Source organism: Streptomyces sp. NPDC020299 (genome assembly GCF_044387825.1).
Taxonomy (GTDB): Bacteria; Actinomycetota; Actinomycetes; order Streptomycetales; family Streptomycetaceae; genus Streptomyces.
The window spans coordinates 57672-111451 of sequence record NZ_JBIRWL010000023.1 but is presented as its reverse complement, the minus strand read 5'-3'; the positions used below and the strand labels follow the sequence as shown (position 1 = coordinate 111451).

Annotated in this window: 38 protein-coding genes and 1 tRNA gene (1 of these 39 only partly in view); 26 read left to right on the top strand and 13 right to left on the bottom strand. The window is 69.2% G+C overall.

What is annotated here, in order from left to right; genetic code table 11:
• The first annotated feature begins 86 nt into the window (after positions 1-86).
• Positions 87-1064, top strand: a complete 978-nt coding sequence (locus ACH45E_RS39670) for a YafY family protein (RefSeq protein WP_361448972.1) — start codon at positions 87-89, stop codon at positions 1062-1064.
• A gap of 37 nt (positions 1065-1101) precedes the next feature.
• The gene (locus ACH45E_RS39665) at positions 1102-2997 is read left to right on the top strand and encodes a rhamnogalacturonan lyase (protein WP_361448969.1); all 1896 of its coding nucleotides are present in this window, start codon (positions 1102-1104) and stop codon (positions 2995-2997) included.
• A gap of 288 nt (positions 2998-3285) precedes the next feature.
• Here ACH45E_RS39665 and ACH45E_RS39660 read toward each other — a convergent pair whose 3' ends face one another.
• Positions 3286-5946: a cellulose binding domain-containing protein gene (locus ACH45E_RS39660; protein WP_361448966.1), complete on the bottom strand. Its 2661-nt coding sequence runs from the start codon at positions 5944-5946 to the stop codon at positions 3286-3288.
• Positions 5947-6047: 101 nt separating this feature from the next.
• The gene (locus tag ACH45E_RS39655) at positions 6048-8963 is read right to left on the bottom strand and encodes a glycoside hydrolase family 48 protein (protein WP_361448963.1); all 2916 of its coding nucleotides are present in this window, start codon (positions 8961-8963) and stop codon (positions 6048-6050) included.
• Positions 8964-9217: 254 nt separating this feature from the next.
• Here ACH45E_RS39655 and ACH45E_RS39650 point away from each other — a divergent pair, with 254 nt between their 5' ends.
• Both ACH45E_RS39650 and ACH45E_RS39645 read left to right on the top strand, forming a co-directional pair.
• Entirely contained in the window at positions 9218-10684 is a 1467-nt protein-coding gene (locus tag ACH45E_RS39650; RefSeq protein ID WP_361448960.1) for a cellulase family glycosylhydrolase, read from the top strand.
• 68 nt (positions 10685-10752) lie between these two features.
• Positions 10753-12474 carry a glycoside hydrolase family 6 protein gene (locus ACH45E_RS39645; protein WP_361448957.1) on the top strand — a complete coding sequence of 574 codons (1722 nt, stop codon included), beginning with the start codon at positions 10753-10755 and terminating at the stop codon, positions 12472-12474.
• A 32-nt stretch (positions 12475-12506) separates the two neighbouring features.
• Here ACH45E_RS39645 and ACH45E_RS39640 read toward each other — a convergent pair whose 3' ends face one another.
• The gene (locus ACH45E_RS39640) at positions 12507-13313 is read right to left on the bottom strand and encodes a phytanoyl-CoA dioxygenase family protein (protein ID WP_361448954.1); all 807 of its coding nucleotides are present in this window, start codon (positions 13311-13313) and stop codon (positions 12507-12509) included.
• Positions 13314-13400: 87 nt separating this feature from the next.
• On the opposite strand from ACH45E_RS39640, the gene ACH45E_RS39635 reads away from it, so the two are divergent.
• Positions 13401-14300, top strand: coding sequence for a class I SAM-dependent methyltransferase (locus ACH45E_RS39635; RefSeq protein ID WP_361448951.1), 900 nt, complete (start codon positions 13401-13403; stop codon positions 14298-14300).
• A 185-nt stretch (positions 14301-14485) separates the two neighbouring features.
• The gene (locus tag ACH45E_RS39630) at positions 14486-15187 is read left to right on the top strand and encodes an SDR family NAD(P)-dependent oxidoreductase (protein ID WP_361448948.1); all 702 of its coding nucleotides are present in this window, start codon (positions 14486-14488) and stop codon (positions 15185-15187) included.
• A 64-nt stretch (positions 15188-15251) separates the two neighbouring features.
• Here ACH45E_RS39630 and ACH45E_RS39625 read toward each other — a convergent pair whose 3' ends face one another.
• The gene (locus ACH45E_RS39625; protein ID WP_361448945.1) at positions 15252-15950 is read right to left on the bottom strand and encodes a glycoside hydrolase family 75 protein; all 699 of its coding nucleotides are present in this window, start codon (positions 15948-15950) and stop codon (positions 15252-15254) included.
• 194 nt (positions 15951-16144) lie between these two features.
• Here ACH45E_RS39625 and ACH45E_RS39620 point away from each other — a divergent pair, with 194 nt between their 5' ends.
• The gene (locus tag ACH45E_RS39620) at positions 16145-16756 is read left to right on the top strand and encodes a hypothetical protein (protein WP_361448942.1); all 612 of its coding nucleotides are present in this window, start codon (positions 16145-16147) and stop codon (positions 16754-16756) included.
• Between the two features lie 69 nt (positions 16757-16825).
• Here ACH45E_RS39620 and ACH45E_RS39615 read toward each other — a convergent pair whose 3' ends face one another.
• Positions 16826-17662, bottom strand: a complete 837-nt coding sequence (locus ACH45E_RS39615) for an aldo/keto reductase (RefSeq protein ID WP_361448939.1) — start codon at positions 17660-17662, stop codon at positions 16826-16828.
• Positions 17663-17979: 317 nt separating this feature from the next.
• On the opposite strand from ACH45E_RS39615, the gene pqqA reads away from it, so the two are divergent.
• The 6 genes from pqqA (at position 17980) to ACH45E_RS39585 (ending at position 28060) form a co-directional block, all read left to right on the top strand.
• The gene (gene pqqA / locus ACH45E_RS39610; RefSeq protein ID WP_361448936.1) at positions 17980-18144 is read left to right on the top strand and encodes a pyrroloquinoline quinone precursor peptide PqqA; all 165 of its coding nucleotides are present in this window, start codon (positions 17980-17982) and stop codon (positions 18142-18144) included.
• A 378-nt stretch (positions 18145-18522) separates the two neighbouring features.
• Positions 18523-19701: a glycoside hydrolase family 88 protein gene (locus ACH45E_RS39605; RefSeq protein ID WP_361448933.1), complete on the top strand. Its 1179-nt coding sequence runs from the start codon at positions 18523-18525 to the stop codon at positions 19699-19701.
• A 4-nt stretch (positions 19702-19705) separates the two neighbouring features.
• Entirely contained in the window at positions 19706-20494 is a 789-nt protein-coding gene (locus ACH45E_RS39600) for a Tat pathway signal sequence domain protein (RefSeq protein WP_361448930.1), read from the top strand.
• A 12-nt stretch (positions 20495-20506) separates the two neighbouring features.
• The gene (locus ACH45E_RS39595) at positions 20507-23755 is read left to right on the top strand and encodes a glycosyl hydrolase family 28 protein (RefSeq protein WP_361448927.1); all 3249 of its coding nucleotides are present in this window, start codon (positions 20507-20509) and stop codon (positions 23753-23755) included.
• Complete coding sequence (locus ACH45E_RS39590) at positions 23752-26019, top strand: alpha-galactosidase (protein WP_361448924.1); 2268 nt, start codon at positions 23752-23754, stop codon at positions 26017-26019. The genes ACH45E_RS39595 and ACH45E_RS39590 overlap by 4 nt, the downstream gene beginning before the upstream one ends.
• A 10-nt stretch (positions 26020-26029) precedes the next feature.
• Positions 26030-28060, top strand: coding sequence for a PQQ-dependent sugar dehydrogenase (locus tag ACH45E_RS39585; protein WP_361448921.1), 2031 nt, complete (start codon positions 26030-26032; stop codon positions 28058-28060).
• A 7-nt stretch (positions 28061-28067) separates the two neighbouring features.
• On the opposite strand, the gene ACH45E_RS39580 is transcribed toward ACH45E_RS39585, so the two are convergent.
• Positions 28068-29894, bottom strand: a complete 1827-nt coding sequence (locus ACH45E_RS39580; RefSeq protein WP_361448918.1) for an AMP-binding protein — start codon at positions 29892-29894, stop codon at positions 28068-28070.
• A gap of 283 nt (positions 29895-30177) precedes the next feature.
• The gene (locus tag ACH45E_RS39575; RefSeq protein ID WP_361448915.1) at positions 30178-31047 is read right to left on the bottom strand and encodes a LysR substrate-binding domain-containing protein; all 870 of its coding nucleotides are present in this window, start codon (positions 31045-31047) and stop codon (positions 30178-30180) included.
• A gap of 172 nt (positions 31048-31219) precedes the next feature.
• Here ACH45E_RS39575 and ACH45E_RS39570 point away from each other — a divergent pair, with 172 nt between their 5' ends.
• Positions 31220-32233 carry a bile acid:sodium symporter family protein gene (locus ACH45E_RS39570; RefSeq protein WP_361449189.1) on the top strand — a complete coding sequence of 338 codons (1014 nt, stop codon included), beginning with the start codon at positions 31220-31222 and terminating at the stop codon, positions 32231-32233.
• Between the two features lie 33 nt (positions 32234-32266).
• Here the strand turns inward: ACH45E_RS39570 and ACH45E_RS39565 are convergent, their stop codons facing one another.
• Both ACH45E_RS39565 and ACH45E_RS39560 read right to left on the bottom strand, forming a co-directional pair.
• Complete coding sequence (locus ACH45E_RS39565; RefSeq protein ID WP_361448912.1) at positions 32267-34174, bottom strand: sialidase family protein; 1908 nt, start codon at positions 34172-34174, stop codon at positions 32267-32269.
• 153 nt (positions 34175-34327) lie between these two features.
• The gene (locus ACH45E_RS39560) at positions 34328-35245 is read right to left on the bottom strand and encodes a zinc-binding dehydrogenase (protein ID WP_361448909.1); all 918 of its coding nucleotides are present in this window, start codon (positions 35243-35245) and stop codon (positions 34328-34330) included.
• 129 nt (positions 35246-35374) lie between these two features.
• Between ACH45E_RS39560 and ACH45E_RS39555 the strand changes: the two genes are divergently transcribed.
• Together ACH45E_RS39555 and ACH45E_RS39550 are read left to right on the top strand one after the other, a co-directional pair.
• Positions 35375-35815: a MarR family winged helix-turn-helix transcriptional regulator gene (locus tag ACH45E_RS39555; RefSeq protein WP_361448906.1), complete on the top strand. Its 441-nt coding sequence runs from the start codon at positions 35375-35377 to the stop codon at positions 35813-35815.
• Positions 35816-35831: 16 nt separating this feature from the next.
• Positions 35832-36356, top strand: a complete 525-nt coding sequence (locus ACH45E_RS39550; RefSeq protein ID WP_361448903.1) for an isochorismatase family protein — start codon at positions 35832-35834, stop codon at positions 36354-36356.
• A gap of 40 nt (positions 36357-36396) precedes the next feature.
• Here ACH45E_RS39550 and fdhD read toward each other — a convergent pair whose 3' ends face one another.
• Complete coding sequence (gene fdhD / locus ACH45E_RS39545) at positions 36397-37245, bottom strand: formate dehydrogenase accessory sulfurtransferase FdhD (protein WP_361448900.1); 849 nt, start codon at positions 37243-37245, stop codon at positions 36397-36399.
• 182 nt (positions 37246-37427) lie between these two features.
• Between fdhD and ACH45E_RS39540 the strand changes: the two genes are divergently transcribed.
• The 4 genes from ACH45E_RS39540 (at position 37428) to ACH45E_RS39525 (ending at position 40794) form a co-directional block, all read left to right on the top strand.
• Entirely contained in the window at positions 37428-38756 is a 1329-nt protein-coding gene (locus tag ACH45E_RS39540; RefSeq protein ID WP_361448897.1) for an OFA family MFS transporter, read from the top strand.
• Complete coding sequence (locus ACH45E_RS39535) at positions 38731-38859, top strand: hypothetical protein (RefSeq protein WP_361448894.1); 129 nt, start codon at positions 38731-38733, stop codon at positions 38857-38859. The genes ACH45E_RS39540 and ACH45E_RS39535 overlap by 26 nt, the downstream gene beginning before the upstream one ends.
• A 149-nt stretch (positions 38860-39008) precedes the next feature.
• A complete protein-coding gene (locus tag ACH45E_RS39530) occupies positions 39009-39956 on the top strand; it encodes a beta-ketoacyl-ACP synthase III (RefSeq protein ID WP_361448891.1) in 948 nt (315 codons plus the stop codon).
• Between the two features lie 154 nt (positions 39957-40110).
• Positions 40111-40794, top strand: coding sequence for a GntR family transcriptional regulator (locus ACH45E_RS39525; RefSeq protein ID WP_361448888.1), 684 nt, complete (start codon positions 40111-40113; stop codon positions 40792-40794).
• Positions 40795-40809: 15 nt separating this feature from the next.
• Here ACH45E_RS39525 and ACH45E_RS39520 read toward each other — a convergent pair whose 3' ends face one another.
• Entirely contained in the window at positions 40810-41982 is a 1173-nt protein-coding gene (locus ACH45E_RS39520) for a low temperature requirement protein A (protein ID WP_361448885.1), read from the bottom strand.
• Positions 41983-42273: 291 nt separating this feature from the next.
• Here ACH45E_RS39520 and ACH45E_RS39515 point away from each other — a divergent pair, with 291 nt between their 5' ends.
• The gene (locus tag ACH45E_RS39515; protein ID WP_361448882.1) at positions 42274-43833 is read left to right on the top strand and encodes an aldehyde dehydrogenase family protein; all 1560 of its coding nucleotides are present in this window, start codon (positions 42274-42276) and stop codon (positions 43831-43833) included.
• 255 nt (positions 43834-44088) lie between these two features.
• Positions 44089-44173 (top strand) — tRNA-Leu (locus ACH45E_RS39510).
• A 101-nt stretch (positions 44174-44274) separates the two neighbouring features.
• Here ACH45E_RS39510 and ACH45E_RS39505 read toward each other — a convergent pair.
• Positions 44275-45531, bottom strand: a complete 1257-nt coding sequence (locus ACH45E_RS39505; protein WP_361448879.1) for an MFS transporter — start codon at positions 45529-45531, stop codon at positions 44275-44277.
• 966 nt (positions 45532-46497) lie between these two features.
• On the opposite strand from ACH45E_RS39505, the gene ACH45E_RS39500 reads away from it, so the two are divergent.
• A complete protein-coding gene (locus ACH45E_RS39500; protein ID WP_361448876.1) occupies positions 46498-48651 on the top strand; it encodes an elongation factor G in 2154 nt (717 codons plus the stop codon).
• A 112-nt stretch (positions 48652-48763) separates the two neighbouring features.
• Here ACH45E_RS39500 and ACH45E_RS39495 read toward each other — a convergent pair whose 3' ends face one another.
• Positions 48764-50569, bottom strand: a complete 1806-nt coding sequence (locus ACH45E_RS39495; protein WP_361448873.1) for a coagulation factor 5/8 type domain-containing protein — start codon at positions 50567-50569, stop codon at positions 48764-48766.
• 211 nt (positions 50570-50780) lie between these two features.
• Here ACH45E_RS39495 and ACH45E_RS39490 point away from each other — a divergent pair, with 211 nt between their 5' ends.
• The 3 genes in view from ACH45E_RS39490 to ACH45E_RS39480 are tightly spaced (at most 7 nt apart) and all read left to right on the top strand, a layout consistent with a single transcriptional unit that may run on beyond the window.
• Positions 50781-52097: a sugar ABC transporter substrate-binding protein gene (locus ACH45E_RS39490; protein WP_361448870.1), complete on the top strand. Its 1317-nt coding sequence runs from the start codon at positions 50781-50783 to the stop codon at positions 52095-52097.
• Positions 52098-52102: 5 nt separating this feature from the next.
• Positions 52103-53092 carry a sugar ABC transporter permease gene (locus tag ACH45E_RS39485; RefSeq protein WP_361448867.1) on the top strand — a complete coding sequence of 330 codons (990 nt, stop codon included), beginning with the start codon at positions 52103-52105 and terminating at the stop codon, positions 53090-53092.
• Positions 53093-53099: 7 nt separating this feature from the next.
• A protein-coding gene (locus ACH45E_RS39480; RefSeq protein WP_361449186.1) for a carbohydrate ABC transporter permease crosses the window boundary here: on the top strand, positions 53100-53780 show its 5' portion. It continues 159 nt past the right edge of the window; 681 of the gene's 840 nt are visible here — the first part of the coding sequence; it begins with the start codon at positions 53100-53102; its stop codon lies beyond the right edge, outside the window.

Sequence of the window (53780 nt, the reverse complement as noted above, 5' to 3'; positions counted from 1 at the left end):
ATCAAGGTCAACCAATCTCCGGCCGTGCACGCAGGTCACGCCACCACCAGCACAAACAGTAGAGCCACGCCTGACATCCTGTGTCAGTGAAGTCCAGCCGTCTCGTCTCGATCGTCCTGCTGCTGCAGACCCGCGGCCGGATGACCGCCGCCCAGCTCGCCGAGGAGCTGGAGGTGTCGGTGCGCACGGTCTACCGGGACGTCGAGGCGCTGAGCGCGGCGGGCGTGCCGCTGTACGGGGACGCGGGCCACGCCGGCGGGTACCGACTCCTCGACGGCTACCGCACCCGCCTCACCGGCCTGACCACCGGAGAGACCGAGGCCCTCTTCCTCGCCGGCGCCCCCGGCCCCGCCGCCGATCTCGGCCTCGGACCGGTCCTGGCCGCCGCACAGCTCAAGGTCCGCGCCGCCCTGCCGCCGGAACTACGCGTCCACGCCGACCGGATCAGCGGCCGCTTCCACCTCGACGCGCCCGGCTGGTACGCGGACGCCGACGAGGCGCCGTACCTGCCGACGGTGGCGGATGCTGTATGGAACAATCGCATACTGGATGTCGCATACCGTCGTTGGCGGCAGCCCACCGACGTGGAACGCCGCCTGGAGCCATACGGAGTCGTCCTCAAGGCGGGCCGCTGGTACGTCGTCGCCGGCCCAGGACCGCGCACCTACCGCGTCGACCAGATCCTCCGGCTGACCGTCCGGGACGAGGGGTTCACCCGCCCCGACGACTTCGACCTGGCCGCGTACTGGACGGCGTACCAGCGCGACTTCCACGACCGTCTGTACCGGGCCGAGGCCCTGATCCGGCTCGCTCCCGGCGCCCGGCTCGCCGGACCCGGCGCGGCGGCGGTCGCCGCGGGCGGCCGTACGGACGAGTCCGGGTGGACACTGGCCACCGTCCCCATCGAGTCCGTCGAGCACGCCCACGGGGAGTTCCTGCGGCTGGGCACGGACATCGAGGTGCTCGAGCCGGCCGAACTACGCGAGCGGATCGCCCGGACGGCGACCGAGCTGGCCGAGCGGTACGGCAGGTACGGCAACTCCCCTGCGCACGGCGGCGACTGAGAGGCGAACCCGTCCCTCTTGGCAGGAGGTTCGTCCCATGCAGCACCCGCACCCGCACCCCCGTACCCGGCACCGGCAGCGTGGCCGCCGTGCCGTCCTGGCCGCCGTGGTCGCCGCGGCGTCACTGATCGGCGCCGGACTGACCGCTCTCACCCCGGGCAGCGCGGAGGCCGCCACCGCCCGGCAGGTCGAGAAGCTGGACCGCGGCCTGGTCAGCGTCCACACCGACAGCGGAAATCTGATCAGCTGGCGCTGGCTCGGCACCGACCCGGACAACGTCTCCTTCAACGTCTACCGGGCCGGTATGAAGGTCAACTCCAGCCCGATCACAGGCTCCACCAATTATTTCCACTCCGGCGCCCCCGCCTCCGCCGACTACACGGTCCGCGCCATCGTCAACGGCGCCGAGCAGGCCGACTCCGAACACGCCCTCCAACTCCGCACCGGCTACAAGGACGTACCCATCACCCCGCCCGCCGGCGGAACCACACCGGACGGCGTCGCCTACACCTACGAGGCCAACGACGCCTCCGTCGGCGACCTCGACGGCGACGGGCAACTGGACCTGGTCCTGAAGTGGCAGCCGACCAACGCCAAGGACAACTCGCAGTCCGGATACACCGGCGACACGGTCCTCGACGGCATCAAGCTCGACGGCACCCGCCTGTGGCGCATCGACCTGGGCCGCAACATCCGCTCCGGCGCCCACTACACGCAGTTCCAGGTGTACGACTACGACGGCGACGGCAAGGCAGAGGTCGCCATGAAGACCGCCGACGGCACGGTCGACGGAACCGGCACGGTCATCGGCAGCGCGTCCGCCGACTACCGCAACTCCAGCGGATACGTCCTGTCCGGCCCGGAGTACCTCACCATGTTCAACGGGCAGACCGGCAAGGCGATGCAGACCGTCGACTACGCCCCCGCACGCGGCACGGTCTCCTCCTGGGGCGACTCCTACGGCAACCGCGTCGACCGATTCCTGGCGGGCACCGCCTACCTGGACGGCTCCCGCCCCTCACTGATCATGGCCCGCGGCTACTACACCCGGACCGTGATCGCGGCCTGGGACTGGCGGGGCGGTACCTTCACCCGTCGCTGGACCTTCGACACCAACTCCTCCACCAACAGCGGCAAGGGCTACGACGGACAGGGCGACCACCAGCTGTCGGTCGCGGACGTCGACGGCGACGGCAAGGACGAGATCGTGTACGGGTCGATGGCCGTCGACGACAACGGCAACGGTCTGTGGACGACGAAGAACGGCCACGGCGACGCCATGCACGTCGGTGACCTCGATCCGTCCCGGCCCGGCCTGGAGGAGTTCAAGGTCGACGAGGACTCCTCGAAGCCGGCGTCCTGGATGGCGGACGCGAAGACCGGGCAGATCCTGTGGTCGACGGCGGCCAACGGCGACAACGGCAGGGGCGTCTCGGGAGACGTCTGGGCGGGCAGCCCCGGCGCCGAGTCCTGGTCGTCCCACGCCGACGGGGTGCGCAACCCGCAGGGCACCGTGGTGGTGAGCCGGAAGCCCGGCAGTATCAACTTCCTGAGCTGGTGGGACGGCGACACCGTCCGCGAACTCCTCGACGACACCCACATCGACAAATACGGCACGTCGTCCGACACCCGGCTGCTGACCGGATCCGGCGTCCACTCCAACAACAGCACCAAGGCGACCCCGTCTCTGTCCGGGGACATCCTCGGCGACTGGCGCGAGGAGGTCGTCTGGCCCACCACCGATAACAAGGCGCTGCGCATCTACTCCACGCCGTACGAGACCGGCACGCGCATCACGACGCTGCTGCACGACACCCAGTACCGCACGGCACTCGCATGGCAGAACACCGCATACAATCAACCGCCCCATCCGAGCTTCTTCATCGGCGACGGAATGGCGACAGCACCGAGGCCTGCGGTGTACACCCCTTGAGCCGGTGAACGACAGCTACACCGATCTTGGGCACGGTCGTCGTCGCGACCGCGGCAGCCGCCATCCGCGCCGTGGTCGCGGCCGCGATGACCGCTGGTGTCACGGGAGGCGACAAGGCGGCCGAGCCGAGACCCAACAGCGAAGAAGTAAACGATTTCGACGCGGGCCTGAACGGCGGACCGGACAGATCGAAGTCACCCCCGGCTTCGACTCCGAGGCCGCGATCTTCACCGGCTCCGTCGAGTAGCGGGCAGGGCGCGTGCCCGCCGAGGCACGCGCCCCCGGCCGTCAGGTGACCGTGCAGCTCTGATCGCCCAGCTTGAACGACGTCGGTTTTGAATTGGCGCCCGACCAGCTGCCGGTGAAGCCGAAGCCCACCGAGGAACCGGCCGCCACCGTGCCGTTCCAGCTCACGTTCTTCGCGGTCACCGCCGCGCCCGACTGCGTGTAGTCGGCGTTCCACAGCTGCGTGACCTTCTGCCCGTCGGCGAAGGACCAGCCGAGCGACCAGCCGCTCCAAGCGGTCGAACCGGTGTTGGTCAGCTGTACATCGGCCTGGAAGCCGCCCGACCACTGATTCGTGATCTTGTACGTCACCGCACAGGCACCGGTCGGCGTCGGATCCGTGCCGCCGCCTCCGCCGCCGCCTCCGCTCGTGTCGGAGGTGTCCCCGTAGACGACCCCACGCCCGTTCGTCGACACGTACACCCGCCCGTACACCCGCGGATCGCCGGTGATCGCCGCACCCGTCCAACCCCACTGATGGGCATCGTCGTTGAGCCGGGTCCAGCTCGCCCCCTTGTCGGTCGACCGGAAGATGCCCCGCACCCCGCCGATCTTCGCGCTGGTGTACAGCGTCTGGTACGAGGCCCCCGTCGCCGCCTTGCCGAAGCCGATCGTGTCGGCCTGCTCGACGTTCGACAGCTTGGTGAAGCTCGCACCGCCGTCCGTGGAATGCCACAGCCCGTACGCACCGTCGCTCGCGCCGCCCGCCAGCCACACATCGCCCTTGATACCGGGCAACGCCTTGAACCGTACGCTGTCACCACTGGGCAGCCCGGCCACCGAGGAAGCGGCGAAGGTCGCACCACCGTCCGAACTCACGTAGAACTTCCCCGACTTGAAGGCGTAGAACGTCTTCGGATCCACCCGGTCGGACTCGACGACCGCCCCGGACGGAATTCCGCTCGACGCCGACCAGGAAGAACCGAAGCCCGTCGTGTACTGCACGCCCGTGCCCGCCGGGCTCCACACGAACCGGCTGCCGTCGGCGCTCGCCGCCACCGTGCCGCCGCCGCTGACACCCGAAGGATCCGTGCCCGCGAACCAGTTGGCACCATTGTCGGTCGAGAACGCAACGTGCGGACCGGAGTCCAGATTGCCGACGCGCACCACCGTGTTCGGGTTGGTCTCCGCGAAGTCCAGGCTGGTGGTCGTGGTGAAGGTGGGCGAGGTGTACATCATCGACGGCACCTTCGTCAGATCCGAGTGCCGGAAGCCGCCGATGTCGCCCAGGGCACTGAAGAGCTGGGCGCCACCGGACGGGGGAGAGGCGAGGTCGTTGACGGCCGTCTCCTCCAGGCCCTGCACCATAGGCTTGACGGTGAACTGCCCGCCGCTGTCCCAGTTCGTCAGGTTCTCGGTCCCGTACAGCGTTGCACCCGTTCCGTACATCATCCGTGCGGAGTTGAAGGGATCGATCTCCAGCGACTCCGTCATCCAGCCCAGCTTGGGGGTCTGTTCGGGTGGCGACGGGTTCGCGCCGAAGGTCAGCCACGGGGACGACGACACGTCGCTGGTGTAGCGGTTCGAGCGGTTGGGGTACGACGTGTAGTCCCAGGCCTTCGTCCAGGTGCCGCCGCTGTCCGTGGAGCGGAAGATCTGGGTGTCCGGCCACCAGGAACTGTATGCGGTCGCCATCACCGTGCCCGGATGCTGCCGGTCGACCGTCAGCCCGCTGAAGCCGTAGTAGGTGTCGGCCTCGGCGACCGGGCTGATGTCGGTCCAGGTGCCGGTCGCCGTCGCATACCGCCACAGCCGGCCCTTGCCGCCGTCGTATGGACCGCCCTTGTCGCTGTATGCGATATACAGGTAGCCGTTCTTTGTATCCAGTACACCCTTGTGCGCCAGATATCCGGTCGGCTGCCCCGCCAGCCGCGACCACGTCGCCCCGGCGTCCGTCGACCGGTACACCGCGTTGTCCTTGTCCGCCACGCCGACGTAGATCGTCTTCGTCGCACTCCCCGACGTACCCGTGGACTCGTCGAAGGTGACCCAGACGATCCCCTGGTTGTCACTGGCGTAGCCGGTCGTGTCGTTCGGATCCTGCTGGTAGTTGCCGGGGTTGGGGAAAGCCGTCACCTGCGACCAGGTCACCCCGGAGTCCGTCGACCGCCACAGCCCCTTGCCGCTGGGCGCGCCCAGGTACAGGACACTGTCCTTGTTGGGGTCGATCGCCAGCCGCTCGCCCATGCCCCGGCCGGGCATGTTGCCGCCCAGCTTGAACGGCAGGTCGGTCTTCTGCCAGCTTGCGCCACGGTCGGTGGAGCGCAGCACCGCGCCGTTGCCGGGATCCCAGCTGTTGGTGTACGTACCCACGGCCGCGTACACCTTGTTCGGGTCCACCGTGTCCGAGGCGAGGCTGACGACGCCCGTGTGGCCCCAGTCGTTCCAGCCGACCGAGTCCAGCAGCGGGGTCCACGTCTTCGTCGACTCCTGCCAGCGGTAGGCGCCGCCGATGTCGGTGCGGGCGTAGACAAGGTTCTTCTCGGAGCGGTTGAACACGATGCCCGGGACGAAGCCGCCGCCGTCGATCCGGGCGTTCTTCCAGGTGTAGGTGTCCGCCGCGAGCGTCACCTTCGGTGTGCCCGCGGCCAGGGCCGGCGGACTGCCCGCCAGCAGGCCGGCGGCCAGTGCCAGAACGGCCGTGAGGATACGGGTTCTTCGCACGGTGGGGGTCCTTCCTTCGGGGAGGAGGGCATGACGACCGGGCGGCCCCCCGTGCGGGTGGGGACCGCCCGGTCCGGCGTACACGGAGCGGTAGCGGGGACTTATTCGAGGAGCTCCGCGTACGAACCCATGGCCATGGCGATGTCCGCCTGGGCCCAGAAACGGTGGTACGTGAAGACGGGCGCGGCACCGCCCGCCAGGTAGCTCGAGATCTTCGACCAGGCCGGGTCGTTCTTGTAGAAGGACCTCAGCGAGATGAAGGTCGAGGACGAGCTGATCGCGTCACCGTTCGGCATCTTGCCGCTGAAGCCGCTCGGCACGTACACGCTGTCGTCGAAGCGGTTGTAGTCGGTGCGGGTCTCCGGCACGGCGATGCCCAGGCTGTCCTGGTAGTTGCTCCACATGCCGTCCAGCAGCGCCTTGGCCGTCGACTTCGCCGTCGTGTCACCGGACTTGGCGGCGTAGTACGTCAGTGTCTTGGCGTAGGCGGCCGCCACGCCGACGTCGTTGGTGTAGTCGGCGACGGTGACGTGCAGCCCGCTGTTGGAGCCGGGGGAGGAGGCGTTCCAGGTGTCGGGCTGGCCCGACCACTGGAGCGTCGACGGGATCAGATAGGTGCCGTCCGGGTTGACCGTGGTCTTGGACAGCGCCCACTTGACCCACTTGTCGAGGATCGCCTTGGCGGTGGTGTTCCCCGTCTGCTGGTAGTACTCGGCGACCCGCTCCATCGACCACGCCTGGAAGCCGAACCACTGGTTGGACGGTGGGTCGTGGTAGACGGGCTCCCAGTCGTAGTACATGCCGTAGAAGGTCGACGTTCCCGAGGGCGGGGTCGCGTACCGCCCCTGCCAGCTGTTGGTCGCGCCGCCCGCGATGGCGCCCTCGGAGGACTGCAGCCACTGGTAGAACTCCAGTTGCCGCTGCAGCGACTTGTTCCAGTCCGTCGCACCCGTCGCCGACTTCGGCTTCAGGTCGGCGTAGGAGCTGAGTGCGTACGCCGCAAGGGGGTTCTGGTAGCCGCCGTGGACATGGCTGGAGCCGATGCGCCAGGCCCAGCCCGCGCTGGTGTCCGTCGCGCCGCCCCACGCGTAGTACCAGGACAGCAGGTAGTCCGAGGCGTCCTTGCCGGTGCCTGCCGGGCAGGAGGAGGCTCCTACACAGTTGCCGATTTTCTTGAAGTACTTGTCGTACATCGCATACCGCAGGTAGTCGCCCATCTTCGCCGCCTTGGCGACGGTGGCCGACACATCGCTGCCCTTGCCCTGCGCCTTCGCCCAGACGTCCGCCCAGTACGCGGCCTGCACCGCGCGAGCGTCGGCGTCCGGGGCATCCGTGTACTTCCACTGCTTGGCGTAGGAGGAGTCGCCCGTGAACAGGTCCAGATACCCGTTGGTGCCGCCGTACTTGAAGGCGTCACAGGTCGGCTGCGGCACCGTCTCCCAGACCGACTCCTGCGGGCCGCGCTGGAAGGTGTTGATGTACGACGGTCCGGTGGCCGTCGGGCCGGCCTCGCACTTTCCGGGCTCGTTGCCGTAGCCGTAGACGTTGTCGACGTCCTGCAGCCAGTGCATACCGTAGACGTCGTCCGTACCGTATGCGGTCTTCAGTTCACCGGCGATCGGATCCGATCCGACAGACACCGACGTGTCCAGCTTCGCCGGATACTCGTTCGGCGTGTCCAGTTCGGGCGCGTACGTCGCCGGCTTCGACGCGTTGTAGAAGGAGTTGGTCGGCTGGTCGGCGTGGGTCGGGATCATGTACTTGTCCATCAGGTCCCAGGCGCCGTTGAACTTCGACCAGTCACCGGTGACCTTGCCGTACATCGCCTGCAGCCAGAGAAGGTAGCTGTAGGCCTCCGACGTGGTCTCGTGCCCCTGGTCCGGGGCCTCGACGATCAGCGTTTCGACCGAGTGGTAGGGAATGCCCTCGGGGGAGAAGTAGCCGTTCGCCGGGTTGGTGATCTTCCCGTACAGATCCAGGAAGCGGGCGTCGTACGCCTTCGACGCCGCCAGCTCCGTCACCGTCACCGTCGCCTTGGTGTGGCCGGTCGCCGAGGCGGTGAAGGTGGCCGCGCCCGTCCCTGAGGAGTCGGCGGTGACGGTCACCGTCTGCGCGGTGTTCCAGTTGGACGGAGTGAAGGTCAGGGACGATCCGCCCGTCACGCTGAGACCCGTGTTGCCGTCCGTACGGGCCACGCTCACCGTGACGTTGGCGCTCGGCTGCGTCGACAGCTTCACCGCGAACGTCCCCGACTTGCCCTGCTGGACGCCCAGTTGCGTGGGCGAGGCCACCACGGCGGGCCCGGAGGCGACGGTGATGCCGACCGGCGTGGACTCGGCGGAGGCACCCAGACTGTCGTATGCCTTCGCCACCAGAGAATGACTGCCCACGGTCAAACTCGAGGCCGAGAGCGAGTACGGCGCGCTGGTGTCCGTGCCCAGCAGCGTGGTGTCGTCGTAGAACTCCACCTTGCTGATCGTCGCGTTGTCCGCGGCCGCCGCGGTCGCCGCAAGCGGCACCGCGTCACCCTGTGTGTAGACCGCGCCCGCGGCGGGGCTGGTCAGCACGGTGATGGGCGGCTGGTGCGCGCCGGCGCAGGTGGTGCCGTTGACCGCGAAAGCGGTCGGAGCGGTGTTGGTGCCGCTGTAGGTGAACTGCGCGCCGGTGCTGACGGCGGTGCCTGCCGCGATCGTCGCGTTGTACGTCGCGTTCTTCACGGTGACCGACTGGCCGGACTGGGACCAAGTGCCGTTCCAGCCGTTGACGAGCTTCTGATTGCCCGCGTAACCGTACGTCAGCGTCCAGCCGTTGATGGCGTCCGTGCCGCGGTTGGTGAGGGTGAGGTCGGCGGTGAAGCCGGAGCCCCAGTCATTGGTCTTGTAGTCGACGCTGCACTGAAGTGCCGCCGCGTGCGCGGGTGCCGTTCCCGCGGCGAGCATCGACAGGGGAAGGGCGAGCGCCGCGACGACGGCCGTCCACAACCGTCGCGCGACTCTGCGCCTCCGTCCGGGATGCATGTGCTGGTTCCTCCTTGCGGCTCGGGAGAAGTCAAGGCTTGAACCAGTGGGAGCGCTCCCATAGTGATGACGGGGGTGTGAACGGTCAAGGTGCTTGAAGAGTCGAAAAGATTCGACGGATCCGGTTGAGGAAAAGTCAAGCGGCTCCTCTGTCCTTCGCCGGTACTTGGCGCTACCTTCCTTCGCACCAGTGGGAGCGATTCCGTTCAGTCGACGCGTCTGTCACGACGCGCCCGAGCTGCAAGGACTCGCTCATGCGACACCCCCCGCGTTCAGTACTTTTAGCCGTCGCCGGTGCGGTCACGCTCCTCGCGAGCGTGACCGTCCCGGTGGTCACGGCACAGGGAGCCACACCCGCGTGCTCGGTGGAGTACTCCGTCACCAGCCAGTGGGACACCGGCTTCCAGGGCACCGTTAAGATCACCAACAACAAGGCCACGCTGAGCAGTTGGAGCCTCACCTTCGACTTCGCGAACGGCCAGAAGGTCACGCAGGGCTGGAACGCCACATGGTCCCAGTCCGGCACCACCGTGACCGCGGCCAACGAGAGCTGGAACGGCTCACTCGGCACCGGCGCCAGCGTCAGCGCCGGGTTCCTCGGCTCCCGGTCGGGCGGCAACGCAGTACCGACGACGTTCAAACTCAACGGGACGACCTGCAACGTCGACACGGACCCGCCCCCCACCGACCCGCCCCCGACGACGGGCAAGGCACCCGCCCTGCACGTCTCCGGCAACAAGCTCGTCGACGCCGACGGAAAGGCACGCCGATTGCTCGGCGTGAACCGATCCGGTGGCGAGTTCATGTGCGTCCAGGGCCGCGGCATCTGGGACGGCCCCGTCGACGACGCGGCGATCAAGGCGATCGCCGACTGGAAGGCCAACGCGGTCCGCATCCCGCTCAACGAGGAGTGCTGGCTGGGCCTTTCCAACATCAAGCCGGAGTACGCGGGCGCAAACTACATCAACGCGGTCAAGGACCTGGTGGCACGCGTCGAGGCGCACGGCATGACCCCCATCGTCGAACTGCACTGGACCTACGGCCAGTACACCGGCAACTCGGCCGGCTGCTCCGACGTGCACGCCACCTGCCAGAAGCCGATGCCCGACATGCAGTACACCCCGTCGTTCTGGTCCTCCGTGGCCGGCACCTTCAAGGATGACCCGGCGGTGGCGTTCGACCTGTTCAACGAGCCGTACCCGGACCGGGCGACATCCACCACCACCCAGGCGTGGCAGTGCTGGAAGGACGGCGGCACCTGCCCCGGTATTTCGTACGAGGTCGCCGGTATGCAGGACCTCGTCGATTCCATACGATCCGCCGGTGCCAAGAACGTCATCCTGGCCGGCGGGCTCGCCTACTCCAACGACCTCAGCCAGTGGCTGACGTACAAGCCCACCGATCCCACCGGCAATCTCGCCGCCGCCTACCACGTCTACAACTTCAACACCTGTGCCAGTGAGAGCTGCTGGAACTCGACCCTGGCCCCGGTGGCATCCCAAGTGCCGCTGGTGGCGGGAGAGATCGGCGAGAACACCTGCTCGCACGGCTTCGTCGACCAGGTCATGAAGTGGTTCGACGACCGGAACCTGTCCTACCTGGGCTGGACCTGGAACGCCTGGGACTGCTCCTCCGGCCCGTCCCTGATCTCCAGCTACGACGGCACGCCCACCGCCTACGGCATCGGCCTGCGCGACCACCTGCGCGCCGTCAACCCGTAAGCCCGCACCGCAAGCCCACAGAAGGAACCACACCCGCAACTCCCGCAACGGAGAAGGAACCCGCACTCATGAGTCGTACCAGATCAGCGATGCTCGCCGCCCTGGCGCTGCTCGCCGGAGCCTCCGGGACGGCGTACGCGTCCGTCCCGTCCACGGATGCCGGCATCTCCGCCATCCCCTGCACCGTCGACTACAAAGTGCAGAACCAGTGGGACACCGGCTTCACCGCCGCCGTGACGGTATCCAACAACGGCGCAGCGAAGTCCGCTTGGTCCGTCAAGTGGTCCTACGCCGGCAACCAGAAGGTCACCAGCGGCTGGAACTCCAAGATCACCCAGAGCGGAACCGCTGTCACCGCGAACAACGAGACGTACAACGGCACCCTGGCGAGTGGCGGTTCGGTCAGCTTCGGCTTCAACGCCTCCTACAGCGGCACCAACGCGACCCCGGCCAGCTTCACCCTCGACGGCGTCACCTGCAACGTCGACGACGGCGGCAGCGGGGGAGGCGGAGGCGGGGGCGGCGGTGGCGGCACCGGCAGCCGTGTCGACAACCCTTACGCGGGCGCCAAGGTGTACGTGAACCCCGAATGGTCGGCCAAGGCCGCCGCCGAACCGGGCGGCAGCCGCGTTTCCAACCAGCCCACCGGCGTCTGGCTGGACCGTATCGCCGCGATCAACGGCACTGGCGGCAACATGGGCCTGCGCGCCCATCTCGACGCGGCCCTGGCCCAGAAGGGCAGCAACGAAGAGGTCGTCCAGCTCGTCATCTACGACCTGCCCGGCCGCGACTGCGCCGCCCTCGCCTCCAACGGAGAACTCGGCGCCACCGAGATCGACAAGTACAAGACGCAGTTCATCGACCCGATCGCCGCGATCCTCGCCGACTCCAAGTACGCCTCGCTCAGGATCGTCACCACCATCGAGATCGACTCGCTGCCCAACCTCGTCACCAACACCGGCAGCCGCGCCACCGCCACGCCCGCGTGCGACACCATGCTCGCCAACGGCAACTACGTGAAGGGCGTCGGCTACGCGCTGCACAAGCTCGGCGCCATCCCCAACGTCTACAACTACCTCGACGCCGGCCACCACGGCTGGATCGGCTGGGACGACAACTTCGGTCCTGCCGCGACCCTGTTCAAGCAGGCCGCCACCAGTGAGGGGGCGACTGTGGACGATGTACAGGGCTTCATCACCAACACGGCCAACTACAGCGCCCTGAAGGAGAACAACTTCACCATCAACGACTCGGTGAACGGCACCTCCGTACGCCAGTCCAAGTGGGTCGACTGGAACCGGTACGTCGACGAGCTGTCCTTCGCCCAGGCCTTCCGCAGCCAGCTGGTCTCCGTCGGCTTCAACTCCGGCATCGGCATGCTCATCGACACCTCCCGCAACGGCTGGGGCGGCACCGCCCGCCCGACCGGCCCCGGCCCGCAGACCAGTGTCGACACCTATGTCAACGGCGGCCGCTACGACCGCCGTATCCACGTCGGCAACTGGTGCAACCAGTCCGGCGCCGGCCTCGGCGAACGCCCCCAGGCCAACCCGGCCACCGGGATCGACGCCTATGTGTGGATGAAGCCCCCGGGCGAGTCCGACGGCTCCAGCAGCGCCATCGCCAACGACGAGGGCAAGGGATTCGACCGCATGTGCGACCCGACGTACACGGGCAACGCCCGCAACGGCAACAGCATGTCGGGCGCCCTGCCCAACGCACCGCTGTCCGGGCACTGGTTCTCCGCCCAGTTCCAGCAGCTGATGCAGAACGCCTACCCGCCGCTGTAATGACGCGGTGACCCCCGGGTGATCCGCCGGGTTCAGCCCTTCTGGGCCAGACCCCGGCGGATCGCGAACTCCACGGCCGAATAGTTCCCGTCCGCCCGCTCCAGCTCGTACGGCACCGCCGGGTCCAGCGACGGCTGGGCCAGGAAGCGGGGCTCCGTACCGTGGTTGGGCTGGGCGGCGTGGACGAGGAACGGATGGCAGAGATAGACGTCGCCGGGGCGGCCGGTGGCGTGGGCGAGGGGGCGGTGGGCGGAGGCCGCGACCAGACGCGGGGCGATCTCCAGTGTCGACACCCCCTCTTCGCCGTAGGGCTCCAGCAGCCGGGGCACATCGAGGTGCGAGCCGACCCGGATGCGGGTCGGCGCGTTGTCCTCGGTCACGTCGGAGAACAGGAACAGCATCAGCAGTGCCCGGTCCCGGGACCGCAGGTTGGCGTAGGGCCAGGTCTCGCCCTCCGGGACGTAGCCCCCGTCGATGTGCCAGCCCGCGTCGTCCGGCTCGTCGTCGTGCGGGAAGCGCAACGGGAAGGCCCCCAGATGGTAGCGGGGCTCCCAGCGGCCTTCACCGACGAGCAGGTCGAAGGCCTCATGCAGCGCCGGCGAGTTGGCCGCGGCCGCGAACGGGCCCTGCGCCATGGCGAGCACCCAGTGCACCGGGTTCTTCCAGGTGCCGGGATCCTCCGGGTCGTACCCCGTCTCCTTCCACAGCAGCCGTGCGCCGTCCTCGGCGACACGTGCCGGGAAGGCGCCCTCGATCTTCACGAATCCGTCTTCGAGGAAGCGTTTCACCAGTTCGTCGTCCACCGCTCGATGGTCGGTGATCCCCGGTTCCCGTCGCATCCCGTTTTTGCCGCCGTGGCAACACCGCTGGCCAGGCCGTGGTGCGTCGGCGCAGTCTGGCGGCATCCGGAAGAGAGGCTGACCACCATGGCACACCACCACGAGCACGGCCACCAGCATGGCCAGGGGCACGACAGCGGGCACACACACATCGACTGGGCCGAGATGGGCCCGCAGCTGGAGAACCAGGCGGAACTGTTCACCCCCGTCTACGAACGGGCCATGGCCTGGCTGGCGCGGGAAGTGACCGAACCCGGTCTGATCGTCGACGCGGGCAGCGGTCCCGGTGTTGTATCGTGCCTGTTCGCCGAGGGGTTCCCGGGCGCGAGGGTCATGGCCGTGGATGCCGCCGAGCCTCTTCTGGAACGAGCCCGCGCCCGGGCGGCCCGGCAGGGAGTCGCCGACCGCTTCGACATCCTGGTCGGGGAACTCCCCGGCGTCCTGGACGAGTTGGACTACCCAGCCGACCTGCTGTGGGCCGGCCGCAGTCTGCATCACCTGGGCGACCAGCGGGCCGCCCTCACCGCCTTCGCGGACCGGCTGGCCCCCGGCGGCACCCTGGCCCTGCTCGAGGGCGGCCTGCCCTCCCGCTTCTTGCCCCGGGACATCGGCATCGGCCGGCCGGGACTGCAGGCGCGCCTCGACGTGGTGCAGGAGGAGTGGTTCGCGCGTATGCGGGCCGACCTGCCCGGCTCCGTCGCCGAGACCGAGGACTGGCCGGCCCTGCTGACCGCGGCGGGCCTCAAGCACACCCGCACCCGCAGCTTCCTGCTCGACCTGCCCGCACCAGCGTCCGACCGGGCCCGCGCCTACGTCGCCGAGTCCCTTGCCCGACTCCGCGACGCGGTCACCGACGGCCTCGACGCCGAGGACCGCGCCACACTGGACCGCTTGCTCGACCCGGCCGACCCGGCGAGCGTGCACCGGCGGCCGGATGTGTTCCTGCTGGGGGCGTACACGGTGCACACGGCTGTACGGCCCGTCTAGTCGATTGCATACACCGATCGCATACAGCGATTGCATACGGCGTCCGGCGGACATCGCCGTGGAGGCGATCTGTGGTCACCCGCGCTTCCGCGATACCCAACCCCCGTACCAGCAACGGAAATTGACTTCGAGCGCTCTCCAAGTGATGAACTCACCCGCGTCCGTCCGAAACGCAGGGGGTAACGATGAAAGATTCTCCGGTCGCGCTCATCACCGGCGGCGGCAGCGGTATCGGCGCCGCCGTCGCCCGGCAGTTGCTGGGGGCCGGGCACCGGGTCGCCGTCACCGGGCGCGGCGAGAAGAGGTTGCGGGAGTTCACCGAGAGCCTGGGCAATCCGGACGGTCTGCTGACGTTCACCGGCAACGCGGGCGTGTACGAAGACATACGGTCGGCGGTCGACCGTACACTGAAAACGTATGGCCGACTGGATGCGGTCGTCGCCAACGCCGGTCACGCCACCCACGACTCCGTAGCCGACGGCGACCCCGCCGGCTGGACGGAGATGGTGCTCACCAACGTCCTCGGCCCCGCCCTCCTCATCCGCGCCTCCATCGACGCCCTGAAGGAGACCCGCGGCCGGATCGTCCTCGTCGGCAGCGTCGCCGGATTCGTGAACACGCCCGGCAACCTCTACGGCGCGACCAAGTGGGCGGTGACCGGTCTCGCCGAGAACACCCGCCGCCAGGTCACGGAGTTCGGCGTCGGCGTGACGCTGATCGCCCCGGGCCGGGTGGAGACACCCTTCTGGGACGGCAACGGCGGCCTTCCGCCGGGCCACCTGCTCACCGCCGACCAGATCGCCGACTCCGTGGTCTGGGCGATCCGGCAGCCCGCCGGCGTCGACGTGAACACCGTGGTCGTACGGCCGATCGGGCAGCCCAACTGACGTGCAGGCGGGCCCGGTTCCGAGCCCAGGTCGCGGCACCGGGCCCGCCTCCCCTCCCCCGGGGTCAGTTGTTGGCGAGGAACTGTTTCGCCAGCTGGTCCCCGAGAGACACCGCCGAGCTGTGGCTCTCTATGGGGGAGACCTTCGAATTCTTGAACAGGATGTACGTCACACCGGAGTCGGTGCCGCCGGTCTCCGGGTCCGGGTCGATACCGAGGGCCTTGGCGGTGGCGTACGAGGCCTCGCCGATGATCTTCGTGGGGCCGGTGTCACCGACGACCGCGTACTCGACCTTGTTGTTGTAGATGACAGCGACCACGCCGCCGCCCTTGATGCCGGCGCCGGAGTAGTTCCAGATGCTGCTGGAACTGGGGACGACGACATACGGCAACGACTCGGCCTTGAGCGGCTTGCCGTCGGACTGGTGGAAGGCGGTGTCGTTCTGGTACCAGGGGTCGCGGTCCTCGTTGCAGTTGGTGGTGCGCTGGCCGTCGCAGTCGATGTCCATGTCGGCCTTCCAGAACACCGCGCCGTTCTTGCCGCACACGGGGATCGTGGCCGACGTCTCATCGTCGGTCTTGTACTTGCCGTTGGAGATCTGCGAACAGGACCTCACCTTGGCGAGCAGGTCGGCCGCGCTGACCGAGCCCTCCTGGGCGGAGGTCGGGGCGGTGGGATTGCCGGAGGCGCTCGCGGGGAGCACTCCTGCGGCGAGCAGAGCGGCCCCGGAGGCCGCGGCGAGGGTCAGTGTTCGAAGGCGCACTGTGGGGGACCCTTCTGTTAGGAAAGTTTCCTTACTCGGGTGCCGTACAAGGTGGACCCGCCTGCATGTCCCCGTCAACCCCTGGGTGTGAAGTCGGACGCTGTGCCCTGATTGGCGGCCGTTCGGACCGGGGGGAAGACTTGGCAGTGTCCGGAACTCCCGACGCGTGTACGACATCCCGGAGGCGACGAGCCATGTTCGTACGCAGCATCTACGCGACCGGCGATCCCGCGAAGATCGACACGGCGATCAGGGCGCTGAACTCGGAGGGCCGGGACCTGCTGGAAGAGCGCCCGGGATACCGCGGGGCGGGTGTCTTCGTGGACCGGGTGCTGGGCAAACTGCTGGCTGTGAGCTGGTGGGAGTCCGAGGAGGCCCGGCGCAACAGCGACGAGGTGATGCGTGAGCGGCGCGGTGCGCTGCTGGGGCCGTTCGCCGGCACGCTCGCTGTCGACAATGCCGAGGTGGCGGTTCTGCACGAGATCAGGCAGCCGCGAGTGGGTGGCGGACTGCGCATCACCAGGCTGGAGTTCGAGCCCGTCGACGCCGACCTGCTGGCCGACACGTTCCGGGCGTCGGTCGTGCCCCGGCTGGAGGCCATGGCGGGGCTGGCCAGGGCCGCCCTGTTCATCGACCGGGACCGCGGGCGAGGCCTGGTCTGGGCCCTGTTCACCGACCGCGAGTCCCTCGCCGCCTCCCGCGCGCTCCAGGCCGCGGCCTGGCACGAAGGAGCGGCCAAGGCACACGTGACCGTGACCGGACTGGAGGAGCTCGAGGTCATCCACGCGGACGCGCAGGACTACTGAGGCTCCGCCACCGGGCTGGCACACGTCCGCCCCGCGGCATGGCGGGGCGGACGTTGTGCGGGGCGGGTGTCAGCCCATGTCGAAGGTGGCCGGGTCCGGGCCCAGGCGCCGGTCCTCGTTCAGCGCGCTGATCGCCGCGAGGTCCTCGGTGTCCAGGCTGAAGTCGAACACGTCGATGTTCTCCCTGATCCGGGACGGCGTCACGGACTTGGGGATCACGATGTTGCCGAGCTGGAGATGCCAGCGCAGCACGATCTGGGCCGGGGTGCGGTTGTGCTTCTGGGCGATGGCCACGACCGCCGGGACCTCCAGCAGGCCCTTGCCCGAGCCCAGCGGCGACCAGGCCTCGACGGCGATGCCGTGCTCGGCGTGGTACTCACGGGCCGCGTGCTGCTGCAGGTGCGGGTGGAGCTCGATCTGGTTGACGGCCGGCACGACCGAGGTCTCGGCGAGCAGGTGCTCGAGGTGCTCCGGCAGGAAGTTGGAGACGCCGATGGCGCGGACCCGCCCGTCGGACAGCAGCTTCTCGAACGCCTTGTACGTGTCCACGTACGTGCCGCGGGCCGGCAGCGGCCAGTGGATCAGGTACAGGTCGATGTACTCCAGGCCGAGCTTGGCCAGGGAGGTGTCGAACGCGCGGAGGGTGGAGTCGTACCCCTGGTCGCTGTTCCAGAGCTTGGTGGTGACGAAGACGTCCTCGCGGGGGAGGCCGGCGGCGGCGATGGCCTTGCCGGTGCCTTCTTCGTTGCCGTAGATCGCCGCTGTGTCGATGCTGCGGTACCCGGCCTCGAGCGCCGTGGCGACGGCCTGCTCGGCCTCGTCGTCGGGCACCTGCCAGACGCCGAAGCCCAGCTGAGGCATCTCGACGCCGTTGTTGAGGATGATCGGGGGGACCTTGCTGCTCACGAGCTCTTGATCCTTCGGTTGTCGGCAAGTGGTACTCCCATCGTCAACGATCACGGGCCGCGATGCATTCCTCACCGCCGAATCCGCCGGAACTGACTGACGAGTCACCGCGGCGGGCGGAGAATGGCCGGAAATGCATCCGACCTCATCGGTCCGGACCATTGACCGCGCTCTGTCATCCCGGGAATCTGGATCGCGCCACCGAACGCGTTGATGAACTTGGTGCATCCATGTGAACGCCTGCTCCGTACATGGGCTCATCTGCGCTTGAACAACCCTCACCCTGGACCCCCGCCCGGGAAAGCAGGTACGCAGCCATGAACGAAACCCTGCCGGACCTTTGCCAGGCGGAACCGCCGGTTCTGCATACATCGGATGAAAAGGTCTGGCAAAGCCCTGGTTACCACATCGTGGAGACCGCTCTCGAAGTGACCGCCTACGCGCTCGGCGACCGCCGGATCACCGCGCGACCCACACCGTGACCACGACACCCGTACGCGCCGACGGGACAGGGTTTTACTCACCGTCACCCCCGACGGCCCCGCCCTGCCCTGCCAGGCGGCCGCCGCACTGCGCGGCCTCGACCCGCCCAGTGTGAAGGACCACCGACTGGACTGGATCTGGCGGGAGTCGACGATCTTCAACGCCGTCCGGGGCGAGCCCTGGAGGCATGAGCCGCCCGCACCGACCCGGCCTGCCGGCACGCCCCCGACCACCACCTCGTACGCGACGTCGTTGCACGGGCCACGTGCTGACTCCGCTCACGCATACAGGGAGAACGCGCACCGGAAGGCCGCGTATACACAAATTGCATACAAGCAGGTCGCATACAGAAACGGCACACACCAAGAGGGAGGAACATGAGACGCCGACGCCTGCGAGCGGCGATCACCGCCGTCGCGGTCGCCACCGCCACCCTGGCCGCACTGCCCGTGACCGCCCCGACCCCGGCGGTGGCCTCAAGCCGCCCGGCCGCCGCACGCGACTGGTCCACAGCCGTTGTCGACTCCACCATGGCCCGCTACACGCCGAGCACCATCGGCGGCTGGTCGTACCCGGTCGGCCTGTACCTCTACGGCCAGTACCTCACCTACGTCAGGACTCACGAGGCCCGCTACCTCACCTACATCAAGGATTACGTCGACCGCTTCGTGAAGAGCGACGGCTCGATCAGCCAGTCGTTCAACAGCCTGGACAGCATGCAGGCCGGCCGCCTGCTGGTGATCCTGCACCACGAGACGGGCCAGGACCGCTACCGCAAGGCCGCCCGCAAGATCCGCGACCGCCTGAACACCTACCCGCGCACGAGCGACGGCGGTTTCTGGCACGCCGACAACTCCTCCCGTGCGCACCAGTTGTGGGCGGATGGCGTCTACATGGTGAACCCGTTCCTGGTCGAGTACGGCAAGGAGTTCGGGGACAGCGTGTATACGAACGACGAGGCCGCCAAGCAGCTCTACGTCTACGGCAGCCATCTGCAAGTGGGGAACGGGCTGCTCAGGCACGCCTACGACGAGTCGAAGAGCGCGAGCTGGGCGGACCCGCAGTCCGGGCTCGCTCCCGAGCACTGGTGCCGCGCGGTCGGCTGGTACTCGATGGCGATCGTCGCCGTGCTGGACGCGATCCCCGCGAAGCATCCGCGTCGCGCTCAACTCCTCGGAATCTTCCGCCGCCTGGCCGCAGGTCTGGAGAAGTACCAGGATCCGGCGACCGGACGCTGGTACCAGGTCATCGACAAGGGCGACCGCGGCGACGACTGGACCGAGACGTCGTGCTCCAGCATGTTCACCTACGCCCTCTCGCGCGGTGCCCAGCGTGGATACATCGATCCGCACTACGCGGCCGTGGCGCGCCGCGGATACGAGGGCGTGCTGGCGAAACTCGCGGCCGGAACGGACGGCCGGACCGAACTCGCCGACATCTCCGTCGGCACGAACGTGGGCGACTACGCGTACTACGTCGCCCGTACCAGGGCCGTGAACGACTTCCACGGCCTAGGGGCCTTTCTGATCATGAATGAGCAACTGCGAGGTGATTGATGTCATGAGCACATCCAGAAGGGCGCTGCTCGGCGCCGCCATCGGTGGCGTGGCCGGCGCAGCCGTCGGCCTCCCCGCCGCGGGCACCGCACACGCAGCCTCCTGGCAGCAGAAATGGGCACCGTCGGCGAGCCGCGACGGACTCGCCGCCTTCGAGACCGTCGAGGACGACCGCGCCGACTCGCACCCGGCGGGGCAGCCGCACATCTTCGCCACCGGCGACAACTGGCGCTTCAACATGCATACGGTCGACCGCGACACGTCGACCGACCGCCAGCGACAGGAAGTCACCGGCCTGCGGACCGGCAGCAGCAGCTACCTGAAGTGGACCGAGGGCCAGACCTGGCGGGTCACGTACTCGATGTACATCCCCAGTTCGCTCAAGGCCACGACGACCTTCACCCACATCATGCAGATGAAGCAGCCCGGCACCGGCACCTCGCCGATCGTCGTCCAGTCGCTGCGCCGCGTGAACGGTGTGCAGACCATCGAACTGAAACTGGCGATCGACGACATCCTCATCGGCCGCACGGACCTCGAGCCGCTGCACGACAAGTGGACGGACGTCGACTTCCAGATCAAGGTCGGCAACGGTTCGTCCGGCTCGGTCCGCTGGATCCTCAAGTCCGGTTCCTCGACGGTCATCGACAAGTCGAAGACCGGCGTCGACACCTTCCTCGCCGACCGCGTGCGCCCCAAGTGGGGCATCTACCGCTCCCTCGGCGACACCTCCGGATCCCTGCAGAACACCTATCTCCTGCTGACCGACCTCCGCGGCTACCAACTCGTCTGAGGAGCCGTCCCAATGCGATCCCCCACAGTTCACCGGAAGGGGGCGGCGGCGATCGTGTTCTTCGCGCTCGCCGTCGTCCTCGGCCTCACCCAACCGTCGGCCCTCGCGGCCCGCGGGACCGGCCCGCAGTCGGCCGCCGTGTTCAACGTGCGCGACTACGGCGCCAAGGGCGACGGATCCACCAACGACTCCCCGGCCATCGACAAGGCCATCACGGCCGCGAACTCGGCGGGCGGCGGCACCGTCCGCTTCCCCTCCGGCACCTACAAGTCCAAGAACACCATCCACATGAAGAGCAACGTGACGCTCCAGGTCGACAAGGGCGCCACGATCCAGGGTTCGAGCGCGGACACCTACGACAAGGCCGAGACCAACCCGTACGACGACTACCAGGACTACGGGCACAGCCACTTCCACGACGCGATGATCTACGGCGACAGGCTGAGCAACATCGGCTTCGTCGGCGACGGCGTCATCGACGGCCTCGGCAACCTCATCACCGGCAACCCGGGCACCGGTGAAGCAGACAAGATCATCTCACTCACCCGCTGCAACGGACTCAGGCTCGGCGACGGCCTCACCCTGCGCCGCGGCGGCCACTTCGCCGCCCTCATCAACGGCTGCGCCAACGTCACCTCCGACCGGCTGACCATCGACACCGCGAGCGACCGCGACGGCTGGAACATCATCTCCACCACCGACGTCACCGTCACCAACACGAACATCAAGGCCAACGACGACGCCCTGGTCTTCAAGAGCGACTACGCCCTCGGCGCCAAGCTCCCCAACGGCCATGTCCGGGTGAGTGATTCGTACCTGTCGGCGAAGTGCTGCAACGCCCTGATGTTCGGCTCCGAGACCTGCGGGGACTTCTCCGACTACCAGTTCGAGAAGATCCGTATCGAGGGAGCCGACAAGTCCGGGCTGGGCATGGTCTCCATGGACGGCGCGAAGATCTCCGACGTCCACTACCGCGACATCACCATGACCGACGTCCACTCGCCGATCATGGAGAAGATCGGCACCCGGAAGCGGTGCGGCAACAGTCCGGGCGTGGGATCCATCAGCGACGTCACCTACGAGAACATCACCGCGACCGGCGACAGCCCCTCCTTCAGCCCCACCCTGTGGGGGGAGAACGGCCACCGCATCAGCGGCATCACCTTCACCAACGTCAACATCACCGTGCCCGGCGGAAACGGCACCATGTCCACCGGCACACCGAGCAATGACGCGGGCGACTACAACCCGAAGAGCATCGGGACGCGGCCGGCGTACGGCTGGTATCTGCACAACGTAGACAATGTGCAATTGACCGACAGCTCCGTGCGGTTCGCGGCCGGCGACGGACGTCCGGCGGTCATCGCCAACGCGGCGAGCGGCCTGCGCCTGACCCGCTTCACCGCTCAGCACGGCGGCGACGCCCCCTATGACATGGGCTTCCAGAACGTCACCGGCTACTGCCTGACGGACAGCCACACCACGTCGGGATCCGCGCTCCGCGTCTCAGGCAGCGGATCGACGCAGGACTGCGGATCCACGGCCGCCGCACGCCCCCTCGACGTACAGAACTCCCGCCAGGACTTCCTGCGCGCCTCCGTCGGCGGACTCTTCCTGCACTGGGGCCTGCGCACCGCCCCCGCCCACACCAGTTGCACCGCCTGGGAGAACGACGTCACCAACGGAGGATGGACACCGGACTACTGGGTGAACGAAGCCCGGAAACTGCATACCCAATACCTCGTACTGGCGACATTCCACAGCCGTCTCGGCTACGCCCGCCCCTGGCCGTCGAAGATCCCCGGCTCCTGCTCCACCAAACGGGACTTCCTCGGTGAACTGATCACCGCGGCGAAGGCCAAGGGCATGAAGGTCATCCTCTACATGACCGACGACGCCCAGTGGCACGACGAGGGTGGCCACGAGTGGCTCGACTCGGCCGCCTACTCCGCCTACAAGGGCAAGGACGTCGACCTCACCACCCGCGACGGCTTCGGCCAGTTCAGCTACGACAACTTCTTCGAGGTCATGGACCGCTACCCCGACCTCGGCGGCTTCTGGATCGACAACGACAACGCCTACTGGGAGAGCCACGACCTCTACCAGCAGATCTACCAGAAGCGCCCGAACTACACGCTCAGCAACAACAACGAAGACACGCCGATCATGGATATGATCAGCAATGAGCAGAAGACGGGGATGTCGCCTGCATACGATTACCCGCAGGCTGTATACACCGCGCAACCCCGCTTGACCGAGGCCGACTTCAAACTGCCCTCGACCGGCGCCTGGTGGTACGACGGCACCAACCCCACCGTCGACCGCATGCTCACCCTCGGCCGGCTGATCACCAATGCCGGCTCCTCCGTCAAGGCGCTGATGGCGGAGACCGCCCAGGTCGACGGCACATTCCCCAGCAACCAGGCCGCCTTCAACAACTTCGCGAACACCTACCTCAACCCCATCTGGGAATCCCTGCACGGCACCGAGGGCGGCGGCTACCTGTACGGCGGCCTCAAACCCGGCTTCTGGAACGACGGCGCGCACGGCGTCACCACCATCAGCAGGACCGACCCCGACCGCCAGTACATCCACGTCCTGACTCCGCCCAGCACCAGCACCCTGCGCATCCGCGACAACGGTTACCGGATCGCCTCCGTCACCGACCTCCGCACCGGAGCCGCGGTCTCCTGGTCGCAGTCGGGCGGTGTGCTCACACTGAACGGCCTGGGCGCCTGGGACCCGTACGACACGGTCTTCAAGGTCGTGACCGCCGGACGGCAGGGCATCCTCTCCGGCGTCACGGTCAGCGCCAGTGCCTCCGCGAGCGGCCACGCGGGACCGGCCGCCGGCGACGGCGACTACCTCACGTACTGGGACAACAACAAGACACTGCCGGTCAACCTCACCTTCGACCTCGGCAGCGCGAAGAAGGTGCGGTACATCGGGCTCAACCAGCGCGAGGACTCCGTCGCCTACGCCCGCTCCGACACCGAGCAGTCCGCCCGCATCAAGGACTACAAGGTCTTCCTCAGCAACGACGGCACCACCTGGGGCAGCGCCGTGAAAACAGGACAACTCCCCAGCCGCCGCGGCATCCAGGGCATCGACCTGACCGCCGCCGACGCCCGCTACGTACGCCTCGAGGTGGACACCACCTGGGCCGCGTCGACCGACACCACCCGCTACAAGCGGCTGCGCATCGACGAGGCGTGGATCGGCACCGCATACGCCACACCCGCGAACGGGGGACGATCATGACCCGCTTCAGAGCACTGGTGGCCGCCGTCGCCGGCCTGCTGATCGCACCGGCCGTCCCGCTGCTCACCGCGGCGCACCCGGCAGTCGCGTCCGACAACGGCCAGTCGGTCCGCCCCGCCATGGGCTGGAGCAGCTGGAGCTTCGTGCGCCGCCAGCCGACCGAGGCCAAGATCAAGGCGCAGGCCGACGCGCTGGTGTCGAGCGGTCTGAGGAACCACGGCTTCGTCTCCGTCAACCTCGACGACTTCTGGCAGAAGTGCGACGACAACGGCTTCACCGTCGACTCCTACGGCCGCTGGGCCGTCGACACGGCGAAGTTCCCGGGCGGCATCAAGGCCCTCGCCGACTACATCCACTCCAAGGGCCTGAAGTTCGGCTTCTACGTCACCCCCGGCATCGCCAAGAACGCGGTCACCAAGAACACACCGATCGAGGGCACTTCGTACCACGCGAAGGACATCGCGGACACCTCGAAGACGGAGAAGAACTACAACTGCAAGAACATGTACTACATCGACTACGGAAAGCCGGGCGCCCAGGAGTTCGTGAACTCCTGGGCACGGCAGTTCGCCTCCTGGGGGGTCGACTACCTCAAGATCGACGGGGTGGGCAGCCAGGACATCCCCGACGTCCAGGCCTGGGACAAGGCGCTGCGCGCCACCGGACGCCCCATCAACTTCGCGCTCTCCAACAACCTTGCCCTCTCCGACGCCCCCACCTGGCGGAGGCTCGCCAACAGTTGGCGTACCCAGGGCGACGTCGAGTGCTACTGCGGCCCGGGCTCCAATGGCAGCGGCTATCCGCTGACCGACTGGTCGCACGTCTCCGCCCGCTTCAACACGGCCGCGTCCTGGCAGCCGTACGCCGGGCCCGGCGGCTGGAACGACCTGGACTCCCTCGAGATCGGCAACGGAGACCAGGCGGGCCTCACGGCCGACCAGCGCCGCTCCCATTTCACGCTCTGGGCCATGGCGGCGTCGCCGCTGCTGCTCGGCACCGACCTCACCCGTCTCGACGCCGTCGACAAGGCCATGCTCACCAACGACCGTCTCATCGGCGTCGACCAGGACGGCGTGGCGGCCGAGCGGATCGTGAACAGCGGGGGCCGGCAGGTCTGGAGGAAGAAGGAGAGCGACGGCCAGTACGTCGTCGCCCTGTTCAACACCGATACGTCCGGCAGCGCCACGGTGAGCGTGAAGTGGTCCCAGGTGGGATTCACCGGTTCCGGTGACGTCACCGATCTGTGGTCCGGCTCGCACAAGGGCCTGATCGCCGACTCCTACAGCGCGACCCTGCGGCCCGGCGAGACCCGTCTGATCCGGGTCGGGCCCACCGGCGCGGCGAGGCCGGCGGCCGCCTCACCGGGCATGGCCGCTTCGCCGGGCATGGCTGTCGCCCCGTACGAATACCTCGGCTGGGGAAGTCCGCCCGATCCCACCTCCGTGATGGCGGCGACCGGGGTCAAGTGGTTCACGCTCGCGTTCATCCTCTCCGACGGCACCTGCAACCCCAAGTGGGACGGCAGTCGCTCGCTGACCGGCGGCACCGACCAGTCGAAGATCAACGCGATCCGAGCCGCCGGCGGTGACGTGATGGTCTCCGTCGGCGGCTGGAGTGGGGCCAAACTCGGGGAGAAGTGCTCCAGCGCCTCGGCATTGGCCGCCGCATACCAAAAGGTGATCACTGCATACAAACTACGGGCGATCGACGTCGACATCGAGAACACCGAGTGGTCGAACGCCACCGTGCGCCAACGCGTGGTGGACGCCCTGAAGGCGGTGAAGGCCGACAACCCCGGTCTGAAGACAGTCATCACCTTCGGTACGACCACCAGCGGCCCCGACTCCACCGGCGTCGACATGATCAAGCGTGCGGCGAACTCCGGTCTGGCGAACGACGTCTGGTGCATCATGCCGTTCGACTTCGGCGGCGGTACCACCAACATGGGCACCCTCACCACACAAGCCATGGAAGGGCTCAAGGGCCGGGTCAAGTCGGCCTACGGCTACAGCGACGCCACCGCCTACGCCCACATCGGCCTGTCGTCGATGAACGGCCGCACCGACGACTCCGGTGAGCGCGTCCGCACCGCCGACTTCAAGACGATGCTCGCCTACGCGCAGCAGCACCGCATCGGGCGCCTCACCTACTGGTCCGCCAACCGCGACCGGGCATGCGGCTCCGGCACAGACGGCGACTCCTGCAGCGGCGTGACACAGCAGCCGTACGACTACCTCAAGGTCTTCACCCAGTACACGGGCTGAGAGGACAACCATGAATCTCACCAGAGCACTGCCGTGGGGCCTGTCCCTGGCCCTGGCCGTGCCGCTCGTCGCCCTGACCTCCGACCCCGCCCACGCGGCCACCGACTACCAGGCCGAGGACGCGGTCGTCTCCCAGGGCACCGTGGCCACCAACCACACCGGTTACACGGGCACCGGCTTCGTCGACTACACCAACGTCAAGGGCTCCTATGTGGAGTTCACCGTGAATGCCGCCACCGCGGGCACCGCGTCGGCGACGCTCCGGTTCGCCAACGGCACGTCCACGGACCGCCCGATGGACATCTCCGTCAACGGCACGGTCGTCGCCTCCGCCGTCTCCTTCCCGGCCACCGCCGACTGGAACACCTGGGCGACCAAGTCCGTGAACGTCCCGCTGAACGCCGGCAACAACAAGATCCGCGCCACCGCCACCACGGCCGACGGCGGCCCCAACCTCGACCGCGTCGGCATCGGCGCGGCGGCCGACATCCAGGCCCCGACCCGTCCCGGCCAACCCAGTTGTGCGGACATCGGCGAGGACGGCCTCACCCTGACCTGGGGCGCCTCGACGGACAACGTGGGAGTGACGGCATACGACCTCTACGAACACGGCAACAAGATCGGTGAGGCGCAGGGGAGTTCCACCTCCAAGGCGCTGACCGGCCTCACACCGAACACCACCTACGACCTGACCGTCATCGCCCGCGACGCCGCCGGCAACACCTCCTCGGCCAGTCCCGTCGTCGACTGCACGACGAAGCCCAGTTCCGACACCGCCCCGCCCACCGCCCCCGGCACGCTCTCCATCTCCGCCGTCACCGCGAACAGCGCCGACCTGAGCTGGGGCGCCGCCACGGACGACCGCGCGGTCGTCGCGTACGACGTGCGCAGCGGCACCACCGTCTACAAGACGGTCACGAGCGGTACGACGACCACACTCACCGGCCTGGCATGCGACAGCCCGTACGCCCTGAACGTCGTCGCCCGCGACGCGGCAGGCAACGTGTCCCCGCAGAGCAACACGGTGAACCTCACCACCAAGGCCTGCGCGACGGACGGCGGCGTCCCGTCCTCCATCAGCACCCTCTCCACCGGCTGGACGATCCCCTGGGGCACCTACTGGATGCCCGACGGAAAGACCGCGCTGGTCACCGAGCGGGACGACTTCCGGGTCTGGAAGGTGACCAAGGACGGCACGAGGACCCAGGTCGGAACCGTCCCGAACGCCGTCACCACCAACGGCGAGGGCGGCCTGCTCGGTGTCGCCGTCGACCCCGACTGGGACAGCAACCACCACGTCTACTTCATGCACACGGCCGCCGAAGGCAACCGGGTCGTCCGCATGACCTACGACGGCACGCAACTCAGCGGCTACAAGGTCCTGTTGCAGGGCATCAAGAAGAACCGCTACCACAACGGCGGCCGCCTCGCCTTCGGTCCCGACGGCTACCTGTACGTCTCCACCGGTGAGGCCCAGACACCCGACCTCGCACAGGACAAGAACTCCCTGAACGGCAAGATCCTGCGCATGACGACCGACGGCAAGCCGGCCCCCGGCAACCCGTTCGGCAACTACGTCTACTCCTACGGTCATCGCAATCCGCAGGGCCTCGCCTTCGACCGCAACGGACGGCTGTGGGAGGCGGAGTTCGGCAACAGCTCCAAGGACGAACTCAACCTGATCAAGCCCGGCGCCAACTACGGCTGGCCGACCTGCGAAGGAAGTTGCAGCGTCGCCGGAATGACCAACCCCAAGGCCACCTGGAACGTCTCGGAGGCCTCCCCGAGCGGCATCGCCATCGTCCGCAACGTCGTCTACATGGCGTCCCTGCGCGGCGAACGGCTGTGGCGCGTACCGATCAACGGAGACAACGAGAGCGTAGGCACGCCGACCGCGTACTACGTCGGCACCTACGGTCGACTGCGTACAGTCACCAAGGTGCCGGGTGCCGACCAGCTGTGGCTGTCGACGACCAACTGCGACAACAACGGAGGGGCGGCGGACGGGTCGGACAAGATATTCCGCCTGACCATAAATTGACGGTTCGTCAGGCCCGGTAGAGCGCGTCCACCTCATTGGCGTACGCGTTCTCTATCGCCTTGCGCTTGAGCTTCAGCGAAGGGGTCAGCAGCCCGTGCTCCTCGGTGAAGGGCTGGGCGAGGATACGGAATGTACGGATCGACTCGGCCTGCGAGACGAGGGTGTTGGCGGCGACCACCGCCCGTCGCACCTCCGTCTCCAGGTCGGCGTCCCGTACCAGTTCGGCGGGCGACAGCTTCGGTTTGCCCCGCATCTGCAGCCAGTGCTCGACGGCCTCCTGGTCGAGGGTGACGAGCGCCGCGACATACGGGCGGTCGTTGCCCACCACGATGCACTGGTTGACCAGCGGATGGTCGCGGACGCGCTCCTCCAGAACACCGGGCGACACACTCTTGCCGCCGGAGGTCACCAGGATCTCCTTCTTGCGGCCGGTGATGGTGAGGTAGCCGTCCTCGTCGAGGCTGCCCAGGTCGCCGGTGGCGAGCCAGCCGTCGTGCAGGGTCGCGTCGGTGGCCTTCTGGTTGTTGAGATAGCACTGGAAGACGTTGGCGCCGTGCAGCCAGACCTCGCCGTCGTCGGCGATGTGCACCGTGACACCGGGAATGGCCTGACCGACCGTGCCGTAGCGGGTGCGTTCGGGCGGGTTCGCGGTGGCGGCGGCGGTCGATTCCGTCAGGCCGTACCCCTCGTAGATCTGCACACCGGCGCCCGCGAAGAACAGCCCGAGTCTGCGGTCCATCGCCGAACCGCCGGACATCGCATTCCGTATGCGACCGCCCATCGCTGCACGCACTTTTGTATACACGAGTTTGTCGAACAGCTGGTGCTGCATACGCAGAGCCGCCGAGGGGCCGGGGCCGATGCCCCAGGCCTTCGCCTCGACCGCGTCCGCGTACTTCACGGCGATCTCGACGGCCTTCTCGAACGGGCCGGCCTTGCCTTCCTTCTCCGCCTTGCGACGGGCGGAATTGAACACCTTCTCGAAGATGTACGGCACCGCGAGGATGAAGGTCGGCTTGAACGCCTGCAGGTCGGGCAGCAGGGCGGCGGCGTTGAGCTGGGGCTGGTGGCCGAAGCGGACCTTTCCGCGGATCGCGGCCACCTCGACCATCCGCCCGAAGACGTGCGCGAGCGGCAGGAACAGCAGCGTCGCGGCCTCGTCGCCCTTCTTGGAGTGGAACACCGGCTCCCAGCGGTCGATGACGGTGTCCGCCTCGAACATGAAGTTGCCGTGCGAGATGACACAGCCCTTGGGCCGGCCGGTGGTGCCGGAGGTGTAGATGATGGTGGCGGTCGAGTCGGGGGTGACCGCCTGGCGGTGCCGGTGCACCGTCTCGTCGTCGATGTGGGCACCCGCGTCGTACAGCTCCTGCAGCGCGCCGGCGTCCAGCTGCCACAGCTGGCGCAGGTTCGGCAGCCGGTCGATGACGGTGGCGATGGTCATCGCGTGGTCCTCGTGCTCCACGATCGCCGCGGACACCTCGGCGTCGTACAGCATCCAGAAACACTGCTCGGCCGAGGAGGTGGGGTAGACCGGTACCACCTGGGCGCCGATCGTCCACAGCGCGAAGTCGAAGAGGGTCCACTCGTAGCGGGTGCGGGAGACGATCGCGACCCGGTCGCCGAAGCGGACGCCACGGGCCAGGAGTCCCTTGGCCAGGGCGAGGACCTCGTCACGGAACTCGGCGGCGGTCACATCGCGCCACCGGCCGAGCTCGTCCTTGCGGCCGAGCGCGACGTGCAGCGGGTCCGCGAGGGCAAGCTCGAAGACGACGTCGGCCAGACCCCCCACGGGTGGCGCCGACGCCGACGGAGGGTTGGTGAACTCGCGCAAACCCGCTCCCCGCTCCTCGTGACGCTCGCCCGGCGCCGTGAAAGCTACCCCACCCGCACACCCGGCGGGAGGGGGGCCGAAACCGAGCAAAGCTCACGTTTGCGCAGGCCGACGACCGGAAAATGCCCGCACAAGGGGAAGGGTCGGACAGAATCCTTACGGTTCAGTAAGTTTCGGCGCCGTAATCTCCACCGAATCTGTACGCCGCGATTACGGCACCCGCAGCATGCGAACGTCCACCGCGCACCGGGCTCCTCCCGAATAATGCGGACGATGCGTGAGGTCAGCCGCCCCGCCGGTGCAGCCGCTCCCCGCCTGCCAGGATCGCCGCCGCGAGCGCGTCCGCCGCATCCCGCGCCGAGGGGCGGACACGGCCGTGCACCAGGACGAAGTCGACCTTGCCGAGCTCCGGGAGCCCCGCCCGCTCCGGCGCCCGGAACAGGCCCGGCGGGACCAGGCCCCGGGAGTGCGCCATCACGCCGAGGCCGGCCCGCGCCGCCGCGATGAGGCCGTTGAGGCTGCCGCTGGTGCAGACGATCCGCCACGGCCGGCCCTGCCGTTCCAGGGCCTCCAGCGCCAGCGCCCGGGTGATCCCGGGCGGCGGATACACGATCAGCGGCACCGGCCGGTCGGGATCGAGGCGGAGCCGTTCGGTGCCGATCCAGACCAGGTCGTCGTGCCAGACCAGCTCGCCGTGCGGGTCCTGAGGGCGGCGCTTGGCCAGCACGAGGTCCAGCTTTCCGGCGGCCAGCTGTTCGTGCAGGGTGCCCGACAGCTCCACCGTCAGCTCGAGATCGACTTCGGGGTGGTCGTACCGGAAGCCCTCGAGGATCTCCGGCAGCCGGGTGAGGACGAAGTCCTCCGACGCGCCGAACCGCAGCCGGCCGCGCACCCGGGTGCCGGTGAAGAACGCCGCCGCCTGCTCGTGTGCCGCGAGGATCCGGCGGGCGAAGCCGAGCATGGCCTCGCCGTCCCCGGTCAGCTCCACGGAGTGCGTGTCCCGCAGGAACAGCTGGCGCCCGACGGCGTCCTCGAGCCGGCGCACGTGCTGGCTGACGGTGGACTGGCGCAGCCCGAGCCGCCGGGCGGCCCGCGTGAAGCTGAGCGTCTGGGCCACCGCGAGGAAGGTGCGCAGCTGCGCGGGGTCGTACACACGCCGAGGGTATATCGCGGAACGTGATGACAGTCAGAGTGGTGTGCGGGATTCCCGATCGGCCTGCCGAGGTGGACGATGGAAGAGGGTCCTCCGGCTCAGGGGCACCCTTCAAGCGCAGCGTACGAACGTCAGATGGAGCACTGTGAAACGCCTGCACCGGCCGAGTCGGATGCCGATCGACCCGTACGTCCTGCTGCTGCTCGGCACGGTGGGCCTCGCCGCCCTCCTGCCGGCCCGGGGCGCGGCCGCGGATGTCGCCTCCGGCGCTGCCACGGCCGCGATCGCCTTCCTCTTCTTCCTCTACGGCGCCCGGCTGTCCACCCGTGAGGCAGTGGACGGACTGAAGCACTGGCGGCTCCATGTCACCGTCCTGGCCTGCACCTTCGTTGCCTTCCCGCTGCTCGGCCTGGCCGCGCGGGGGCTGGTGCCGGTGCTGTTGACCCAGCCGCTCTACCAGGGTCTGCTGTTTCTCACGCTCGTTCCGTCGACGATCCAGTCGTCGATCGCGTTCACCTCGATCGCCCGCGGGAACGTGCCCGCGGCGATCTGCGCGGGTTCCTTCTCGTCGCTGGTCGGGATCGTACTCACCCCGCTGCTGGCGGCCGGCCTGCTCGGCAACGCGGGCGGCGGGTTCTCCGCCGACTCCCTGGTGAAGATCGTGCTGCAGTTGCTCGTGCCGTTCCTCGCCGGCCAGGTGCTGCGGCCCTGGGTGGGAGGCTTCGTCGCCCGGCACAAGAAGGTCCTCGGGCTGGTCGACCGCGGCTCCATTCTGCTGGTCGTCTACACCGCGTTCAGCGAGGGCATGGTGCGGGGGATATGGCATCAGGTGAGCGCGGTCCGGCTGGCCGGGCTGCTGGCCGTCGAGGCCGTACTGCTCGCCGTGATGCTCGCCCTGACCTGGTACGGCGCCCGCGCGCTGCGCTTCGGCCGCGAGGACCGGATCGCCATCCAGTTCGCCGGGTCGAAGAAGTCCCTTGCCTCCGGGCTGCCGATGGCAAGCGTGCTGTTCGGCGCGCACGCCTCGCTGGCGGTCCTGCCGCTGATGCTCTTCCATCAGATGCAGCTCATGGTGTGCGCGGTCATCGCCCGGCGCCGGGCACACGATCCGGAGACCCCCGCGACGCCGACGGCGTCGGCCACGGCGTCACGGACCGCCGCCGGCACCGGTCCCGGTACCCGCTGACGCCTGCCGGGACCCGGCGGCCTCTCCAGTCGTTCAGCTGGTTCCGCGGCCTGTGCCGATGTGGTCCAGGGGCAGCCACAGCACGGTGTCCTTCGCGGGCTCCGACTCCGGGGGACCGGCCAGTTCGTCGTCGCTGAGCGCCCGGTCCCAGACGTGGACGTCGTCGATGGCACCGGTCAAGAAAGCCCGGCTGTCCATGCGCTGGCCGATGTGCACGCCGAACGGGGAGTTGCGGCTGACCGAACCCGGTACATCGGCGACGGACGATTGCATACTGTCTACGAACATTGTCAACCGGCCGCCGCCGCGGCGCAGCGCCAGATGGTGCCACCGGCCGTCGTTGTAGGCGCCGGCGGTGTTCACGGTCACCGTGCGCACGGCGGTCGCGCCGTCCCGTACGGTGATCAGCCCGCGCATGCGGTCGCTGTCCGGCTCGCCGCGCAGCCAGACCTGGGGCTGGGTGGTGCCGATGCCGCCCATCCACAGCAGCGGCTGCTCGCCGGTCGTGGCGGTGTATCGGAACCACAGCGACGCCGTGAAGTCCTTGGTGCCCAGCGGCAGCCGGGACCGGTACGGCAGTCGTACGGCGTCGTCGACGCCGTCGAAGTCCAGCGCACCGCCCGACACACCGTCGGTCTCCTCAGCGCCGCCGAGCACGGCCGCGCGCGGGGCGTGCGGGGCGAGGTCGGCGGTGCCCGGGTCGGGGCCGCGGCGCGGAGTGAGCCAGTCCTCGGTGAAGCGGGCGAACCGGATCTCGTCGCGGGCGTCGACCGCACCGCCCTCGTACATCAGGCCCACCGTGTCGTGGCCGACACGCACCAGGTCGGAGTAGCCGGACCAGTCCGTGGTGACGACCGTGCCGCGGTCCACGCTGTCCCAGGTGCGTCCGCCGTCGTAGGAGGAGCGGATCATCATCGTCCGGCGGCGGTCCGGGTCGCCCGGGCAGGCCAGCAGGATGCGGTCGCCCAGGCGCAGCGTCGAGCCCTGCACCTGGGGGGCGTAGAGGTCCGGGAGGTCGTGGAAGGGGGCGGCGAAGCTGTCGCCGCCGTCGCGGCTGACCGTCTGGGTGCGGTGGCCGAGATCGGTGCCGTCCTGTTCACGGCCGCTGACGAGGACGGAGCCGTCTGCGCGCTCGGTGAGGGTCAGCTCGGACGGCTTCTGCCGGAAGGTGCCGTCGTCGGCGATCGGCCAGGTGTCGGTGGCCCCGGCCCGCCAGTGGTCGCCGTCGTCGTCGCTGACGATCAGCGCCGCGTGGTTGGCTGTGACCCTGCTGCCGTTCCAGGTCTCGGTGTTGACGCCGAACACCAGCCGCCCGGCATGCCGGCCCCGGGTGAGCTGGGTGCCGTGCACCGGTCCGGTCGCGTACCAGGAATTCCAGTCGGGAGGCAGGATCTCCGGGCTCAGGTCGCGCGGCTCGGACCAGGACAGGCCGTCGTCGTCGCTGTACTGGAGGTGCGGGGTACGGTCGCAGGGAACCGGGCAACTCCCGCTGTCCGTACGGCCGGTGTTGTAGGTCTCCGCCAGCAGGACGCGGCCCGTCGCGCGGTCCACGATCGGTGCCGGGTTGCCGTGCGTGTCACCGGCTCCCGCGGTGACGACCCGCAATGGGCTCCAGGTACGGCCGCCGTCGGCGGAGCGCTTCACCACGATGTCGATGTCGGCCGCGTCCCCGCAGTTGAGGACCCGCCCCTCGGCGAACGCCAGCAGCGTGTTCTTCGTCGTCCGCACGATGGCGGGGATGCGGAAGCAGGCGTAACCGGGGTCCCGCGAGGCTTTGAAGAGAACCTGCTGTTCAAAGTCGGCCGAGGCGGGCGCCTGGGCTGTGGAAGCGGCCGGCCCGGCCTGTGCCGGATGCGGTGACAGGAATGGAAGGAGCACCGCGGCCACCGTGAGAACAGCGGCCAGGATATGTCTTTGGCGTGCGCGAAAACTTGACGGCATGGTGCGACCTGCCCTTCATCCACTTGGATCCGTACATCCGGATCTCTGGACAACGGGACATCCCACGTCCAACGTGCGCTTCCATGACGGTAGTTGGCGGCTCGGTCGCCTCACAAGAAGCGTGCATCCACTTCCCGGGAGCGGCGGGACGGTTCAGGGGCGCAGCACCACCTTGCCGAGGTTGCTCCGCGACTCGATGACCTCATGGGCGCGGGCCGCGTCCTTGAGCGCGAATTCCCCGTGCACGGCGGGCCGCAGCGCGCCCTCCGTGAACAGCCGCCACAGCTCGCCCCGCCAGTGCTCGTACAGCTCCGGTCGGTTTCGGGCGATCCGGGCCATCTGGAACCCGATCACCGACTTGGCGCCCACCAGCAGGTCGTACGCCTGGATCGTCCCGCCGCCCGAGCTGTACGCCACCAGCCGGCCGTCCGGGGAGAGTGCGCCGATCGCGGGCGTGAGCAGGTCGCCGCCGACTGCATCCAATATGCAGTCGACGGGATCTCCCCAGCCGTCGTCCGCATACGAGATCACGTCGTCGGCGCCGAGGGAGCGGACGAAGTCCGCCTTGGCCGGGTCGGACACGGCGCCCACCACCCGGGCGGCGCCGCGCACGCGCGCCAGTTGGACGGCGAGGTGACCGACACCGCTCGCCGCCGCGGTGACCAGAACCGCCTCGCCGCGCTCCGGCCGCGCCGCCTCCAGGGCGCCGAGTGCGACCAGTCCGCTGCGGACCAGTGCCACCGCGTCGACGGCGGAGGCGGCCTCCGGCACGGGGGAGGCCATCGCCTCGTGCAGGATCGCGAACTCGGCGTACCCGTGCCCGAAGCACAGTCCCGTCACGCGCCGGCCGGCCTCGAACCGGGTGACACCGTCGCCGACGGCCACGACCTCCCCAGCGATCTCACCGCCCAGCGGGACCGGCGCGGCGGCCTCGGCGACCTTGCGCACGACCGGGAGGGTGACGCCGACGGCCTCGGCACGCACGAGCAGCTCGCCCCGGCCGGGCTCGGGCATCGGGGCGTCCTCCAGGAACAGTGGGCCGCCGGGGGACTCGTACCGGACGCGACGCATCGCACCTCCTGCAGAAGCGGACGTGGCGCGGGAGCGCCCTTGGGAAGGGCGTGCCCGCGAATCGTTGGGAGCCCCAACGTTAGAGGGTATTCATTGGGAAGTCCAACGGTTGGCCGGTAGGCTGTGCTCATGACCGAAGCCCCCCTCTCCGCGATCCGTTCCCTCCCCAGCTGGATCCTCGGCCGGGCGGCCGCCCGTGGCCGGGCTCTGGTCGCCGAGGCGCTGGCGGCGGAGGACATGAAGATGTGGCACCACGTCGTACTCTCCGCCGTCCGCGACCTCGCCCCCGTCGCCCAGGCCGACCTCGGCCGCGGCATCGGACTCGACCCCAAGGACCTGGTCGGCGTCCTCAACGACCTCCAGGCCGCGGGCCTCGTCGTCCGCGCACCGGATCCCCGCGACCGCCGCAAGAACGCGGTCTCCCTGACCGACGAGGGCGCCCGGCGGCTCACCCGCTGCGAGAAGGCGGCCCGAGAGGCGAACGACGCGCTGCTCGCCCCGCTACCGGCGGCCGAACGTGACCGGTTCATGGCCCTGCTGATCCGGATTTCCGGTACGGACGGCGTATGACGGCTAACGTTCCGTCATGACCGCACCTCTCACTCTCGATCCGGCGCGCACCGCCCTCGTCCTCGTCGACCTGATGGACCGCATCGTCGCGCTGCCCCTGGAGCCCCGCAAGGGAACCGAAGTCCTCCTCGTCGCCGAGCAGTTGGCGACCGCCTTCCGGTCGGCCGGCGCGCCCGTCGCGCTCGTCCGCGTCGAACGCCCCGGCGTCGCCGAGCAGCCGCCCGGCAGCGGCCTGGTGGCAGGCCTTCCGCGGGACGGCGACCTGGAGGTCGTCAAGCGTACGATCGGCGCCTTCCACGGCACGGACCTCGACGCCCGGCTGCGGGAGCGCAAAGTCACCACGCTCGTGTTCGGCGGCATCGCCACCAACCTCGGTGTCGAGTCCACCGCCCGCGCCGCCGCCGACCTCGGCTACGACCTCGTCTTCGTCGAGAACGCCATGGCTGCCTTCACCGCCGCCGAGCACGAGGCCTCGGTCACGCTGGACTTCCCGCGGCTGGGGACAGTGGTGCGAGCGGAGGAGCTACGGCTGGAATCCTGACCGGCCGGCGGCGGGCCGGCCGACCCGCGACCCGAGCGGGTCAGCCCTGGGCGGCCGTGGCCCGCAGAGCGATGCGGTCCTCGCCCGCGTACACGTTCATGGAACTGCCGCGCAGGAAACCCACCAGGGTCAGCCCGGTCTCGGCGGCCAGGTCCACCGCCAGCGAGGACGGCGCCGAGACCGCCGCCAGCACCGGGATGCCCGCCATCACGGCCTTCTGCGCCAACTCGAAGGAGGCCCGGCCGGAAACCAGCAGGATGGTGCGGGACAGCGGAAGGTCCCCGTTCTGCAACGCGCGGCCGACCAGCTTGTCGACCGCGTTGTGCCGGCCCACGTCCTCGCGGACGTCCAGCAGCTCCCCGTCCTCGTCGAACAGGGCTGCCCCGTGCAGACCGCCGGTCCGGTCGAAGACCCGCTGGGCCGCGCGCAGCCGGTCGGGGAGGGCGGTGAGCAGTTCGGGTGCGACACGTATCGGGGGTGTGTCGGCGATGGGCCAGCGGGCCGTCGTACGGACCGCGTCCAGGCTGGCCTTGCCGCACAGCCCGCAGGAGGAGCTGGTGTAGACGTTGCGCTCCAGCGTGAAATCGGGGAGTGCGACGCCGGGCGCGGTCTTCACGTCCACCACGTTGTAGGTGTTGGAGCCGTCGACCGTCGCCCCCGCACAGTAGACGATATTCAGCAGATCGGATGCGGTCGCCAGCACACCCTCGCTCACCAGGAACCCGGCGGCCAGCGCGAAGTCGTCACCCGGCGTGCGCATGGTGATCGCGAGCGGCTTGCCGTTCAGCCTGATCTCCAGGGGTTCCTCGGCGACGAGCGTGTCCGGACGGGCGGAGACCGCCCCGCCGCGGATGCGGATCACCTTGCGTCGTTCCGTGACTCGTCCCATGTCCTGATCAGCCCCGGTTCTGTACGTGCTGGTAGCCATTCATTGTCCTGCACGTGCAGCGTGGAGGACAGCACGCCAAGGGTCGCACGCCGACCGTTCACCGCATTCTGCATACCGTTCATCGCATACGGTCGACGCGCCCTGTATTCAACTTCCCCGGCCGCCCCCTACCGTTCGGCCTCATGAGCAGCCCCCCTGTCGCACCCCCGGGCTGGAGCCGCTGGCTCGTTCCGCCCGCCGCTCTCTCCGTCCACCTCTCCATCGGCCAGGCCTACGCCTGGAGCGTCTTCAAACCGCCCCTCGAAGCCGCGCTCCATCTCGACGGCACCGAGAGCGCCCTGCCCTTCCAGCTGGCCATCGTGATGCTCGGTCTGTCGGCCGCGTTCGGCGGCACACTCGTCGAACGCAACGGCCCGCGCTGGGCGATGACCGTGGCCCTCGTCTGCTTCTCCTCGGGTTTCCTGCTCTCCGCGCTGGGCGCGCAGACGGAGCAGTACTGGCTCATCGTCCTCGGCTACGGCTTCGTGGGCGGGATCGGTCTCGGTATCGGCTACATCTCACCCGTCTCCACCCTGATCAAGTGGTTTCCGGACCGCCCCGGCATGGCCACCGGCATCGCCATCATGGGCTTCGGCGGCGGCGCGCTGATCGCCTCGCCGTGGTCGGCGCAGATGCTCGACTCGTTCGGCACGGACCACTCCGGGATCGCGCTCGCGTTCCTCGTGCACGGTCTTTCGTATGCCGTCTTCATGTCGCTGGGCGTCCTCCTCGTCCGGGTACCACGCGCCGACAGGCCCGAGGACCGCGACATGAGCTCCCTCGCGGGCGTTCAGGTGTCGGCCCGCAGCGCGGTGCGCACCCCTCAGTTCTGGTGCCTGTGGGTCGTGCTCTGCACCAACGTCACCGCCGGCATCGGCATCCTGGAGAAGGCCGCGCCGATGATCACGGACTTCTTCGCCGACAGCTCCACTTCGGTGTCGGCCTCCGCGGCCGCCGGTTTCGTCGCCCTGCTGTCGGCCGCCAACATGGCGGGCCGGATCGGTTGGTCGTCGGCATCCGACCTGATCGGGCGCAAGAACATCTACCGGGTCTACCTCGGCGTCGGAGCGCTGACGTACCTGCTCCTCGCCCTGGCCGGCGACTCGGCCAAGCCGCTGTTCGTCCTGTGCGCACTGGTGATCCTCTCCTTCTACGGCGGCGGCTTCGCGACGATCCCCGCCTATCTGAAGGACCTGTTCGGCACCTACCAGGTCGGTGCGATCCACGGGCGGCTGCTCACCGCCTGGTCGACCGCGGGTGTGCTCGGGCCGCTGATCGTGAACTGGATCGCTGACCGGCAGGAAGCGGCCGGCAAGCACGGAGCCGCGCTGTACGGGCTGTCGTTCGGGATCATGATCGGCCTGCTCGTCATCGGGTTCGTCGCCAACGAGCTCGTACGCCCCGTCCACTCCCGTCACCACGTCCCCGCAGCGAGGGAGGCCGCCGATGTCCAGCGACACCAGTCCGCCTAGCCGACGGGGACTGATCGCGTTCGCCTGGCTGTGGGTGGCCGCGCCGCTCGGGTACGGGCTCTACGAACTCGTGCAGAAGGCGACCCAGCTGTTCACCGGGTGACTGACCGGGTGAGTGCTCGGGCGTCCGAGGGTCTGACGGAAGCCGACAACACCGGCCCCCGATTCCTGTGGCTTCACCTGCCGTCGTACCCGTGAGTCACTGTCCAGACTGGTGGATCCCGCTGCTTACGCTGAACGAGGGGACCTCAGTTGAACGGCTCGCGCATCATCGCCATCGGCCACCACCAGCCCGCCAAGGTGCTCACCAACGAGGACCTGGCGGGCATGGTCGACACCAGTGACGAGTGGATCCGCAGCCGGGTGGGCATCCGCACCCGGCACCTCGCGGGCCCCGACGAGCCGGTCGACGAACTCGCCGCGCACGCGGCCGCCAAGGCCCTCGCCGCAGCGGGCCTGACCCCGGCCGACATCGACCTGGTCCTGGTCGCCACCTCCACGGCGATCGACCGCTCCCCGAACAACGCGGCCCGGGTCGCGGCCAGGCTCGGCATTCCGGAGCCCGCCGCGATAGACGTCAACGTGGTCTGCGCCGGCTTCACCCACGCCCTGGCCACCGCCGATCACACGGTCCGCGCCGGTGCCGCGACCCGCGCCCTGGTCATCGGTGCCGACAAGATGTCCGCGGTGGCCGACTGGACCGACCGCAGCACCTGTGTCCTCGTCGGGGACGGGGCGGGGGCCGTCGTCGTCGAGGCGTCCGAGGCGGGGGAGGAGCCCGGGATCGGGCCGGTGCTGTGGGGTTCGGTGCCGGAGATGGGGCACGCGGTGCGGATCGAGGGCACACCGCCGCGCTTCGCGCAGGAGGGGCAGAGCGTCTACCGCTGGGCCACGACCCGGCTGCCGGCCCTTGCCCGCAAGGCGTGCGAGCGCGCCGGGACGGCCCCGGAGGATCTCGCCGGAGTCGTCCTGCACCAGGCGAACCTGCGTATCGTCGAACCCCTGGCCGAGAAGATCGGTGCTGTCAACGCGGTGGTCGCGCGCGATGTCACCGAATCGGGCAACACCTCGGCCGCCAGCATTCCGCTGGCCCTGTCCAAGCTCGTCGAGCGGGGCACGCTCTCCAGCGGTGACCCCGTCCTGTTGTTCGGTTTCGGCGGCAATCTGTCCTATGCCGGGCAGGTCGTACGGTGCCCTTGAGATCACCGGTGAGATCACCGGTCACGCGCCCGGTTCACGGTCTACGGTCGGTTGTGCACCGTAGATCGTAGACGAAAGACAATCGATACTGGGCGTCCACTGCACACGCGCACACCGTCCACGGCGGACGGGGTGCCGAGAAGGGGGACCCGCGATGTTGTCGACCGGACTGCCGCAGGGGGCAGTGCCCAGACTCGAACGGCCCGGACCGCTGCGCGACCGCGTCTACGAGGCGCTGCTCGAACTCATCACCACCCGCGCGCTGCAGCCCGGCCAGCACCTGGTGGAGAGCGAACTCGCCGGGCACCTCGGGGTGTCCCGGCAGCCGGTGCGCGAGGCGCTGCAGCGGCTGAACACCGAGGGGTGGGTCGATCTGCGGCCCGCCCAGGGCGCGTTCGTGCACGAGCCGACCGAGGAAGAGGCCGACCAGCTCCTGACGGTCCGCACGCTCATGGAGACCGAGGCGGCCCGGCTCGCCGCCGTGCACGCGGACGACGACGGCATCGACGCCCTGGAGGAACTGCTGATCCGGGGAATGTCGGCCGTCGCCAACCACCCTGACGACATCGCCACCGCGGTGGCCCTGAACGCCGCTTTCCACGCCAAGATCATGGATTTGTCGGGTAACGCGGTCCTCGCCGAGCTGGGCCGGCAGGTCGAGCGCCGGGTGCGCTGGTTCTACACGCCGGTGGCGCGTTCCCGGGGCAAGCAGTCCTGGGAGGAGCACCAGCATCTGCTCGCCGCCATCACCGGCCACGACGAGGAGCGCGCCGCCCAGTTGATGCGCGAGCACACCGAGCACACCCGGCGGTCGTACCACGCGCGCGACAACTCCTGACGGAGGCCGGGGGTTTCAGGCGCGCGCCACGTCCAGGGCACGCCTTCGAGTCGTACACCAGCGGGCCTCCACCGCCAGCATCGCCACCAACACCGTGACCAGGGCGATGAGTTCGACGGCCGCGGACCAGCGGACGCCGAGGAGCGCGGCCGCGAGGGCGACCGGTGCGGCGACCGCGCGGTGCCGCACCGGAAGCAGCCGCATCGCCCTCCTGAACGCCACATCACCGACGAGGAACAGCGCGACCCCGCCGGCCAGCGCCAGCGCCGGGCCGGTGGCGAGCTCCTCGGTGAGATGCCCGAGCGTCTTCTTCACCCCGGCGGCGAGATACGCGATGCCCAGCAGCATCGGCAGGAAGGCGTAGTAGTAGGCGTTCATGGCCATCCGCCAGCGCTGCGGCGGTGGCGTCGCCCGGAACGCGGCCTCGGCGCTCTCCTCGTCGCGCACGAAGTACGTCCACCACAGGGCGACGGCGAGCGCGAGCGCCAGGAACGCACCGCCGAACAGGCCGGGTGTGAGCGGCAGATCACCGATGCCGGAGCCGATGGAGATCACCGACTCGCCGAACGCGACGATCAGCAGCAGTCCGTGCCGCTCCACGAAGTGGGCCGGGTCCAGGGTGCCGAGCTGGACCCGCAGGGTCGCGGCCGTGCGCCCGTCCCGGCGGCCGGGGCCGTGCTCGGCCACGAACGGGGTCACGAACTGCAGCAGCAGCGCCAGCATCCACAGGCCGTCCGCCGGCAGGCCGTCGACCAGACCGGCGGCGGTGACCGAGAGGGCGGCCAGCGCGTTCGGCACGCCGTACCAGATCGAGTCGCGGCCGTGGCTGCGCGTGTACAGCGCCGTGTGCACGATCACGACGAGCAGGAAGCCGAGCCCGAACACCACGCCGGTGTCGTCGAAGACCCGTGGGATCGCCAGAGCGCACACCAGGAACGCGGCCATGCCGAGCATCAGCAGCAGACGCCGGGACGGGCGGTCGGGCGGCACCTGGTTGGTGAGGTAGGCGTAGGCGCCGTACATCCAGAACAGCACCACGAAGATCAGCGCCACGCGGCCCGCCGTCGCGAACGACAGGTCGGCGGCGAGCAGCACCGTCAGCTGGGTGAGTGTGAAGACGAAGACCAGGTCGAAGAAGAGTTCCAGGGTGGTGACCCGGCGCCCGGGTTCCTCCGTCGTGGTGTCCATTCGGTGTTCCCCCTCCGGTGATGGCTGAGCCGATCGTAGAGGGGCGCCGCGGGCCGGCCTGCCTCACCCGGGACGGCGGTGCGGGCCAACTGCCCTGATCCGATGCCGTGTTGATCAGCCTGCGGCCCGCAGTCGAACGGCTGTCGCCGCCCGGGGCGGCACCCTCCCCGGCTGTTCAGCGCCCGACGACGTACGACACCCCCGCCCGAGTCCGCGTCGAATCGGGCTCAGGTGCCGAGGACGACCCTGGCCACACCCCGCCCCGAGCCTGCACCGAGAGCGGAGCTACCCATGGCATCCATCCCGACCACGAACCGCCCCCTCATCCTGAAACCGGGCACGTCCTGGAACGACGCCTGGCAGCGAAGCCTCTCCGTCGCTCCCGAGGCCTTCCGCGACGACCGTGTCCTCAACCTCTTCGGCGGCGCCTGGCAGCCGGACGGGCGGGCGCTGCCCGCGACCACGCCGGTCGACGGCAGCCCCATCGCCGGCGCGCCGCGCCTGGACCGGGACACCGCACACCAGGCCGTACGCGCCTCACTCGACCAGCACCGCGCCTGGCGGCACGTCCCCCTCGCCGAACGCCGGGCCCGGATCGCGGCCACCCTGGACGCGCTGACCGAGCACCGTGACCTGCTCGCCCTGCTGCTCGTCTGGGAGATCGGCAAGCCCTGGCGGCTGGCGCGGGCGGACGTCGACCGGGCCATCGACGGCGTGCGCTGGTACGTCGACGGCATCGAGCCGATGACCGACGGCCGCACCCCGCTGGACGGCCCCGTGTCCAACATCGCCAGCTGGAACTATCCGATGAGCGTGCTCGTTCACGCCATGCTGGTCCAGGCCCTGGCGGGCAACGCGGTCATCGCCAAGACCCCCACCGACGGCGGTGTCGCCTGCCTCACCCTGGCCTCGGCACTGGCCGCCCGCGAGGGCGTTCCCGTCACCCTCGTCAGCGGCAGCGGCGGCGAGCTGTCCCAGGCGCTGGTGCGGGCGCCCGAGATCGGATGCGTCTCCTTCGTCGGCGGGCGCGACACCGGTGCCGCGGTGGCCACGGCCGTCGCCGACCTCGGCAAGCGGCACGTCCTTGAACAGGAAGGACTCAACACCTGGGGCATCTGGAACTTCTCCGACTGGGACGCGCTCACCGCGGTCGTCCCCAAGCTCTTCGACTACGGCAAGCAGCGCTGCACCGCCTACCCCCGCTTCGTCGTCCAGCGTGCGCTGTTCGACGAGTTCCTCGCCGCCTACCTCCCGGCGGTCCGTACGATCAGGGTCGGCCACCCGCTGGCCGTCGAGGACCCGGGCGACGCCCTGCCCGAGCTGGACTTCGGTCCGGTGATCAACGCCGCCAAGGCCAAGGAGCTCACGGACCAGGTCAGCGAGGCCGTCGACCGGGGCGCCGTCCCGCTGCACCGGGGCCGGCTCGCCGACGCCCGCTTCCTTCCCGGTCAGGACACCTCCGCGTACGTACAGCCGGTCACCCTGCTCAATCCGCCGCCGTCGTCCCCGCTGCACCACGCGGAGCCGTTCGGCCCGGTCGACACGATCGTCCTGGTGGACACGGAGGCCGAGCTCCTGGCCGCGATGAACGCCTCCAACGGCGCCCTGGTGGCCACGCTCGCCACGGACGACCGCGCGACCTACGACCGGCTGGCGCCGCAGATCCGGGCGTTCAAGGTCGGCCACGGCAAGCCGCGCTCGCGCGGTGACCGCGACGAGCTCTTCGGCGGCTTCGGCGCGTCCTGGCGCGGCGCCTTCGTCGGCGGCGAGCTCCTGGTGCGCGCGGTCACGCAGGGCCCGGCCGGGGAACGGCTGCCCGGGAACTTCCCGGACTACCAGCTCCTGCCGTGACGCTCCCATTGCTCCCACTGCTCCCACTGTTCCCACTGCTCCCACTGCTCCCGCTGTGACGGACGGCCGCGTGGCACCCTGCGCCACCGGAGAGTGAGACGGTGTTCACCCGTTGTGCAGGTGCGGGACCATGGGGGCGCCGGCCCCCGTGGTCCTGCCCACACGGTGGATATGCAGGTGAAACGCACTCCGAAACCTTGGTATTGTTGTCCCTGTCGCCACGGGGAAGACCCCCGGCAAGGCGGCGGACACCTCGTCCGGGTGGCGGAATGGCAGACGCGCTAGCTTGAGGTGCTAGTGCCCTTTATCGGGCGTGGGGGTTCAAGTCCCCCCTCGGACACTTCTTCATGGAAGGGTGTCGACCGGTCGACGGTCGGCACCCTTCCGCGTTGCCCGAATCCCGCGTCGGCCCGCAGGCTGGGTCCTTCTGCCCGGGACCTCTCAGCCCGAGGCCTCGCTGATCCCGGCCGGGGACTTGGCGAGGAACGACTGCCCGCGGCGGCCCAGGCCGATCAGCGCCCACAGGGAGAAGGCCAGTGGGACGGCACCGGAGAAGATCACCTGGCCGCGGCTGGAGACGAGAGCGTTCGGGGTGCCCAGGACGAAGCCCAGGCCGATGCAGATCCGCGACAGCGCCTGGTAGCAGGCCCACGCGCTGCCGTGTACTGCTGCCGGCACCTGACTGTGTACGGCATTTCGTAGACCGACATTGCATACACCATTGCCGAACCCGCCCAGCAGGAACAGTGGGAAGATCACCGCGGCCACCGGCAGCAGCCCGACGGACAGCAACGCGACGGAGATGCCGAGCACTCCGCCCAGGATGAGCGCGGTGTGCCGCGCCGACCAGCCCGCGCGACCGGCCAGGAGCGCACCGGGGATGCTGCCCAGCGCCCAGGTGGCCAGGAAGAACCCGAAGAGGGTTTCGTTGCCGTCGGCCACGTCCCGCAGATAGAAGACGCCGGCGACCCCTTCGACGCTGGTGGCCAGCATCGCCGCGGCGAGCGTGGGCAGCAGCATGCCCACCACCGGGGCGTCGCGCAGGGCGTGGTAGCCGTCCGAGAGCTTCGCGGAGGGCCGGCGACCGAGCGCCACGTCCGTACGGCGCGGGACGGCCAGCGCCGTGCACCCGGCGAGTACCAGGAACGACACGGCGTCGGCACCGAGCAGGAACGCGGTTCCCCGCGCGGAGTGCAGGAAGCCGGCCAGCGGCGGGCCGATCAGCCCGGCCGTCGACAGCCCCGCGGTGAGCAGGCTGTTGGCCCGCCCGGTGTGCTCGCCACCCGCGACCACCGGCAGCATCTTGAAGCCGGCCGTCACCGACGCCACGCCGGCCAGCCCTGACAGCGCGATCAGCCCCACCCGCAGGTGAAAGCCGTCCACTGCGGCGGCGGCACCGAGGGACAGCGCCTGGACGGCCAGCGCCGACAGGCACACCGACCGGGCGCTGAGCCGGTCCACCAGTGCCCCGACGAGGGGAGCGGCCAGGACGGTGGGGATCAGCTCGGCGAGGAAGACCTCGGTGACGCCCCAGCGGATGCCGTGGTCCGCCGCGTCCAGCACCATTCCGAGGGAGGCGAGGGAGTCGCCCACACGTGAGAAGAGCGTTCCCGCTATCAGCACCAGAGCGGGGGCCGGGATCGTCAGACCGCGGCGCAGTGTGGTGAACCTCGTCTTCCGCGTTTTGTGCGTGTCCAATCGAGTCCAATCCATCTGCTTGCCGTGATCACTTCAAGGCTGCTGCGGAACAGATTAGGTCTGCTCCAGGAGCGGGAGGGCGTCCACCGGCCACCCCCCGGACCCCGCCCGGGAGATGGCGAAGGCGCCCCGGTCCGGACGCCGGTATCCCGGCTTCTCGGCCATCTCCGGTAGTGGGCGTCAATGAGCACTCGGCGTACCGGTACCGCGGAATGCCCGGCTTCGACGGCCGTCCCGGCTGCCCGTCCGCGGGCCGCCGCGGCGCAACTGCCGTGTGCCGGGGGTGTGATCACCGCCATTCCGGCCGGTGGGCCGGTTCTCCGGTCACGGCCCACCGGTGTTCTGTCAGCGACACGCGACCATCGCTTTTCGGACAACCACGGGTGCGCAGGGACGGTCCCCGCGCACAGCACCCGGGACGCCGGTCCCGGCGTGGCAACGCGCCCTCGCCGCACAGAAGTTGGCCGATGCCCGTCGGACGAATGTCCGGAAAATGTCGGGCCGGCGGAACGAATTCCCGGAAGAGCGCGGAGGAATGGTGCCGAACGGGAATCTCCGCCCCTTCTCCGCCTGTTCGGGAGCTTCGGCAATACCGGGCGCCGAAGAAAATTCCGTGCCCCGACACGGTCGTCCTCCCTACACTCATGATGCGTCGAGCGCCGCCACCACAGGACGGTGCGCCGTTCGTGACCAGCCGACGAGTGAGGGGAGCCGTGCCGTGTGTGACCACGCCGCCGTCGCCGTTCCCCGTTCCCGGTACGAGGTGATCCTCGTGTCCTCGTCCGCCCGGTGCCCGCAGCGCGGCCGGCACCGGAACCCCGCGGCACACCGCTGACGTATTCCGCATTCGCATGCCACATCCGTCGCTTCGGTGTCCACCGGCGACGCCCAGTTGACGGTCGATCAGCTTTTGTCTGCCCGGGAATCGCGCCGCCCATTCCGCATCCACGCGAAAGGCATCGGGCCATGCGCACCGCACCCCGTCCGCACTCCACCAATTCGTCGGCCGCCGTCCGCAATCTGGGCATCCTCGCCCACGTCGACGCCGGCAAGACCACCGTCACCGAACGGATCCTGTATGCGACCGGCATCACACACCGGCGCGGCGAGGTTCATGACGGCACGACCATCACCGACTTCGACCCTCAGGAACGCGACCGCGGCATCACCATCTTCGCTGCCGCGGTGAGCTGCGCCTGGGACGGCCACCGCATCAACCTGATCGACACGCCGGGCCATGTCGACTTCGCCGACGAGGTCGAGCGCTCGCTGCGTGTGCTCGACGGCGCGGTCGCGGTGTTCGACGCCGTCGCGGGGGTCGAGCCGCAGAGCGAGTCCGTGTGGCGGCAGGCAGACCGGCACGGCGTACCGCGTATCGCGTTCGTCAACAAGATGGACCGGGCGGGTGCCGACCTCGACGCCGCCGTGGCGTCGATCCGGGAACGTCTGCACCCGGCGCCGCTCGTCGTGCAGTGGCCGATCGGTGCGGAGGACGCGTTCACCGGGGTGGTCGACCTGGTGCGCATGCGTGCGCTGGTCTGGGCCGACGGCGGTGACATGGTCGAGGAGGCGCCGGTGCCCGAGGCGTTGGGGGAGGAGGCGTGGCGGCGGCGCCGGGCGCTGGAGGAGGCCGTGGCCGAACTGCATCCGGCGGCGATGGAGGAATTCTGTATGCAGCCGACCGTCGACGTGTCGACGGCATCCGTGTCGATTGCATCCACCGCGCCGCCGATCGTATACACACCTCCGCCGACTGTATCCACGCCCACCCTCATCACCGCCCTGCGCGACCTGACCCGCACCGGAGAGGGCCTCGTCGTGCTCTGCGGCTCGGCCTACCGCAACCGCGGCACCGAGCCGCTCCTCGACGCGGTGGTGGCCTACCTGCCGTCCCCGCTGGACGTCCCACCCGTACGCGGGACGCACGACGGAGCCGAGCAGTTCCGCCCCGCCGACGCGGGGGCACCGTTCGCCGCGCTGGTGTTCAAGGTGAACGCGACCGCCACCGGCCGGCTGACGTATGTCCGTGTCTACTCGGGCACGATCGAGAAGGGAGGCACCGTGTGGGATCCGGGCACGCGGCGTACCGAGCGGGTCGCGCGGATCCTGCGGGTGACGGCCGACCGGCACGCCCAGCTGGACCGGGCGGTCGCCGGGGACATCGTCGCCGTGGTGGGGCTGAAGTCCGCCCGGGCCGGTTCCACCTTGTGCGATCCGGCCGCTCCGCTCGTCCTGGAGCCGCCGTCGGTCGCCGACCCGGTGGTGTCGGTGGCGGTCGAGGCCCGTCGCGGCTGCGACACCGGCCGGCTGGCGTCGGCGCTGGCGCGACTGGCCGAGGAGGACCCGTCGCTGGTGGTGCGGACGGATCCCGAGACCGGCCAGACGGTGCTGTCGGGCATGGGTGAACTGCACCTGGAGATCGCGGTGGAGAAGATCCGCCGCGATTCGGGGCCGGACGTCACCGTCGGCCGTCCGAGGGTGACGTACCGGGAGACCGTGGTCCGCGGGGTGTCGCAGCTGGTGCTCCGGCACGTCAAACAGGACGGCGGGGCAGGGCAGTTCGCCCATGTCGTGCTGGACGTCGAGCCGTTCGCGCCCGAACCCGGGGGCACCGGCTTCGAGTTCCGTTCGGCCGTGGTCGGCGGCCGGGTGCCGCAGGAGTACGTGCGCGCGGTGGAGGCCGGCTGCCGGGACGCCCTGACCGAGGGACCGCTCGGCGGTCACCCGGTGACCGGGCTCAGGGTGACGCTGACCGACGGGTCGACGCATGTGAAGGACTCCTCGGACATGGCGTTCCGCACGGCGGGCCGGCTCGGGCTGCGCGAGGCGCTGCGGGTGTGCGCGATGGCGCTGCTGGAGCCGGTCGCCGAGGTCACGGTCACCGTGCCCGAGGCCGCCGTCGGCGGTGTGCTCGGCGACCTGGCGGCTCGGCGCGGCCGGGTCACGGGTTCCGAGTCGCGCGGCGGCGCGGCGGTGCTCACCGCCACCGTGCCGCTGGCAGAACTGTTCGGCTACGCGACCCGGTTGCGCAGCCGGACGCAGGGCCGGGGCACCTTCACGGCCCGGCCCACCGGTTACGCACCGGCCCCGGCGGCGACCGCGGCGGCTCCGGCGCGCTAGCAGGACGGCCCCTGCCCGGCGCCCCCTGCGGCCCTGCCGAACCGTGTGGGCGGGTCGCGTCACGTCCCCCGAAGGCGTGGCGCGACCCGCCCGGGGCCGCCGTCGCGGCCCGTCAGGGGTACGACACCACCGTGGACGGCGTCGTCGACGTGCCCTGCGTCGGTGACCCGGTGTCGTTGATCACGTGCTCGTACTGGCCGTTGCCGCCGAGCGAGACGACGAGCAGGTCGTGGAAGCGCACCCCCGGCCGGTTCGGGGCGGCGAAGCCGCTGTGCTGCACGATGGCCGGATCGACGTTGTAGTAGCAGTAGCTGCCCAGGCCCCAGCCCTCGTGCGTGGTGACGGCGTCGCCGACCTTGTAGGCGGCGTAGCCCTTCACGGGGCCGTTCTGGATGGCGGCCTGGTTCGGGGCGTCGTACGCCTTCTCGTTCTGGAAGAAGATCGTGCGGCCCCGCTGGCCGTTCCACTGGACGTCGTACTTGTTGAAGTGCTCGACGAACAGGCCCGTGCACAGCACGTCGTCGCCGCCCACGACCACTCCGTAGTCGGCGCGGTTGGTCTCCCAGCCGACGCCGGTGCCGTGGTCGGCGCGCCAGACCCAGGTGTGGTCGACGATGGTGTGGCGGCTGTTGATCACCATGCTGGTGGTGGCCCGGCCGGCGCCCGCGCCGCCGATGCGGACGAACACGTCCTGGACGGTGGTCGGGTTGGCCGAGTGGTCCCGGGTGGCGCCGTGGGGGCCGACTTCCAGCAGGGTGGCGGAGTTGACGGGGCCGGCGTCGACGAGGAGTCCGGCCAGGCGTACGCCGTCGACGTCGGCCGTCTTCAGGGCGGTGACTCCGTTGTCGGGGACCAGGGTCGCGTAACCCAGGCCCAGGACGACGGTGTTGGCGCGGTTCACCTGGATCGGCCGGTCGAGGTGGTAGATCCCCGGTGTCAGCAGCAGGTGAAGTCCTTGCGTGAGGGCCTGGTTGAGGGTCGCCGCGGTGACGCCGGGCTTGGCGACGTAGAACTGCGACAGCGGCAGGGACGTACCGCGGGGGGTGCCGTTGCCCCAGGTCACTCCGCGGGCGTTGGTGCGCTTCTCGGGCAGGAAGACGCGGAACTCGCTGCCGCTGACGTACAGGAACGGCTTCTCCCGGGAGACCGGGGTGGTCTCGAGCGTGGTGTACGGCGGGTTCGGGAAGCTCTGGGCGGGTGCGCCCTCGACGCCCGAGAACACCATGTTCCAGACGCCGTTGAGCCAGCTGCCGATCGCGCTGTCGCGGGTGTACCACTGCTGCTGCGAGTACGGTCCGACCTGGCCGTCGATGCGACTGTCCGCGATGTAGCCGCCGCTCGCCCAGCCGTAGCCGGTGGGCGAGAGGTTGAGGCCGCCGCGCACGTGCATGCGTCTGAAAGGCGCCGCCTGCGCGACCGCCCACCGGTTGGTGCCGTTCGCCGGGACCAGGGCGAGGTTCTCCGCCGAACGCCAGAAGTTCTGCGTCGCGTTGCCGTTGAACCAGCCCGCGTCGACCGTCACGTCGCCGTTGATGGTCGTGTCGTCGGGGGAGAGGCCGAGGCCGGCGATGGAGGTGTAGAAGCCGAGTTGGGCGTTGAGGCCCTGGTAGGTGCCGGGCTTGAACAGCAGGGCGTAGCGGCCGGTGCCGAACTGGGCGGACTCCTGCTGCCGGAACACCTCGTCCAGTCGTGCCTGGATGTTCGGCGTCGACGGGTCGAACACGAGGACGTTCGGGCCGAGGTCGCCGCCGCCAGGCAGCAGACGCGGCCTCTTCCCGGCCGGGGTCTTTGCGGCCGGGGTCTTGCCGATCGTCTGGGCGGCGGCGGACGCGGGGGCGGACAGACCGAGCACGGCGGCGGGGGCCGAGGCGGCCGCGGCGGCCAGCACGGCTCTGCGGCCGATGGCGGGCAGGGGCATGGGGCGGCTCTCCTGTTCAGGAAGTGAACGGGGTGGGGTTTGGGAGCGCTCTCTTGCCGGTGAATGCTTCAACTACCCGAACAGGCGCGTCAAGAGGCGGGGCCGGAGTTCCACAAGCGTTGCCGCACCCCTTGACGAGTGCTTCTCCTGAGGTTTAACTCACGTCCTAAATTAAGCCATGATTGCAATCCCCGAAGGGACACCGGGAGCCATGCGCAGCATCCGAGTCGCGGCCGTAGGGGCCGTCACCCTGTCTCTCGCCCTGGCCGCCACGGCCTGCGGAGGTGGTTCGTCGACGGGCGGCGGGTCCAACGACTCGCCGAAGACGCTGACGTACTGGGCGTCCAACCAGGGCGCCAGCATCGCGGTGGACAAGAAGGTCCTCCAGCCCGAACTCGACAAGTTCGAGAGGCAGACCGGGATCAAGGTGAAGCTGGAGGTCGTTCCCTGGTCCGACCTGCTCAACCGGATCCTCACCGCGACCACCTCCGGTCAGGGCCCCGACGTCCTGAACATCGGCAACACCTGGAGCGCCTCCCTTCAGGCCACCGGCGCGCTGCTGCCCTGGGACGCGAAGAACCTCGGCAAGATCGGCGGCAGGGACCGCTTCGTCGACTCGGCGCTCGGCTCGACCGGCGCCGCCGGCAAGGACCCGGCCGCCGTGCCGCTGTACTCGATGGCGTACGCGCTCTACTACAACAAGAAGATCTTCGCCGACGCCGGCATAGCCAAGCCCCCCGCCACCTGGGCCGAACTCGTCGCCGACGGCAAGAAGATCAACGCGAAGGGCAAGTCGGTCCTCGGCGCCGAGGGCGCGAACGTCTCGGAGAACATCCACCACGTCTTCGTCTTCGCCCAGCAGCACGGCGCCGACTTCTTCACCGCCGACGGCAAGCCCGACTTCACCGACGACGGCGTGGTCGCCGCGGTCCAGCAGTACGTCGGCCTCATGGCGAAGGACAAGGTCATCCCCACCGGCGACGCCGAGTACGCGCAGAACCAGTCCGTGAGCGACTTCGCCAAGGGTAAGCTGGCGATGCTGCTGTGGCAGTCCGCGTCCTCCAACCTCACGTCGCAGGGCATGAGCGAGGACCAGTACGGCATCGCACCCGTGCCCGTCCAGTCCGGCGCCCCCGGCTCCGGCGCCCAGGTCAACTCGATGGTCGCCGGCATCAACCTGGCCGTCTTCAAGAACACCGACAACCTCGACGGCGCCACGAAGTTCGTGAAGTTCATGACCGGTGACGCCGAGCAGAAGATCCTCAACACGGCCTACAGCACCATCCCGCCGGTCAAGTCCGCCCAGTCCGACGCCGCGTTCACCACTCCGTCGAACGCCGTCCTGAAGGACACCCTGGCCAAGAGCGCCGTCGCGCTGCCGCAGGTCGCGGACGAGTCGCAGTTCGAGACGGCGGTCGGTACGGCCGTGAAGGAACTGTTCGCCGACGCGGCCGCCGGACGCGCGGTCACCACCGACTCGGTCAGGGCCCAACTCGCCAAGGCCCAGCAGCAGATGCCCGCGAAGTGAGCACGATGACCACCACCGCTCTCCCGGAGAAGGCGCGGGGCGACTCACCCGGTGCGGAGGCACACGAACCCCGCCGCCGCACCGGGCGGATCCGCCGCACAGGGCTGCCGTACCTACTGCTCCTGCCCGCCCTGCTCCTCGAACTCCTCGTCCACCTCGTGCCGATGGTCATCGGCACCGTGATGAGCTTCAAGGAACTGACGCAGTTCTACATCCGCGACTGGGGCACCGCCCCCTGGTCCGGCTTCGGCAACTACCGCGTCTCGATGGACTTCGACGCCCCCGTGGGCGAGGCACTGCTGCACTCGTTCTTCGTCACCGTCGGCTTCACCCTGCTGTCGGTGGCGCTGTGCTGGCTGATCGGCACGGCCGCCGCGATCTTCATGCAGGACACCTTCCGCGGCCGCGGCCTGCTGCGCGCCCTGTTCCTGGTGCCGTACGCGCTGCCCGTCTACGCGGCCGTCATCACCTGGGTGTTCATGTTCCAGCACGACAACGGCCTGGTGAACCACGTCCTGCACGACCAGCTGCACCTCACCGGCAAGCCGTCCTTCTGGCTGATCGGCGACAACAGCTTCTACGCGCTGCTCGTCGTATCGGTGTGGAAGGGCTGGCCGTTCGCCTTCCTCATCGTCATGGCCGGACTCCAGAACATCCCGTCCGAGCTGTACGAGGCCGCCGCGCTGGACGGCGCCGGGAGGTGGCAGCAGATCCGCCGCATCACCCTGCCGTCGCTGCGCCCGGTCAACCAGGTGCTGGTCCTCGTCCTGTTCCTGTGGACGTTCAACGACTTCAACACACCGTACGTCCTGTTCGGCAAGGCCGCCCCCGAGGCCGCGGACCTCATCTCGGTGCACATCTACCAAGCCTCCTTCGTCACCTGGAACTTCGGTACCGGCTCGGCCATGTCCGTGCTGCTGCTGATGTTCCTGCTGGCCGTGACGGGTGTGTACCTGCTGCTCACCTCGCGTGGACGGGAGGCCGCCGATGTCTGACTCGCCCATGGCGCCGCCCCGTTCGTTCCTGTGGGCCCGGCGGATCTTCCTCACCCTGCTCACCGGCTTCGTACTGATTCCCGTGTACGTGATGGTCTCCAGCTCGCTGAAGCCCCTCGCGGACGTCACGGGCAAATTCCGCTGGCTGCCCAGGGGTCTGACCGTCCGCCCGTACATCGACATCTGGTCGACGGTCCCGCTCGCCAGGTACTTCGTGAACTCGCTGATCGTGGCGGGCGCGGCGACGGTCTGCTCGGTGGTCGTCGCGGTGTTCGCCGCCTACGCCGTCAGCCGCTACGAATTCCGGGGCAAGCGCGTCTTCACGGTCACCGTGCTCTCGACGCAGATGTTCCCCGGCATCCTCTTCCTCCTCCCTCTCTTCCTGCTCTACGTCAACATCGGCAACGCCACCGGCATCGCTCTGTTCGGCTCGCGCGGCGGGCTGATCCTCACGTATCTCACCTTCTCCCTGCCGTTCTCGATCTGGATGCTGATCGGGTACTTCGACTCAGTGCCGCGCGACCTCGACGAGGCGGCGCTGGTGGACGGCTGCGGGCCGTTCGGCGCGCTGCTGAGGATCGTCGTGCCGGCCGCGATCCCGGGCATCGTCGCGGTCGCCGTCTACGCGTTCATGACGGCCTGGGGAGAGGTGCTCTTCGCGTCGGTGATGACCAACGACACCACGCGC

What these genes read in the sequence shown, in the direction of transcription:
- ACH45E_RS39485 (WP_361448867.1), top strand. Translation starts at nt 52,103, where the DNA reads ATGACCACCACCGCTCTCCCGGAGAAGGCGCGGGGCGACTCACCCGGT.
- ACH45E_RS39665 (WP_361448969.1), top strand. Translation starts at nt 1,102, where the DNA reads ATGCAGCACCCGCACCCGCACCCCCGTACCCGGCACCGGCAGCGTGGC.
- ACH45E_RS39605 (WP_361448933.1), top strand. Translation starts at nt 18,523, where the DNA reads ATGAGACGCCGACGCCTGCGAGCGGCGATCACCGCCGTCGCGGTCGCC.
- ACH45E_RS39645 (WP_361448957.1), top strand. Translation starts at nt 10,753, where the DNA reads ATGAGTCGTACCAGATCAGCGATGCTCGCCGCCCTGGCGCTGCTCGCC.
- ACH45E_RS39555 (WP_361448906.1), top strand. Translation starts at nt 35,375, where the DNA reads ATGACCGAAGCCCCCCTCTCCGCGATCCGTTCCCTCCCCAGCTGGATC.
- ACH45E_RS39655 (WP_361448963.1), bottom strand. Translation starts at nt 8,963, where the DNA reads ATGCATCCCGGACGGAGGCGCAGAGTCGCGCGACGGTTGTGGACGGCC.
- ACH45E_RS39520 (WP_361448885.1), bottom strand. Translation starts at nt 41,982, where the DNA reads ATGGACACCACGACGGAGGAACCCGGGCGCCGGGTCACCACCCTGGAA.
- ACH45E_RS39640 (WP_361448954.1), bottom strand. Translation starts at nt 13,313, where the DNA reads ATGCGACGGGAACCGGGGATCACCGACCATCGAGCGGTGGACGACGAA.
- ACH45E_RS39565 (WP_361448912.1), bottom strand. Translation starts at nt 34,174, where the DNA reads ATGCCGTCAAGTTTTCGCGCACGCCAAAGACATATCCTGGCCGCTGTT.
- ACH45E_RS39535 (WP_361448894.1), top strand. Translation starts at nt 38,731, where the DNA reads ATGTCCAGCGACACCAGTCCGCCTAGCCGACGGGGACTGATCGCGTTC.
- ACH45E_RS39525 (WP_361448888.1), top strand. Translation starts at nt 40,111, where the DNA reads ATGTTGTCGACCGGACTGCCGCAGGGGGCAGTGCCCAGACTCGAACGG.
- ACH45E_RS39630 (WP_361448948.1), top strand. Translation starts at nt 14,486, where the DNA reads ATGAAAGATTCTCCGGTCGCGCTCATCACCGGCGGCGGCAGCGGTATC.
- pqqA (WP_361448936.1), top strand. Translation starts at nt 17,980, where the DNA reads ATGAACGAAACCCTGCCGGACCTTTGCCAGGCGGAACCGCCGGTTCTG.
- ACH45E_RS39635 (WP_361448951.1), top strand. Translation starts at nt 13,401, where the DNA reads ATGGCACACCACCACGAGCACGGCCACCAGCATGGCCAGGGGCACGAC.
- ACH45E_RS39540 (WP_361448897.1), top strand. Translation starts at nt 37,428, where the DNA reads ATGAGCAGCCCCCCTGTCGCACCCCCGGGCTGGAGCCGCTGGCTCGTT.
- ACH45E_RS39500 (WP_361448876.1), top strand. Translation starts at nt 46,498, where the DNA reads ATGCGCACCGCACCCCGTCCGCACTCCACCAATTCGTCGGCCGCCGTC.
- ACH45E_RS39590 (WP_361448924.1), top strand. Translation starts at nt 23,752, where the DNA reads ATGACCCGCTTCAGAGCACTGGTGGCCGCCGTCGCCGGCCTGCTGATC.
- ACH45E_RS39495 (WP_361448873.1), bottom strand. Translation starts at nt 50,569, where the DNA reads ATGCCCCTGCCCGCCATCGGCCGCAGAGCCGTGCTGGCCGCCGCGGCC.
- ACH45E_RS39585 (WP_361448921.1), top strand. Translation starts at nt 26,030, where the DNA reads ATGAATCTCACCAGAGCACTGCCGTGGGGCCTGTCCCTGGCCCTGGCC.
- ACH45E_RS39490 (WP_361448870.1), top strand. Translation starts at nt 50,781, where the DNA reads ATGCGCAGCATCCGAGTCGCGGCCGTAGGGGCCGTCACCCTGTCTCTC.
- fdhD (WP_361448900.1), bottom strand. Translation starts at nt 37,245, where the DNA reads ATGGGACGAGTCACGGAACGACGCAAGGTGATCCGCATCCGCGGCGGG.
- ACH45E_RS39650 (WP_361448960.1), top strand. Translation starts at nt 9,218, where the DNA reads ATGCGACACCCCCCGCGTTCAGTACTTTTAGCCGTCGCCGGTGCGGTC.
- ACH45E_RS39550 (WP_361448903.1), top strand. Translation starts at nt 35,832, where the DNA reads ATGACCGCACCTCTCACTCTCGATCCGGCGCGCACCGCCCTCGTCCTC.
- ACH45E_RS39595 (WP_361448927.1), top strand. Translation starts at nt 20,507, where the DNA reads ATGCGATCCCCCACAGTTCACCGGAAGGGGGCGGCGGCGATCGTGTTC.
- ACH45E_RS39570 (WP_361449189.1), top strand. Translation starts at nt 31,220, where the DNA reads ATGCCGATCGACCCGTACGTCCTGCTGCTGCTCGGCACGGTGGGCCTC.
- ACH45E_RS39515 (WP_361448882.1), top strand. Translation starts at nt 42,274, where the DNA reads ATGGCATCCATCCCGACCACGAACCGCCCCCTCATCCTGAAACCGGGC.
- ACH45E_RS39560 (WP_361448909.1), bottom strand. Translation starts at nt 35,245, where the DNA reads ATGCGTCGCGTCCGGTACGAGTCCCCCGGCGGCCCACTGTTCCTGGAG.
- ACH45E_RS39600 (WP_361448930.1), top strand. Translation starts at nt 19,706, where the DNA reads ATGAGCACATCCAGAAGGGCGCTGCTCGGCGCCGCCATCGGTGGCGTG.
- ACH45E_RS39620 (WP_361448942.1), top strand. Translation starts at nt 16,145, where the DNA reads ATGTTCGTACGCAGCATCTACGCGACCGGCGATCCCGCGAAGATCGAC.